The organism is Gracilibacillus kekensis, from assembly GCF_900143085.1.
GTDB lineage: Bacteria > Bacillota > Bacilli > Bacillales > Amphibacillaceae > Gracilibacillus > Gracilibacillus kekensis.
This window is the reverse complement of sequence record NZ_FRCZ01000011.1, coordinates 1-56,490: the sequence shown is the minus strand read 5'-3', so window position 1 is coordinate 56,490 and position 56,490 is coordinate 1. Positions and strand designations below refer to the sequence as shown.

The following is a 56,490-nucleotide window of genomic DNA, read 5'->3' as shown; positions in this document are numbered from 1 at the left end:
TGAATTCATACATTTCACTGGATAAACCTATTTATGATGAAGATTCAGAGCGAACATTGTTAGATGTTCTAGAAGCAACGATTGCAATGGATCCACAGGAGCTCCTGGTAAACAGGGAGCGTTATGGTGAGATGGAAAGTAAATTAGCAGAGTTGCTAAGTAATCTAGAGCGAAAGGTGCTGCTCTTATATCTAGAGGGTAAAACCTATCAGGAAATCTCTTCTGAATTAAATCGACACGCTAAATCGATTGATAACGCATTGCAACGCGTGAAACGAAAATTGGAAAAATACTTAGAAGCAAGCGGTATCCATATCTCATAACCAAATCATCAGATAGCGTTGACAGTCATCACCAACCGTGCTACATTAGTATAGGTGTAAACCCCTAATTACGAGGTGGGAAAATTGGGTGAAAAAATAGCGTTGGCATGCGAAATATGTCAAAGTCGAAATTACAACACGGAAAAGAATTCATCGATTTCAGATCGAATTGAAATAAAGAAATTTTGCAAACGATGCAATCGACATACCATTCATCGCGAAACGAAATAGACTATCCGATAGTTTAGAAGACAGTTTGGAGGTACCTTCTGTGAAACCAGTAGCTTTTTTGAAAAATGTTAATCGGGAAATGAAAAAGGTCTCATGGCCAAGAGGTCGTGAGCTAACACGTTATACAATTACAGTTATTCTGACAGTAGCATTCGTTACAGTGTTTTTCGCACTCATTGACACAGGCATTACACAACTTCTTAATTTGTTATTTGAATAATTTGAACTTATATATGTTATACTGTAACTAAATACGTGATCAAAGAACCCGTTTGGCGGGTTTTTTAAATGCAAAGAAATCGTGCATTTTGAAGATGTTTAATTAAGGGAGGGAAGGGCGACAAAGCCCTCAATATTATGGAAAAAAGATGGTATGTCGTGCATACATACTCAGGATATGAGAATAAAGTAAAAGCCAACCTGGAAAAGCGTTTAGAGTCTATGGGGATGGAAGATAAAATATTCAGAGTATTGGTTCCTGAGGATGAAGAAACAGAGATTAAAAACGGTAAAAAGAAGGTTGCAAAGAAAAAGGTCTTTCCTGGTTATGTCCTAGCGGAAATGGTTATGACAGATGATTCCTGGTATGTTGTCCGTAATACACCAGGTGTTACAGGATTTGTAGGATCTGCGGGATCTGGTTCTAAGCCAACACCTTTACTTGAAGAAGAAGTAGAGACAATCCTGAAAAGAATGGGTTATAATGAACCTGTTACAGAAGTAGATTTTGAATTGAAAGAAACGGTAGAAGTTATCGACGGACCTTTTGATGGATTTACGGGTACGATTGAGAAAATAGATTTAGATAAACAAAAAGTCAAAGTGCATGTCAACATGTTTGGGCGGGAAACGCCGGTTGAATTGGACTTCTCCCAGGTTAAAAAACTATCATAACGATTTTTTTGACTAAAAAAATAGAAACCCACTTGCATTTTTGTTCATAAAATGCTAAAATTCTTATGTTCTTTATGCCTCGAGTATAAGGTTATTTTATTCATATGTAATCGAGTGGGAGGGTGAGTACCCTATTACCACATCACGGACTTAAGGAGGTGTGTCTCGTGGCTAAAAAAGTAGATTCAGTTGTAAAACTTCAAATTCCAGCAGGAAAAGCGAATCCAGCACCACCAGTTGGGCCGGCGTTAGGTCAAGCAGGTGTTAACATTATGGGATTCTGTAAAGAGTTTAACGCTCGTACGCAAGATCAAGCTGGCATGATTATTCCAGTAGAAATCACGGTTTTTGAAGACCGTTCATTTACATTTATTACAAAAACTCCACCAGCAGCAGTGTTGCTTAAAAAAGCAGCAGGTATTGAAACTGCGTCAGGTGAACCAAATCGTAACAAAGTGGCAACACTTAAACGCGACAAGGTAAAAGAAATCGCAGAAACAAAAATGCCAGACTTAAATGCTGCTGATGTTGAAGCTGCAATGCGTATGGTCGAAGGTACTGCACGTAGCATGGGTATTGTTATCGAAGACTAATCTCACAGTGTTGTCGGGAAGCGGAAGGTTGCGGTAGTGGAGAATGCTTCATCACCCGCAACCTTTATCTTTGAAAAGTTATTTATTTGAATAACAGGTAATGATGTTCCGCTTTTGGAAGTGGGAGGTATAACCGTTAAAACCACAGAAGGAGGAAATTAAAATGGCTAAGAAAACAAAAAAACAACAAGAAGCATTAAAACTTGTTGACCGTACAAAAACGTACGAAGCAAAAGAAGCATTAGAATTAGTAAAAAAAGCTTCAACGGCTAACTTTGATGAAACAGTGGAAGCGGCTTTTCGTTTAGGGGTAGACCCTAAGAAAGCTGACCAGCAAATCCGTGGAGCGCTTGTGTTACCACACGGAACTGGTAAAACTCAAACTGTACTAGTATTTGCAAAAGGGGATAAAGCGAAAGAAGCTGAAGCTGCTGGCGCTGACTATGTAGGGGATCAAGAATTAATCAATAAAATCAACCAAGGTTGGTTTGAATTTGATGTAGTAGTTGCTACTCCTGACATGATGGCAGAAGTAGGTAAGCTTGGACGTGTATTAGGACCAAAAGGTCTTATGCCAAACCCTAAAACAGGTACAGTAACATTTGAAGTAGAAAAAGCGATTCAGGAAATCAAAGCAGGTAAAGTAGAATACCGCGTTGATAAACAATCGAATATTCATGTGCCAATTGGTAAAGTATCATTCGATCTTGACAAACTTGTAGACAATTTCAATTCATTAGCAGATACTATTGTAAAAGCAAAACCACAAGCTGCAAAAGGTATTTATTTACGTAACGTAGCGGTTTCTTCTACAATGGGTCCTGGTGTAAAAGTTGACTCGTCTACATTCGCAAAATAATTCCTCTTGACTTTTTCTTGAATTTTTAATATAATTCACAAGGGTCAAGGTAACTACCTTGAAAGATAATTTTATACATTATACCGTAGACAGTAGGTGCTTTAACAAGCTTAATTTCCTGCCGAGGTGTGTCTGGATATATAACAGAATCTCTTTTTTTAAAAAAAAGGAAGAACTGTGTGCAGTCATAAACCTCCATGTCTATTAAGATATTGGAGGTTTTTGTTTTATTCGGCGGTATAATGATCGCGTAATAGGAGGTGGAATCATGTCAAAGATTATCGAACAAAAGAAACAGATCGTATCAGATATTGCAGAGAAATTTCGCGGAAGTCAATCAACCATCCTTGTAGATTACAGAGGGCTTGATGTTGCGGAAGTTACGGAATTGCGTTCGCAGTTACGAGAAGCAGGTGTTGAATTCAAAGTGTATAAAAACACGATGACTCGCCGTGCGGTTGAAGAAGCAGAGCTTACAGATTTAAATGATATTTTGGTTGGACCTACAGCTATCGCTTTCAGTAAAGACGATATTGTGGCACCTGCAAAAGTATTAAATAACTTTGCGAAAGATCACGAAGCATTAGAAATAAAAGGTGGCGTGGTTGAAGGGTCTGTTGCAACATTGGATCAGATCAAAGAACTTGCAAACCTTCCAAACTACGAAGGAATGGTTTCTATGCTACTCAGCGTACTTCAAGCGCCAGTACGAAACTTTGCTTACGCAACAAAAGCTGTTGCCGAGCAAAAAGAAGAGCAAGGTGCGTAAAGAACTTTTTTGGAAACACATTATGTTCGTAAAATAATATATTATTAGGAGGAAATGAACATGTCTAAAGAACAAATTATTGAAGCAATCAAAGAAATGTCCGTTCTTGATTTAAACGACTTAGTAAAAGCAATTGAAGAAGAATTTGGAGTAACTGCAGCAGCTCCTGTAGCAGCAGCTGGTGCGGCTGGTGGAGAAGCAGCAGAAGAACAAACTGAATTTGATGTAGTACTTGAAAGTGCTGGATCTTCTAAAATCAAAGTTGTTAAAGCTGTGCGTGAAATCACTGGTCTTGGACTTAAAGACGCTAAAGATCTTGTAGATAATGCTCCTGGAGCAATCAAAGAAGGCGTTGAAAAAGAAGAAGCAGAAGAAATGAAATCTAAGTTAGAAGAAGCAGGCGCATCTGTAGAATTAAAATAAGCTCCATGTATAACGAAAAAGCTCGCTATGGCAAATGGCGAGCTTTTTTTATAAGTAAGGAAAGTATATAATCCGCGGTATCAATGCATTTGTTATCAAAGTAGTCATTTTGAAATGTAGTATATATGAATCCTTCGCTTCGGCTGTCCACTTCCCTTTCACCACGGGCACAAGTGCAACATCTACTCAAACAAGTTTTCGTAGTGTTTTCTATGCGGTGGTGTTTTCCCTTGGAAAGCGAAGTGGGTAAGCCGTAGCGGGTGTTAAATCTATTATCCATCTCAAAATTACTACTAAAAGGACCGGTGGGCTTTTCTGGTTTTTCTAAAACGTTAGGAAACTCTGTTGATCTGAGTTTCTAAGAAAGTGAGTGGTAATTATGGATCAATATTTCTCTAATCGTCCAAATGTGGTGAGTGATCCAAAGACATTAGTTTCAACATTAAGAGGTCATCGCCTTACATTTACGACAGATAATGGCGTGTTCTCTAAAAATGATATTGATTTTGGATCACGTGTCTTAATTGAAACTTTTCGTGAGCCGGAATTGGCAGGACCGCTACTGGATGTAGGTTGTGGTTATGGTCCGATAAGTTTAGCGCTGGCAGCTTCCTTTACCAACCGTGAAATCTATGGTGTGGATATCAATGAGCGGGCTTTATTTTTAGCCAAAAACAATGAAAAGCAAAATAAAATAGAGAATGTCATTTTTAGAGAGAGTGATATATTGTCGAATGTTTCAGAGGAAAGATTTGCGGCGATTGTTACCAATCCACCAATTAGAGCAGGTAAACAAGTAGTACACCAAATTTTTGAAGCTTCGAAGCAGGCTTTGTTGCCTCAAGGTGAGTTCTGGGTGGTGATTCAGAAGAAGCAAGGTGCTCCATCTGCCAAGAAAAAATTAGAGGAATTATTTACAACTGTGGAGGTTGTCCATAAGGAAAAAGGATACTTTATTCTTTTTGCAAAATAATTTGACTCTGTTAGGCAATTGTGGTAATATTGAAAAATGCCAATAGGACGGAAGGTTTGTCAAGTGAAAATGTTGAATTATGTATATTTTTTTAAAAAATAGGCAAAACTATTCAACATGATGACTTTTAAATGCTTGACATCTTTGGTGTCGCTATAAAACGGCTATTAGCTAATAGATATTATCTACGTAACCTTTTAGAAATCCTTTAATTATTTTCCACAGTACCAACTATTAGTAATTGAATAACATTTGCTTATTTAGCGAATGTCTATATAAAAACTTGTGTCATAAGTATCACAGGTTTGTTCGGTATGTTAACCGAACGAGTGTTTAACACTTACTAAATTTATACGATCTATAGCAGAATGTCAATGCCCTATAGTAAGTAAAGTATAAATAGGTAAGTGTGGTTTCATTTGTGCTATTTTTATAGCAACTATCTTTTAATATTGATCGAGGGGTGAATCAGTTGACAGGTCAACTAGTTCAATACGGACGACACCGCCAACGCAGAAGCTATGCGCGTATCAGCGAGGTATTAGAATTACCAAATTTAATTGAGATTCAAACGGCATCCTATCAATGGTTCCTAGATGAAGGATTACGAGAAATGTTTCAGGATATTTCTCCTATTGAGGATTTCGCAGGAAATTTATCCTTGGAGTTTGTCGATTATAGTCTGGGTGAACCGAAATATCCAGTCGATGAATCAAAAGAAAGAGATGTCACATACAACGCTCCTCTTCGAGTAAAGGTTCGTTTATTAAATAACGAAACAGGTGAAGTGAAAGAGCAAGAGGTTTTCATGGGAGACTTCCCATTAATGACCGAAACAGGAACATTTATCATTAATGGTGCAGAACGTGTTATTGTATCTCAGCTTGTTCGTTCACCAAGCGTTTACTTTAATCAAAAAATTGATAAAAACGGAAAGCGCGGTTTCGGTGCTACTGTTATCCCTAACAGGGGTGCGTGGTTAGAATTCGAAACAGATGCAAAAGATGTAGTTCATGTACGTATCGATCGTACTAGAAAACTTCCTATCACAGTTCTACTAAGAGCGTTAGGCTTCGGAGATGATCAAGAGATATTAGATCTTTTTGGAGAGAATGAGTATCTGAAAAATACGTTAGAAAAGGACAACACGGAAACAAGTGAAAAGGCGTTGTTAGAAATCTATGAACGCCTGCGTCCTGGAGAGCCACCAACAGTAGAAAACGCAAAAAGTCTATTGGTATCAAGATTCTTTGATCCAAAAAGATACGACCTTGCACATGTCGGCCGTTATAAAATCAACAAAAAATTACACATAAAGAACCGTTTATTTAATCAAATCCTTGCAGAACCACTAGTAGATACTGAAACTGGTGAAGTAATTGCAAATAAAGGAGATAAGTTAGATAGACGTTTGTTAGATAAAATATTACCTATACTAGACTCTGATGAAGATCGTTTTGGAGAAAGAGCGCTAGAACCGAATGAAGGTGTATTAGAGGAACCAATTCGGGTGCAATCTATAAAAATTATGGATCCGACAGACCCTGAAGGGGAAAAAACGTTAAATGTATTAGGTAACTGTAATGTGGATGATGGTATTAAAAACATTACGCCTGGAGATATTCTATCAGCTATTAGCTACTTCTTTAATATTTTGCATGAAGTAGGAGATACAGATGATATTGATCATTTAGGTAACCGTCGTCTTCGTTCAGTAGGTGAGTTATTACAAAATCAATTCAGAATTGGTTTGTCCCGGATGGAGCGTGTGGTACGTGAGAGAATGTCGATTCAAGATACATCATCGATCACACCACAACAATTAATTAACATTCGACCGGTTATTGCATCTATTAAAGAATTCTTTGGTAGCTCTCAGTTATCTCAGTTTATGGATCAAACGAACCCGTTAGCAGAATTAACACATAAAAGACGTTTATCTGCATTGGGACCAGGTGGTTTAACACGTGAGCGTGCTGGTTTTGAAGTGCGTGACGTTCACTATTCACACTATGGTCGTATGTGTCCGATTGAAACTCCTGAGGGTCCAAATATTGGGTTGATTAACTCGTTATCATCTTATGCAAAAGTAAATAAATTTGGTTTTATTGAAACGCCTTATCGTCGTGTCGATCCAGAAACAGGGCGAGTAACATCCCAAATGGATTACCTGACGGCAGATGAAGAAGATAACTATGTAGTAGCTCAGGCGAATGCCAAACTTAATGAAGATGGAACATTTACAGATGAAGAAGTTATCGCAAGGTTCCGTGGTGAAAACACAATTGTAAAACGTGAAAAATTAGATTATATGGACGTTTCACCTAAGCAGGTTGTGTCAGCCGCGACAGCATGTATTCCTTTCTTGGAAAATGATGACTCTAACCGTGCGCTTATGGGTGCTAACATGCAACGTCAAGCTGTTCCGTTAATGCAACCAAAATCACCAATTGTTGGTACAGGTATGGAGTACGTATCTGGTAAAGACTCAGGTGCAGCTGTTATCTGTAAACATGAAGGTGTCGTGGAACGCGTAGAAGCAAAAGAAGTACTTGTGCGACGGATCTCAGAAGTGAACGGAAAAGAAGTAGAAGGTGACCTTGATCGTTATCGCCTGCAGAAATTCATTCGTTCGAACCAAGGTACTTGTTATAACCAACGTCCGATCGTTTCAAAAGGCGATCGTGTAACAGTAGGTGAGATTTTGGCTGATGGTCCTTCTATGGAAAAAGGGGAACTTGCTCTTGGTCAAAACGTCTTAGTAGGTTTTATGACTTGGGAAGGTTATAACTATGAGGATGCGATCATCATGAGTGAGCGTCTTGTGAAAGATGATGTCTACACTTCCATTCATATTGAAGAGTATGAGTCAGAAGCACGTGATACCAAGTTAGGGCCAGAGGAAATCACACGTGATATCCCGAACGTTGGAGAAGATGCTCTGCGTGATCTTGACGAACGTGGCATTATCCGTGTTGGTGCGGAAGTGGAAGATGGTGATCTTCTTGTAGGTAAAGTTACGCCAAAAGGTGTGACAGAATTATCTGCTGAAGAACGGTTGTTACATGCAATATTTGGTGAAAAAGCTCGTGAAGTTCGTGATACATCTCTTCGTGTGCCACATGGTGCAGGTGGTATTGTGTTGGATGTTAAGATTTTCAACCGTGCTGATGGTGACGAACTACCACCAGGTGTAAACCAATTAGTGCGTGCTTATATCGTACAAAAACGTAAAATTCACGAAGGGGACAAGATGGCTGGTCGTCACGGTAATAAAGGGGTTATCTCTAAGATATTACCTGAAGAAGATATGCCTTTCTTACCTGATGGTACACCAATTGATATTATGTTAAACCCATTAGGGGTTCCTTCTCGTATGAACATCGGTCAGGTGCTTGAGCTGCACTTAGGTATGGCTGCAAGACAACTTGGCATTCATGTCGCTTCACCAGTATTTGACGGTGCGAATGAAGAAGATGTGTGGGACACGTTAGCGGAAGCAGGTCTGCCAAAAGATGCGAAATCGATTCTGTACGATGGACGTACAGGTGAACCATTTGATAATCGTGTGTCTGTTGGTGTTATGTATATGATCAAACTTGCGCACATGGTTGATGATAAATTGCATGCACGTTCTACAGGTCCTTATTCACTTGTTACGCAACAACCGCTAGGTGGTAAAGCACAGTTCGGTGGTCAGCGTTTTGGTGAGATGGAGGTATGGGCACTAGAGGCATATGGTGCTGCCTATACGTTACAAGAAATCTTAACGGTGAAATCTGATGATACAGTAGGTCGTGTGAAGACTTATGAAGCAATCGTTAAGGGTGATAATGTACCTGAACCTGGTATTCCTGAATCGTTTAAAGTATTGATTAAAGAGTTACAAAGTCTAGGTATGGACGTTAAGATGTTATCTGGTGATGAGCAAGAAATAGAACTTCGGGATGATGAAGATGACGATTCGCAATCAGCCGATAATTTCAACTTAGAAATAGAAGAAACTACTAGCTGATCTAAATAATGAAAGTGTAAGAATTCTAACCCGATCAATCTTATCAAAGGGTGATCGGGTGTGAATTGTCTCTATAAAGTGAAATTTATCAGGAGTTACTGACCTCACCGCTAACCTTCATTGCTATTTTTAAAAAGCATGAAGTGGATTCTTGCGGACAGTTAGCACCGTGATAAATAGCAAAGTGAATGAAAAACCCAAAGACAAAAGGGAGGTTGACCCCTTGTTAGATGTAAATAATTTTGAATATATGAAGATAGGATTAGCGTCACCAAATAAGATTCGTTCGTGGTCATTTGGTGAAGTGAAAAAACCAGAAACAATTAATTATCGTACATTAAAACCAGAAAAAGATGGCTTGTTTTGCGAGCGTATCTTTGGTCCGCAAAAGGACTGGGAGTGCCATTGTGGAAAGTATAAGCGTGTCAGATATAAAGGTGTTGTCTGTGATCGATGTGGTGTAGAAGTAACGAAAGCTAAAGTTCGTCGTGAACGAATGGGTCATATTGAATTAGCGGCACCAGTATCACATATTTGGTACTTTAAAGGTATCCCAAGCCGAATGGGCTTAGTTTTAGACATGTCTCCTCGTGCATTGGAGGAAGTAATTTATTTTGCAGCATACATTGTAACGGATGCGGGAGACACAGCATTGGAAAAGAAACAATTACTTTCGGAAAAAGAATTCCGCGCCTATCGTGATAAGTATGGTAATTCATTCAAAGCACAAATGGGTGCAGAGGCTATTAAGAAGATTTTACAAGATATCGATCTTGATAAAGAAGTAGACTTACTTCGTGAAGAGTTAAAATCTGCACAAGGTCAACGTAGAACAAGAGCGATAAAGCGTCTGGAAGTTTTAGAAGCATTCCGTAATTCAGGAAACGATCCTAGTTGGATGATAATGGACGTTTTACCAATTATCCCACCTGAATTAAGACCAATGGTGCAACTTGATGGTGGACGTTTTGCTACATCTGATTTAAACGATCTATATCGTCGTGTGATCAACCGTAATAATCGTTTAAAAAGATTATTAGACCTTGGTGCGCCTAGTATCATTGTGCAAAATGAAAAAAGAATGCTCCAAGAAGCAGTTGATGCATTGATTGATAATGGTCGTCGTGGCCGTCCTGTTACAGGACCAGGTAACCGCCCATTAAAATCTTTGTCACATATGTTGAAAGGGAAACAAGGGCGTTTCCGTCAAAACTTATTAGGTAAACGTGTGGACTATTCTGGTCGTTCTGTAATTGTCGTTGGCCCACATTTAAAGATGTATCAGTGTGGATTGCCGAAAGAAATGGCAGTAGAACTATTTAAACCGTTTATTATGAAGGAGCTAGTTGATCGAGGCTTGGCTCACAATATTAAATCGGCAAAACGTAAAATTGAAAGATTACATGAAGAAGTATGGGATGTACTTGAAGATGTTATTAGAGAACATCCAGTACTATTAAACCGTGCACCAACGCTTCACCGTTTAGGTATCCAGGCATTTGAGCCAACTTTAGTAGAAGGTCGTGCGATACGTCTGCATCCACTTGTATGTACAGCATATAACGCTGACTTTGATGGTGACCAGATGGCGGTACACGTACCATTATCTGCAGAAGCTCAAGCGGAAGCACGTATTTTAATGCTTGCAGCTCAAAATATCTTAAACCCTAAAGATGGTAAGCCAGTAGTTACGCCATCACAGGATATGGTATTAGGAAACTATTATTTAACGTTGGAACGAGAAAATGCAATTGGTGAAGGTATGGTATTTAAAGATCTTAATGAGGCATTAATTGCTTATCATAACGGGTATGTACACTTGCACACAAGAGTGGCTATTCACCCACGTTCTTTAAATAAAGAATCTTTCACGAAAGAACAAACAGAGAAATTGATGATTACAACTGTCGGAAAATTAATATTTAATGATATGCTGCCTGAATCATTCCCATATATGAATGAACCGACTCAAACCAACTTAGAAATTGCAACACCTGATAAATATTTTGTTGAACCTGGTGTGAATATTAAAGAAGATATTGCTAAACGTGAAACCCTCTTACCTTTCAAAAAAGGTATCCTGGGAGATATCATTGCAGAAGTATTTAAGAAGTTCAAAATCAGTGAAACATCGAAAATGCTTGACCGTATGAAAGACTTAGGTTTTGCATACTCAACGAAAGCAGGTATTACAGTTGGGGTTTCAGACATTGTAGTACTCTCTGAAAAAGAAACAATTTTAGCGGAAGCACAGGAAAAAGTTGATAAAGTCCTTAAACAATTCCGCAGAGGTTTAATTACAGATGAGGAACGCTATGACCGTGTTATTTCGATTTGGTCTGGAGCGAAAGATACGATTCAAGATAAGTTGATGAAATCTTTAAACCCTCGTAACCCGATCTTTATGATGAGTGACTCAGGTGCTCGTGGTAATGCGTCTAACTTTACACAGTTAGCAGGTATGCGTGGTCTAATGGCCAACCCGGCTGGTCGAATTATTGAATTACCGATTAAATCAAGTTTCCGTGAAGGTTTAACAGTATTAGAATACTTTATTTCAACTCACGGTGCGCGTAAAGGTCTTGCCGATACTGCACTGAAAACAGCGGATTCGGGTTATTTAACCAGACGTCTTGTAGATGTTGCGCAAGATGTTATCATCCGTGAAGAAGATTGTGGAACAGATCGTGGTTTAACGGTATCGTCTATTAAGGAAGGTACAGAATTAATCGAACCATTAATCGATCGACTAATTGGAAGAACAGCGTTCCAAAACGTTAGCCATCCTGAAACAAATGATATAATCGTAGCAAAAAATGAAGTAATCACAGAAGACGCGGCCAAAGAGATTGTGGAATCAGGAATTGAGGAAGTAATCATCCGTACTGTCTTTACTTGTAACACCAAGCATGGTGCATGTAAAAAATGTTATGGTCGTAACCTGGCAACAGGAGAAGAAGTTGAGGTTGGTGAAGCGGTAGGTATTATTGCTGCACAATCCATCGGTGAACCAGGTACACAGTTAACGATGCGTACATTCCACACAGGTGGGGTTGCCGGTAGCGATATTACCCAAGGTTTACCGCGTATTCAGGAAATTTTCGAAGCGCGTAATCCAAAAGGGCAAGCTGTTATATCAGAAATTTTCGGTACTGTCCAAGACGTTACTGAAGTAAAAGATAAACAAGAAATAATTGTCCAAGGTGCCGTAGAAACGAAAACATATACTGCGCCATATGGTGCAAGACTAAAAGTTTCTATCGGTGATGAAGTCGAAGCTGGTCAAGCACTAACAGAAGGTTCTATCGATCCGAAAGAATTGCTAAAAATTCAAGGTATTGACGGTGTACAATCGTATCTTCTAAAAGAAGTACAAAAAGTATATCGTATGCAAGGGGTAGAAATCGGCGATAAACACGTGGAAGTAATGGTTAGACAAATGCTTCGTAAAGTCCGTGTTGCTGATGCTGGTGATACAGAAGTACTCCCTGGTTCTCTACTTGAAATACACCAATTCAAGGATGCCAACAAACAATCTCTGTTAACTGGTGGTCAACCGGCAGTAGGTCGACCGGTTCTATTAGGTATTACCAAAGCATCTCTTGAAACAGACTCATTCCTATCAGCTGCTTCTTTCCAAGAGACGACAAGAGTCTTAACGGATGCTGCTATAAAAGGAAAACGTGATGAATTATTAGGTCTTAAAGAGAATGTTATTATTGGTAAACTTGTTCCTGCTGGTACCGGAATGCAACGCTACCGTCGCATTCAAGAGAAATTAGCAGTAGATCCGACCAAGGTTCCTGACGTTGAATCGGAAGAAGAAATAACACAATAAAGTGAGACATTGGGAGTTTTAAACTCCCAATATGCTCTGCGAAATTTATCAGGAAGTCAGCTTCCGTTTACCCGCCATTTAACGTTTCTCTATAACGTAAATCTTTCCATTGAGGGTAGTACGGACAAGGTGATATAAGATTACCTGCGAAGCATATTGCAGGAATCCACCTATATCTTTTACTTGATAGAAAACAATGGATGAGCGAAACACTTTAAATTATTACTGTTTTTTCAAAATATAAGTTGACATTAATTTTTTGTGATGATAGTATATTTAAGGTGCTTCCGTTATCCTTGTTACTTTGGAGGATATACACATGTCTTATGAAAAAGTGGCACAGATAAACACTGACAAGATAATCGGAACAAAACAAGTGTTGAAAGCCATAAAAAATGGTCAGGCAAAAGAAGTGATCATTGCTAATGATGCAGACTTGCATATTACTAGCAAAGTGTCACGGCTTGCATCCGATCATAATGTTCCATTTTTCTATGTGGATTCTATGAAAAAACTAGGGAAAGCATGTGGAATAGATGTAGGTGCAGCAACAGTAGCGATCAAACAATAAAGTTTTGGCAATCTTTTGCGAAGACTTTGTTTTTTGCTCTATTATGAACCACCTGGATGTGTGGTATTACATCTTTAAAAAAGAGAGGAGGAAATATAGATGCCAACTATTAATCAATTAGTGCGTAAAGGCCGTGTGACAAAGTCAAAAAAATCTGACTCACCAGCCTTGAATAAAGGTTATAATAGCCGTAAAAAGGTAGCGACTGACCAGTCCGCACCGCAAAAACGTGGTGTATGTACTCGTGTTGGTACCCTAACACCAAAGAAACCAAACTCTGCCCTTCGTAAATATGCGCGTGTTCGTTTGTCTAATCAAATCGAGGTAACAGCATACATTCCTGGAATTGGTCACAATCTACAAGAACACAGTGTTGTATTAATTCGTGGTGGTCGTGTAAAGGACTTACCAGGGGTTCGTTATCATATCGTTCGTGGAGCACTTGATACTTCAGGTGTTGAAGGACGTATGCAAGGCCGTTCTAAATACGGTGCGAAAAAACCGAAAAAATAATGCTTTTTAAAATAATAGAATAGGAAGGAGGGGAAGATATGCCACGTAAAGGACCAGTACCAAAGCGTGATGTCTTACCAGATCCGTTATACAATTCAAAACTTGTTACACGTTTAATCAATCAAATTATGGTTGATGGAAAAAGAGGTAAAGCACAAAAGATATTATATCGTGCGTTTGAATTAGTACAAGAACGTAGCGGTCAAAACGCTATGGATGCTTTTGAACAAGCAATGAAAAATGTAATGCCAGTTCTTGAAGTGCGTGCGCGTCGTGTTGGTGGTTCTAACTACCAAGTACCGGTTGAAGTTAGACCTGAACGTCGCCAAGCTCTTGGATTGCGTTATATTGTAAACTATTCTCGTTTGCGCGGGGAAAAAACAATGGAAGAGCGTTTAGCTAATGAAATTCTAGATGCTTCTAACAACACTGGTGCATCAGTGAAAAAACGCGAAGATATGCACAAAATGGCTGAAGCAAATAAAGCATTTGCTCACTATCGCTGGTAAAAAACATACTATATTCGTTATAGGAAGGAGAAAGATTCATGCCAAGAGAGTTCTCCTTGGAGAAAACACGTAATATCGGTATCATGGCTCACATCGATGCTGGTAAAACTACTGCAACAGAGCGTATTTTATTCTATACGGGACGTATCCATAAAATTGGGGAAACACATGAAGGTGCTTCTCAAATGGACTGGATGGAGCAAGAGCAAGAACGCGGTATTACAATTACTTCCGCAGCGACAACTGCACAGTGGAAAGGTCACCGCATAAACATTATCGATACACCTGGACACGTAGACTTCACAGTGGAAGTTGAACGTTCATTACGTGTACTTGATGGTGCGGTTGCCGTACTAGATGCACAATCTGGTGTGGAGCCTCAAACGGAAACAGTTTGGCGTCAAGCAACAACCTACGGTGTACCACGTGTTGTTTTTGTAAACAAAATGGATAAAGTAGGTGCAGACTTCATTTATTCAGTAGGTACTTTAGGAGATCGTCTGGGAGCAAACGCTCACCCTGTACAACTTCCTATTGGTGCTGAAGATGAATTTGATGGTATCATCGATTTAATTACAATGGAAGCTTACTTCTATGAAGATGATTTAGGAACTCGTACTGAAGCGAGAGAAATTCCTGAAGAATATAAAGAACAAGCTGAAGAATACCGTACGAGCCTAATAGAAGCAGTTGCTGAAGTTGATGAAGATCTTATGGAACGCTATCTAGAAGGTGAAGAATTTTCTAATGATGAAATAAGAGCTGCTGTACGTAAAGCAACTCTAAGTGTTGAATTCTATCCAGTGTTCTGTGGTTCAGCATTCAAAAACAAAGGGGTACAATTACTAATTGATGGTGTAGTAGATTATCTTCCATCACCATTAGATATCCCTCCAATTGAAGGTCATGTACCACAAACAGAAGAAGAAGTAGTTCGTAAGGCTGATGACAAAGAGCCATTCTCTGCATTAGCGTTTAAAGTAGCAACAGATCCTTTTGTTGGTAAGCTTACATTCTTCCGCGTATACTCTGGTACATTAAAGTCTGGTTCATACGTAAAAAACTCAACGAAAGATAAACGTGAACGTGTAGGACGTATCCTGCAAATGCACGCAAACTCTCGTGAGGAAATTCCAGAAGTTTATGCAGGTGATATAGCTGGTGCAGTTGGATTGAAAGATACTAGTACTGGTGATACTCTATGTGATGAGAAAAGCCTCGTGATTCTAGAATCTATGGACTTTCCTGATCCAGTTATCTCAGTTGCAATTGAACCAAAATCAAAAGCCGATCAGGATAAAATGTCAATTGCCTTAGGAAAATTGGCAGAAGAAGATCCTACTTTTAAAACAGAAACAAACACAGAAACTGGTCAAACGATCATTTCTGGTATGGGTGAGCTTCACCTTGATATTATAGTGGACCGTATGAAGCGTGAGTTTAAAGTAGAAGCTAACGTTGGTGCACCACAAGTGTCTTATCGTGAAACATTCCGTAGTTCGGCTGAAGTAGAAGGAAAATTCGTTCGCCAATCTGGTGGTCGTGGTCAATTTGGTCACGTTTGGGTTAAATTTGAACCTAACGAAGAAGGCGCAGGATACGAATTCGTCAACAAAATTACTGGTGGTGTTGTACCACGTGAGTACATTCCTTCTGTTGAACAAGGTATTAAAGAGTCACTGGAAAATGGTGTAGTTGCTGGTTACCCGCTAATTGATGTAAAAGCTACATTATATGATGGTAGTTACCATGATGTTGACTCTAACGAAACAGCATTTAAAGTAGCAGCATCAATGGCATTAAAGGCAGCTAAAAACAAATGTAATCCAGTACTTCTTGAACCAATGATGAAAGTTGAAGTGGTGATCCCAGAAGAATACATGGGTGATATTATGGGTGATGTGACCTCTCGCCGTGGACGAGTGGAAGGTATGGAAGCACGAGGACCAGCGCAAGTGGTAAAAGCATTTGTTCCACTTTCAGAAATGTTTGGTTATGCAACTGCCTTACGTTCTAACACTCAAGGTCGTGGTACCTATACAATGCACTTTGATCATTATGAAGAAGTACCGAAGAGCATTTCAGAAGAAATTGTTAAGAAAAATGCTGGTGAATAATTGATTTTTTTTGCAATCTAAAGTATAACTTGTATTATAGGCTTAGGATTCTATTTTCTAAGCCGATATACATGAAAATATAAAATAAATTTTTACTTATCTAAAGGAGGAAATATACATGGCTAAAGAAAAATTTGACCGTTCCAAGGACCACGTAAATATTGGTACAATTGGACACGTTGACCATGGTAAAACAACTTTAACAGCAGCAATCACTAACGTTCTTTTCAACAAATATGGTAGCGGGGAAGCACGTGCATACGATCAAATCGATGGTGCTCCTGAAGAAAAAGAACGTGGAATCACAATCTCAACTGCACACGTTGAGTATGAAACTGACAACCGTCACTATGCACACGTTGACTGCCCAGGTCACGCTGACTATGTTAAAAACATGATCACTGGTGCTGCGCAAATGGACGGAGCTATCCTTGTAGTATCTGCAGCGGATGGTCCAATGCCACAAACTCGTGAGCATATCTTACTTTCTCGTCAAGTAGGTGTACCTGCGATTGTAGTATTCTTAAACAAAGTTGATATGGTAGATGACGAAGAACTTCTAGAATTGGTTGAAATGGAAGTGCGTGATCTATTAAGCGAATATGACTTCCCTGGTGATGATGTGCCAGTTCTTAAAGGTTCTGCACTTAAAGCACTTGAAGGTGACGAGCAATACGTTAACGCAATCCTTGAACTTATGGATGCAGTTGATGATTATATTCCTCGTCCAGACCGTGATACTGAAAAACCATTCATGATGCCAGTTGAGGATGTATTCTCTATCACTGGTCGTGGTACTGTTGCAACAGGACGTGTTGAGCGTGGTGTTGTAAAAGTTGGTGACGAAATCGAAATTATCGGTCTTGCTGAAGAAGCATCTAAGTCTACAATTACTGGTGTAGAAATGTTCCGTAAGCTTCTTGATTATGCAGAAGCTGGTGACAACATTGGTGCATTACTTCGTGGTGTTGCACGTGAAGACATTAACCGTGGGCAAGTACTTGCTAAGCCAGGTACTATTACTCCACATACTAAATTTCGCTCAGAAGTTTATGTACTTTCAAAAGACGAAGGTGGACGTCACACTCCATTCTTCTCAAACTATCGCCCACAATTCTATTTCCGTACAACTGACGTAACTGGTGTAATCGAGTTACCTGAAGGTGTGGAAATGGTAATGCCTGGTGATAACATCGAAATGACAGTAAACCTTATTTCTCCAATCGCGATCGAGGATGGAACTAAATTCTCAATCCGTGAAGGTGGACGTACAGTAGGTGCAGGTGTCGTAGCACAAATCATTGAGTAATCAATGACATACAAAAAAGCAGGTAGCCAAACGCTACCTGCTTTTTCTTTGCAAATAGAATGACCACAGTCTTAAAGAAGGAAAATATGACATAACTGAAGTGGTAATGTTGAGATTTTGCTTGTGCTTTGCAATCGCTCCGGCTTGTCCGCTTCCCTTTCCGCGGGTTTTTATCCTAAGCTAACTTTTTAAGCAAAGTTCGCTTTAAAAGTGGATCTTAGGATAAAAACATCCCGCTGGAGTGAAAGCGGACGCCTGCGCTATTTTATGTTCTACAATTAGAGCAAGAACAGACATGCTTGCCTTGTGAACAATCATCTACCAATTTTTCTTTTCATTACTTACTAGTAGTTTCAATATAATTTGATTGCTTGTTAGTGATATCACCCAAACTTTAAGCATTTGCCAATTTTGTAGAGTCTCACAAAGCGTAGGTGCCCACTTCAACTCCTGTGGAACAGTTTTTTCTGAAGATCCACTTTTTCATTCGTTCTTTGCTTGAAAAAGTTAGCTGAAGAGAAAACCCCACGGAAAGGGAAGTGGGCAAGCCGAAGCGCATTCATAACAGTTACAAATTCTCAAAATTCTTTCACCACAAAAATCTCACACTTTTCTTCTTTTGTGTAAGAAGTGAAGTTGAGTGTTTTTGTTGGCAAATTGAATGTAGGATAATGGTATTTGACTGATGGTTGATTGTTGAGAAAAAATCTAAAAAAATATGCATAAAATGTTGCAATCGCCTGTGGAAACCTATATAATATACAATGTTGGTCATAAAACAGGCGATGATGCGGAAGGTTGTTGGCACACCTGGCCCCTTTGCCATGGCAAGTGTACCAAGGAATTTTCGCGGAGAAAGTCTATTATCTAAATGGGCGAAAAGGAGGGAAAATAATGGCAAAAGAAAAAATTAGAATTCGTTTAAAAGCGTACGATCACCGTATTTTAGATCAGTCAGCAGATAAGATTGTGGATACTGCCAAAAGATCTGGTGCAGGAGTGTCTGGTCCGATTCCGTTACCAACGGAAAAATCGATCTACACTGTTTTGCGTGCAGTACACAAATACAAAGACTCTCGTGAGCAATTTGAAATGCGTACACACAAACGTCTAATTGACATCGTAAGTCCAACACCAAAAACGGTTGATGCTTTAATGCGTCTTGATTTACCGTCAGGTGTAGATATTGAAATTAAATTATAATATAAATGAACATTCTAGGAGGTGTAACGGATGACGAAAGGAATCTTAGGTCGCAAAGTCGGCATGACACAGCTATTCTCTGAAGAAGGCGAATTAATCCCTGTAACAGTAGTAGAAGCTGAACCAAACGTTGTGCTGCAAAAGCGTACACAAGAAAATGATGGTTATGAAGCGATCCAAATCGGTTTCGCTGATCAAAAGAAAAACCGTACAAATAAACCAGGACAGGGACATGCTGAAAAGGCAAATACCAATCCTAAGCGCTTCATTCGTGAATTCCGTGACGTGAATCTTGACGAATATGATTTAGGTCAAGAAATAAACGTAGAGGTTTTCGAAGCAGGAGACATCATTAATGTAACAGGTACTTCTAAGGGGAAAGGATTTCAGGGTTCGATCAAGCGTCACAATCAACAACGCGGACCTAAATCACATGGTTCTCACTTCCACAGATCTGCCGGTTCAATGGGAGCTGCAGCAGACCCTGCAAAAGTATTTAAAGGTAAAAAACTACCTGGTCAAATGGGTGGAGAGCAAATAACAATTCAAAACTTAGAAGTAGTTAAAGTAGATGCTGAACGCAATCTTCTTTTAATTAAAGGTAATGTTCCAGGTGCAAAAAAATCATTCGTGAAAATTACGGGTGCAGTAAAGGCTAACTAATTATTAACCGAAGGGAGGATATGTCATGCCTAAAGTAGCACTATTTAATCAAAGTGGATCACAAGTTGGTGATGTAGAAATCAACGATGCGGTATTCGGAATTGAACCAAATGAGCATGTACTACATGACGCAATCTTGATGCAACGTGCATCATTACGTCAAGGTACACATGCTGTTAAGAACCGTTCTGATGTACGTGGTGGTGGACGTAAACCATGGCGTCAAAAAGGTACAGGTCGTGCACGTCAAGGTTCAATCCGTTCACCACAATGGGTAGGCGGTGGAACTGTTTTCGGCCCTACTCCAAGAAGCTACAGCTATAAATTACCGAAAAAAGTTCGTAGATTAGCGCTTAAATCTGCTCTTTCTTCAAAAGTAAAAGAGGATAGCTTAGTAGTATTAGAAGGAATTGCAATTGAGACACCAAAAACTAAAGAAGTAATTTCTATGCTTTCTTCATTAAACGTTGACGCAAAAGCATTGATTGTTACTGCAGATAAAAATGAAGTATTAGCAAAATCAGCTAATAACTTAAAAAACGTAAAAGTTTTAACAGTAAGCGAAGTAAATGTATTAGACTTGCTTACGCATGACAAGCTGATCTTAACTAAAGAGGCAGCTGAAAAAGCAGGGGAGGTGCTTGCATAATGACAGATGCACGTGATATTATTAAGCGCCCTATCATTACAGAAAACACTGCTGACTTAATGGCAGAAAAGAAGTATACGTTCGAAGTAAGTAAAGAAGCTAACAAGTCACAAATCAAAGTTGCAGTTGAAGAGATCTTTGGAGTGAACGTTGTTAACGTGAATACTTTAAACAAAAAAGGCAAGTTCAAGCGTATGGGACGATACGGAGGATTCCGCCCAAATCGTAAAAGAGCTATTGTTCAGTTATCAGAAGATAGCAAGGAACTTGATTTCTTTGAATCACTATAATTTGAATTAAAAAGGAGGGAAAAAAGATGGCGATTAAAAAGTATAAACCAACCACTAATGGTCGTAGATTTATGACAACATCTGATTTTGCTGAAATCACAACAGATCAACCAGAAAAATCACTACTTGCACCTTTGAGCAAACGTGGTGGTCGTAATAATCAAGGTAAGTTAACAGTTCGTCATCAAGGCGGTGGACACAAGCGTAAGTATCGTATTATCGATTTCAAACGTGACAAAGATGGAATACCAGGCAAAGTTGCTACAATCGAATACGATCCTAACCGTTCTGCGAATATCGCTCTAATCCATTATGCTGATGGAGAGAAACGTTATATTATTGCACCAAAAGGAATTCAAGTAGGTCAAAAGATTGAATCTGGTTCAGATGCAGACATCAAACTAGGTAATGCTTTACCACTTGGAGATATCCCAGTAGGTACAGTCATTCATAATATCGAATTGAAACCAGGTCGTGGTGCACAGCTTGCAAGATCTGCTGGTGCACAAGCACAAATCCTGGGTCGTGAAGATAAATACGTCTTAGTACGTTTATCATCAGGCGAAGTACGTTTGGTTCTAGCTACTTGCCGCGCAACTGTAGGTCAAGTAGGTAATATCGAACATGAATTAATCAATGTTGGTAAAGCTGGACGTTCTCGTTGGCAAGGTAAGCGTCCTACGGTTCGTGGTTCTGTAATGAACCCTAACGATCACCCACACGGTGGTGGTGAAGGTCGTGCACCAATTGGACGTAAGTCACCAATGTCACCTTGGGGCAAACCAACACTTGGTTACAAAACACGTCAGCGTAATAAACAAACTGATAAATTTATCGTACGTAAACGTAAAAAATAACGGGGTTGAACGACGGGATTTTAAACCCGTCTATCAATCGCGAAGGGAGGCTTATCCATGGGTCGTAGCTTAAAAAAAGGACCTTTCGCAGATGATCATTTATTGAAGAAGGTTGACAAACTTAACGATGAGGACAAAAAGACAGTAGTAAAGACGTGGTCTCGTCGCTCTACTATCTTCCCAAGCTTTGTTGGTCATACAATTGCAGTATATGACGGACGTAAACACGTACCTGTATACGTAACAGAAGATATGGTTGGACATAAATTAGGCGAATTCGCTCCAACTCGCACGTATAGAGGGCATGCTGGAGACGACAAGAAAACAAAACGTTAATTGAGAGGAGGTACTCCTAATGCAAGCAAAAGCTGTTGCAAAAACAATACGCATTGCTCCTCGTAAAGTCCGCTTAGTGATCGATCTTATCCGCGGCAAAGATGTAGGAGAAGCAATTGCAATTTTAAAACACACTCAACGCGGTGCTTCACCAGTTGTTGAAAAATTAATAAACTCTGCGATCGCAAATGCAGAGCACAACTATGAAATGAATCCTGATAATTTAGTAGTGTCTGAAGCGTATGTAAACGAAGGTGTTACATTGAAACGTTTCCGCCCACGTGCACAAGGTCGTGCAACACAAATTAACAAACGAACTAGCCACATTACAGTGGTTTTATCTGAGAAAAAGGAGGGATAATCTGTGGGTCAAAAAGTAAATCCAACTGGTCTTCGTGTCGGAGTTATCCGTGATTGGGAATCTAAGTGGTATGCAGGTAAAGATTATGCGGACCTTTTACATGAGGATATTAAGATTCGTGAATATATTGAACAACGTTTAAAAGATGGTGCTGTTTCTAAAGTGGAAATCGAAAGAGCAGCAAATCGTGTAAATATTTCTATCTCTACAGCTAAACCAGGTATGGTAATCGGTAAGGGTGGTTCTGAAGTAGAAGCACTACGTAAATCGTTGAACCAACTAACTGGAAAAAGAGTCCACATCAACATCGTGGAAGTTAAAAAAGCAGATTTAGATGCTAAATTAGTAGCAGAAAATATCGCTCGTCAATTAGAAAATCGTGTATCATTCCGTCGTGCACAGAAACAAACACTTCAACGTGCAATGCGTGCAGGTGCAAAAGGTATTCGTACTCAAGTATCTGGTCGTCTTGGCGGTGCTGATATGGCGAGGTCAGAAAGCTACAGTGAAGGAACTGTTCCACTTCATACTTTACGTGCAGATATCGATTATGGAACTGCAGAAGCAGACACAACTTACGGTAAACTAGGTGTTAAAGTATGGATTTATCGTGGAGAAGTCCTTCCAACTAAAAACACTAAATAAGGAAGGGGGCAAGCATTATGTTAATGCCAAAACGTGTAAAACATCGTAAGCAACATCGTGGAAATATGAAAGGTAAAGCAAAAGGCGGTACATCCGTAGCTTTTGGTGAATATGGTCTACAAGCTGTTGATTCTTCTTGGATTACTAGCCGTCAGATTGAAGCAGCTCGTATAGCGATGACTCGTTATATGAAGCGTGGTGGTAAAGTTTGGATTAAAATTTTCCCAGATAAACCTTATACAGCTAAGCCTCTAGAGGTTCGTATGGGTTCTGGTAAAGGTGCTCCTGAAGGTTGGGTAGCAGTTGTAAAACCAGGAAAAATAATGTTTGAAATTGCAGGTGTATCAGAAGAGGTAGCGCGTGAAGCACTTCGTCTTGCATCACATAAATTACCGATCAAAACGAAATTCGTAAAACGAGAAGAAATTGGTGGTGAAATCAATGAAGGCTAATGAAATTAGAGAACTAACCACTGCCGAAATTGAACAAAAAATCAAGTCATTAAAAGAAGAGCTTTTCAATTTGCGTTTCCAACTAGCTACAGGCCAATTGGAAAACACAGCACGTCTACGTGAAGTGCGTAAGTCAATTGCACGTATGAAAACTGTTGTTCGCGAAAGAGAGCTAAGCGTAAATAACGGATAATAAAGGAGGTTAGCCTCAGATGAGTGAGCGTAATGATCGTAAAGTCTATACTGGACGTGTCGTATCTGACAAGATGGATAAGACCATCACTGTTGTCGTAGAAACTTATAAATTTCATAGTTTATATGGCAAACGTGTTAAATACTCAAAAAATTTCAAAACGCATGATGAAAACAATCAAGCAAAAATTGGCGATATTGTTCGTATCATGGAAACTAAACCACTATCTAAAACAAAACGTTTTCGTCTATTAGATGTTGTGGAAGAATCAGTAATTATTTAATTAAAGATCGCTCGGATAAGTTCCGAAGGGAGGGTACACGCATATGATCCAACAAGAATCTCGTTTGAAAGTAGCAGATAACTCTGGTGCTCGTGAGGTACTAGCGATTAAAGTCTTAGGTGGTTCCGGCCGTAAGACAGCGAACGTTGGTGATGTAATTGTTTGTTCTGTGAAACAAGCAACACCAGGAGGCGTTGTTAAAAAAGGTGAAGTAGTTAAAGCAGTAATCGTACGTTCTAAGAGCGGAGTGAGACGTAAAGACGGTTCATATATTCGATTTGATGAGAATGCAGCAGTCATTATTCGTGATGACCAAAGTCCAAGGGGTACTCGTATTTTTGGACCAGTTGCACGTGAATTGCGTGATGCGAAATTCATGAAAATCGTATCTCTAGCTCCAGAAGTATTATAAGCACGTTACGGAAAAACCGTGTAAGGAGGTGCGGATAGCATGCATGTTAAAAAAGGTGATAAAGTACAAATCATTTCAGGTAAAGATAAAGGCAAGCAGGGAGAAGTTTTAGCTTCATTCCCGAAAAAAGATCGTGTGCTTGTAGAAGGTGTTAACATCGTGAAAAAACACGCAAAACCTTCTCAAGAAAATCCACAAGGTGGTATCTTGAATCAAGAAGCTACAATTCATGTTTCAAATGTATTGCCAGTAGATCCTAAATCTGGTGAACCAACTCGTGTTGGATATGAAGTACGTGATGGAAAGAAAGTACGTATCGCTAAAAAATCTGGTGAGTCTTTAGATAAATAGTGCTGGCGATGAAAGGAGGTTTACGTAATGAACGCTTTAAAAGAAAAGTACAATAAAGAAATTGTTACTTCATTAGTAGATAAATTTAATTATGATTCCGTAATGGAAGTACCAAAAGTTGAAAAAATCGTTGTTAATATGGGTGTGGGTGATGCAGTTCAAAACTCGAAAGCACTAGATGCTGCCGTAGAGGAACTATCACAAATCACTGGTCAAAAACCCGTAGTAACGAAAGCGAAAAAATCAATTGCAGGTTTCCGCTTACGTGAAGGAATGCCAATCGGCGCGAAAGTAACACTACGCGGAGAGCGTATGTATGATTTCCTTCAAAAGCTTATTGATGTATCACTACCACGTGTACGTGACTTCCGTGGTATTTCTAAAAAAGCATTTGATGGCCGTGGTAATTACACATTAGGTGTAAAAGAACAATTAATTTTCCCGGAAATTAATTATGACCAAGTAAACAAAGTTAGAGGGATGGACGTTGTTATCGTAACAACAGCTAATTCTGACGAAGAAGCTTCAGAACTTTTAACACAACTTGGCATGCCTTTCCAGAAATAAGCGAAAAGCTCGTATAAGGAGGGAAAAGAGTGGCTAAAAAATCAATGATCGCTAAGCAACAACGCAAAGCGAAATTCCAAGTACAAGAGTACACAAGATGTGAACGTTGCGGAAGACCACATTCAGTAATCCGTAAATTTAAGCTTTGCCGAATTTGTTTCCGTGAACTTGCGTATAAAGGTCAAATTCCTGGTGTTAAAAAAGCAAGCTGGTAAATCCCCGAATAGGGAAGGAGGTAAAAAGAATGGTTATGACAGATCCAATTGCAGATATGCTTACTCGTATTCGTAACGCTAACGTGGTACGCCATGAAAAATTGGAGTTCCCAGCGTCGAATCTTAAAAAAGAAATTGCAGATATTCTAAAACGTGAAGGGTTTATCCGTGACTATGAGTACGTAGAAGATAATAAACAAGGAATCCTTCGTATCTTTTTGAAGTATGGTACTAACGATGAACGTGTTATCACAGGTTTAAAGAAAATTAGTAAACCAGGTTTACGCGTTTATGCAAAAGCAGATGAATTACCTAAAGTTTTAAATGGCTTAGGTATTGCGATCGTTTCTACTTCAAAAGGTGTATTATCTGATAAAGAAGCACGCTCACAAGCTATCGGTGGCGAAGTGTTAGCATACATTTGGTAAGATATTTTCAAGAAGGCAGGAGGTGCAAGAGATGTCTCGTATAGGTTTAAAGTTATTAGAAATTCCACAAGGTGTGGAAGTTAAAATTGACAGTAATAACGTAACTGTTAAAGGACCTAAAGGTGAATTAAGCCGTTCTTTCAACAGTGATATGAAAATTAATATCGATGATAATGTTTTGACTGTAGCCCGTCCTAGTGACAGCAAGCAACACAAAGCATTACACGGAACAACACGAAGCCTTATTGGAAACATGGTAGAAGGTGTCCATAAAGGATTCGAAAAAGCATTAGAAATTCAAGGTGTTGGGTACCGTGCTCAAAAACAAGGAAACAAACTTGTTGTGAATGCTGGTTATTCTCACCCTGTAGAGATAGAGCCGATTGATGGAATTGATATTGAAGTTCCAGCCAATACAAGAGTTGTTGTAAAAGGTATCGACAAGGAATTAGTAGGTGCAGTTGCAGCAAACATCAGAGCGATTCGCCCACCTGAGCCATACAAAGGTAAAGGTATCCGTTATGAAGGTGAATATGTACGTCGTAAAGAAGGTAAAACTGCTAAGTAAGTTTAGGTAGCAAGCGGAAAGGAGTGACCTAGATGATCACAAAGCCTAATAAAAACAGTGTACGTCAAAAAAGACATCAGCGTATCCGTAAGAATTTATTCGGTACGGAACAACGCCCACGTCTAAACGTATTTCGTTCAAATAATCACATCTACGCACAACTAATCGATGACGTGAACAACGTGACATTAGCAAGTGCGTCTACTGTAGATAAAGAGTTAAACTTAGAAGCAACAGGAAATGTTGAAGCAGCGAAACAAGTCGGTGAGTTAATCGCTAAACGTGCGCTTGACAAAAACTTAAAAAATGTTGTTTTTGATCGTGGTGGATATTTATATCATGGTCGAGTTAAATCTCTAGCAGATGCTGCTCGCGAAGCAGGTCTTGAATTTTAATTAAAAAAGGAGGGACATATGTTGCGTACTAACATCGACCCAAACAAATTGGATTTAGAAGAACGCGTTGTAACAATCAACCGTGTAGCAAAAGTAGTTAAAGGTGGACGTCGCTTTCGTTTTGCTGCATTGGTAGTAGTCGGAGATAAAAATGGTCATGTAGGTTTCGGTACAGGTAAAGCACAAGAAGTACCAGAAGCAATCAAAAAAGCAATTGATGATGCAAAGAAAAACTTAATCACTGTACCAATCGTTGGTACTTCTATTCCACACGAAATTCACGGACAATTTGGAGCTGGAAACATTCTATTGAAACCAGCTGTAGAAGGTACGGGGGTTATCGCTGGTGGACCAGTACGTGCCGTATTAGAGCTTGCAGGTGTAGGTGATATTCTATCTAAATCATTAGGATCTAATACACCAATCAACATGGTTCGTGCAACAATTAATGGACTTAGCGAATTAAAGCGTGCTGAAGAAGTAGCAAAACTTCGTGGTAAGTCTGTAGAAGAATTGTTAGGATAGGGAGGGAAACAAAATGTCTAATAAGATAGAAATTACCCTCAAACGCAGTGTCATCGGAAGATCAGAAGTACAAAAAGCTACTGTACAAACGTTAGGTCTTAGAAAGATGCATCAATCAGTAGTCCGTGAAGATACTCCTGTCGTGCGAGGCATGATTAACAAAGTATCACATTTAGTAGATATTAAAGAAGTTTAATAAAATTAGTTTTAAGAGGAGGTGCTCGCATGAAACTTCATGAATTAAAACCATCACAAGCGAAAAAAGAACGCAACCGCGTTGGCCGTGGTATGGCTTCAGGTAATGGTAAAACATCTGGACGTGGTCATAAAGGTCAAAAAGCACGTTCTGGTGGAGGTGTACGTCCTGGATTTGAAGGTGGTCAAATGCCACTTTTCCAACGTTTACCGAAACGTGGTTTTACTAACATTAACCGTAAAGATTTCGCAATTGTTAACTTAGAAACATTAAATAACTATGATGAGGGTACTGAAGTGACACCTGAGCTTTTACTTGAGACAGGTACCATAAGTAAAGTAAAGTCTGGCGTTAAGATTCTTGGAAATGGAAAATTAGAAAAGAAATTAACCGTAAAAGCTCATAAGTTTTCTGCTTCAGCAAAAGATGCTATTGAAGCAGCGGGCGGTAAAACTGAGGTGATTTAATGTTTCGTACAATCTCCAATTTTGTGCGTGTGGCAGATATTAGACAAAAGATAGTTTTTACACTTCTCATGTTAGTAGTATTTCGTATTGGGACATTTATCCCTGTTCCATTTACAGATCGATCTGCTATTGACTTTATGAATGAACAGAATGTATTTGGCTTACTCAATACTTTTGGTGGCGGGGCCCTGCAAAACTTCTCCATCTTTGCGATGGGTATCATGCCGTACATTACAGCATCGATTATTATGCAACTATTGCAAATGGATGTCGTTCAAAAATTCTCTGAGTGGAAAAAGCAAGGAGAAATGGGACGTAAAAAACTAGCACAGGTAACTCGATATGCAACAATAGGGTTAGCATTTATTCAGGCTTGTGCTATGTCCGTAGGTTTTAATGCTATGTCAGGAGGTCTTTTAATTTCGGACCCTGGTATAGGTAAGTTCCTAGTTATTGCTATTGTATTAACAAGTGGTACTGCATTCCTAATGTGGTTAGGGGAGCAAATTACTGCAAATGGTGTTGGTAATGGTATCTCAATCCTTATTTTTGCTGGTATCGTTGCAGCCATTCCAAATGGTGTTAATCAAATTTACGCACAATATTTTGGGTCTGGTGCAGGTGATGAACTGTTCCTAAATATCGTAATTGTACTATTGATCGTATTGCTAGTTATTGCTGTAACAGTTGGAGTTATCTTCATTCAACAAGCATTACGTAAAATTCCTGTACAATATGCAAAACGTTTAGTGAATCGTTCACCAGTTGGAGGACACTCCACTCATTTACCATTAAAAGTAAATGCTGCAGGGGTAATTCCAGTCATCTTTGCGATATCATTTATCATTGCACCGCGGACAATCGCAGGTTTCTTTGAAAATAATGAGATTGCATCGACAATTTCGAACATTTTTGATTATACAAACCCAACAGGTATGGTTATATACGTTGTGCTTATTATTGCATTCACGTATTTCTATACATTTGTTCAAGTTAATCCTGAACAAATGGCTGATAATCTGAAGAAGCAAGGTGGTTACATTCCTGGAATTCGACCAGGGAAAACAACGGAGACTTATTTAACTCGTGTTATGTATCGACTAACATTTGTTGGATCCATCTTTTTAGCTGCGGTATCTGTTTTACCTCTTGTTTTAGGGGATCTGGCAGACTTACCACAATCCGTTCAAATTGGTGGAACTGGTTTACTAATTGTAGTCGGTGTTGCATTACAGACGATGAAGCAATTAGAAGGTCAGCTAGTTAAACGTAACTATAAAGGCTTTATAAAATAAAGTTTTTATTTTAACGGACTGGACAGAGAGCGAGGGGAAAATCGTTGAATCTAATCCTTATGGGACTACCTGGTGCTGGTAAGGGTACACAGGCAGAGAAAATTGTAGAAAAATATGACATCCCTCATATTTCAACTGGAGATATGTTTCGGTTAGCCATTAAAGAAGGAACAGAGCTTGGACAGAAAGCAAAAAGCTATATGGATGAAGGTGCTCTTGTTCCAGATGAAGTAACGATTGGAATTGTGAAAGAAAGATTAAGTAAGGACGATTGTAATAAAGGGTTCTTGTTAGATGGTTTTCCACGTACTTTAGCACAAGCTGAAGCACTTGATCAATTATTATCTGATATGAACCGCTCGATTGATTACGTCTTACACGTAGAAGTGGAGAAGGATGAATTAGTAGAGCGTCTTACGGGACGACGTATTTGTCCAACTTGTGGAACTGCTTATCATGTACTCTTCAATCCGCCGAAGGAAGAAGGCATATGTGATAAAGATGGTGACACACTTATCCAGCGTGAAGATGATCAGCCGAGCACTGTTAAAAATCGTTTAGAAGTTAATCTCGAACAAACACAGCCAATGCTGGACTTCTACTCAAATAAAGGTGACTTAGTCACTATTAATGGCTCTCAAGAAATTAACGAAGTATTTAACGATATTAATGAAAAATTAAAGACAATTTCTTAATTATTTATCGTTAAAGTTGGTATAATGATACTAACTGTAAAAAAAGGTATAACGTAAAACCTAAATGAAGGTGATGATGGTTGAGCGAAACGGAGAGTTATCCGGAATTAGGTCAGGTTGTTCAAATCCTACAAGGACGCGAAGCAGGTCAGTTTGCAATTGTTATTGAAAAAGTAGACAGTCGTTTTGTGTTGTTGGCGGATGGAGACAGACGTAAATATGATCGACCGAAGAAAAAGAACATTCAACATATTACGTTCACACGATTTGTGTCTCCTGAAGTTCAAAGAAGCCTTCTCGAAACAGGGCGCGTAACCAATGGTAAATTGCGTTATGCTATTAATAAATTTGTTGAAGAACATTTGACAGATTTGAAGAAGGGAGATCAACTCGATGGCGAAAGACGATGCAATTGAGGTAGAAGGTACAGTAATTGATACTTTACCGAATGCACAGTTTAAAGTTGAACTAGAGAATGGCCACACCGTACTTGCACATGTTTCTGGTAAGATTAGAATGCACTTCATTCGTATTTTACCAGGAGATAAAGTAACGGTTGAACTTTCTCCATATGATTTAACAAGAGGTCGTATTACGTACCGTTATAAATAAAATGCTCCGATACAAGAGGAGGTATGGAAGATGAAGGTAAGACCATCTGTAAAACCAATTTGTGAAAAATGCAAGGTTATTCGTCGTAAAGGTAAAGTAATGGTTATTTGCGAAAACCCTAAGCATAAACAAAAACAAGGATAAGGAGGTGTAATCAATCTATGGCACGTATTTCTGGTGTAGATATTCCGCGTGATAAACGTGTAGTGATTGCTTTAACCTATATTTATGGTATTGGGAAAACAACTGCTAAGAAAGTATTAGAAGAAGCTGGTGTTAATGAAAACACTCGTGTTCGTGATTTAACAGAAGAAGAATTAGGTCAAATCCGTCAAAAAATGGACAGCTATAATGTAGAAGGTGACCTTCGTCGTGAAGTATCTCTTAACATTAAGCGTCTAATTGAAATTGGTTCCTATCGTGGTGTGCGTCATCGCCGTGGTTTACCAGTTCGTGGACAAAAAACGAAGAACAACTCACGTACTCGTAAAGGTCCAAGAAAAACAATGGCTAACAAAAAGAAATAACTTAAAAGGAGGTTTGCTAACTTATGGCTCGTAAATCAAATACACGTAAACGTAAAGTGAAAAAGAATATAGACACGGGTATAGCACATATCCGTTCTACATTTAATAATACAATTGTTACGATTACTGATGTACAAGGTAATGCACTTAGCTGGAGTAGTGCAGGAGCGCTAGGCTTTAGAGGTTCTCGAAAATCTACACCTTTTGCAGCACAAATGGCTGCTGAGGCTGCAGCGAAAACAGCTCAGGATCATGGTGTGAAATCTTTAGAGGTTACAGTGAAAGGACCTGGTGCTGGACGTGAAGCAGCAATTCGTTCACTTCAAGCAGCAGGTATAGAAGTAACAGCTATTGTGGATGTAACGCCAGTTCCTCACAATGGTTGTCGCCCGCCAAAACGTCGTCGAGTATAATAATCACAGTATATTATTTGTTAATCTGTCTATAATGGTTTATGATAGCTTAATAAAGTTTTATAAAATTAGTATTAAATACACCATTTGGGTTCGACAGAAGTTGCATAGTGCAGAAACGGGAACTGCCTACCTGGGGAATTTCGGTTAGACAAAGGTCTAACCGGGGTTTCGACGTTTTAGAGGAGGGTTTAATAGATGATCGAAATTGAAAAACCAAAAATAGAAACAGTAGAGATCAGTAATGATGCTACCTATGGCAAATTTGTTGTAGAACCACTAGAACGTGGATATGGTACTACACTTGGTAACTCCTTGCGTCGTATCCTATTATCTTCACTTCCTGGCGCTGCTGTTACATCTGTTCAAATGGATGGAGCATTACACGAGTTTTCAACAGTTGAAGGAGTAGTTGAGGACGTTACAACTATTATCTTAAACTTAAAACAACTTGCTCTTAAAATCTATTCAGATGAAGAAAAAACGCTAGAAGTAGATGTACAGGGAGAAGGAAAAGTTACGGCTGCAGATATCATTTTTGATAGTGATGTCGAAATTTTAAATCCAGATCTTCACATTGCTACAGTTGGTAGTAATGGCCATTTAAAAATGAAAATTTCAGCACAAAGCGGTCGAGGATATCGTCCAGCTGACACAAACAACCATGAAGATCGTCCAATTGGTGTTATTCCAGTGGACTCTATTTTCACGCCCGTATCTAAAGTGACGTATCAAGTTGAAAATACTCGTATTGGTGAAGATGCCAATTATGATAAACTTACTTTTGATATTCAAACAGACGGAAGTATTCGCCCAGAAGAAGCAGTATCATTAGGTGCTAAAATCTTTACGGAGCATATGAATATTTTTGTTGGATTAACGGACGAAGCCAAAAACGCTGAGATTATGATTGAAAAAGAAGAAGACCAAAAAGAAAAAGTTCTTGAAATGACGATTGAAGAACTTGATTTATCAGTAAGATCTTATAACTGCTTGAAACGTGCAGGTATTAACACGGTACAAGAGTTAGCTCATAAATCAGAAGAAGATATGATGAAGGTTCGTAACTTAGGTCGCAAATCACTTGAAGAAGTGAAACATAAATTAGAAGATTTAGGTTTAGGTCTACGTAACGAAGATTAATCATGACACCTTTTAGAGATCTAGAATGAAGGAGGGATAATCCATGGCTAGAAAACTAGGACGTACATCAGATCAGCGAAAAGCACTATTACGTGGTTTAGCTACTGACCTTATTGTACACGAACGTTTAGAAACAACCGAAGCAAAGGCAAAAGATCTACGCTCGGTTGTAGATAAAATGATTACACTTGGTAAACGTGGTGACATTCATGCTCGCCGTCAAGCTGCAGCATTTTTGTATAATGCAGAAGCAAATGAAAATGAAGTTGCGGTACAAAAACTATTTAGCGACATTGCGGGTCGCTATGAAGATCGTCAAGGTGGATACACAAGAGTGCTTAAATTAGGACCTCGTCGCGGTGATGGGGCTGAAATGGCAGTCATTGAATTAGTATAATTGAATACCAAAAAGCAGGGGCAGGAGCCACTCTCATTACGAGGTGCATCCAAGCCCTTTTTTTGTAAGCAAGGAAAGGATATAATCAGCGGTATCAAGGTATTTGTTTTCGAAGTATTCAATTTGAAGTGTAGTATATATGAATCCACCGCTCCGGCTGTCCACTTCCCTTTCCGTGGCGTTTTCCAAAGCGGGTGTATTACCTATCTTCCATTTCAAAATCACTACTAAAACGACCAGGTGAGCTTTCCCGGTTTTTCTTACACTTCTCTTTCAGTGGGAGTATGGTAAAATGAGAGATAATATTACCCGGGAAATATAGCGATAAAGGATGTTTTTTATGTCTGCAATCGAATTTCGAGAAGTATTTTTTCGATATAATGAAGAATCTCCATTTGTATTAAAGAATTTTAACTTGACGATAGAACAAGGTCAAACTGTCGCAGTTCTTGGCCATAATGGATCAGGAAAATCAACCGTTTCTAAACTAGTTAATGGATTGTTAACGCCACAGAGTGGTGAAATACTAGTAAATGACACGAAGATTAGAACATCTAATGTCTGGGAAATCCGCAAAAATGTCGGAATGGTTTTTCAAAATCCCGAAAATCAATTTGTTGGTACCACGGTAAGAGATGATGTAGCATTCGGATTAGAAAATCGAGGAATACCACGCGATGAAATGGAACAACGAATAAAGCAAAGTTTGATGAACGTTGGCATGGAGCAATATATGGACCATGAGCCACATCATCTTTCAGGTGGACAAAAACAACGAATTGCTATCGCAAGTGTGATGGCAATTAAACCAGAAATATTATTACTAGATGAAGCGACCTCTATGTTAGATCCGAAAGGGCGTAAAGAGATTCTAGCAACCATACAGACATTAAAGAAACATGGAAAAATGACTATGGTGATGATTACGCATGACTTAAACGAAATCGTATTAGCTGACAGAATCATCGTGATGAACAAAGGGAATATATATTTAGATACCACCAAAGAGCTATTATTTACACATCACAAAAAACTAGAATCAATTGGACTTACATTACCATTCACAGTCGAATTGGCATTAGAATTAGAAAAGTATGATTATCAATTTGCCTTATATCCATTAAATTATAAGGAGTTTAATAAGGAATTATGGACATCCAATTTAAACAAGTAAGCTACACATATCAACCACATACACCATTTGCCTATCAAGCAATCCGTAATATCAATCTATCAATTTCATCTGGTGAATATATCGCGATCGTAGGTCATACTGGGTCAGGTAAATCCACACTACTACAGCATATAAACGGATTGTTACTACCAACGGATGGTGAAGTACAAATAGGTGAATACATATTATCAAGTAATAATAAACGACAGGATTTGAGAAAATTACGTGAAAAAGTAGGAATTGTCTTTCAATATCCTGAGCACCAACTTTTTGAAGAAACTGTGGAGAAGGATATTAGTTTTGGACCACATAATTTCGGTATTCCGAAAGATGAAATCTCAAAACGCGTGTTGAGTTCAATTGAAAAGGTAGAATTGCAAACCAATTTTTTAGAAAAGTCGCCATTTGAGTTAAGTGGAGGACAAATGAGAAGAGTGGCAATTGCAGGTGTTCTAGCAATGGAACCAGAGGTGTTAATTCTGGATGAACCTACAGCAGGATTAGATCCAAAAGGACAAATTGATATAATGAAAATGTTCTATCAGTTACATCAATCGAAACAGATGACAACGATATTAGTGACACACCAAATGGATCATGCGCTTAAGTATGCGGATCGTATCATTGTATTAGCAAATGGAGAAGTATATATGGAAGGAAATCCAGAAGAAATATTCTCAAAAACAAACCAATTACAAGAAGTAAATCTTGATGTACCGGAGATTCTCACTTTAATTCAGGACTTCAATCAGCGATTTAACGGAACTATTCGTTATCAGCGTCAATCGATTGCAGAATTAGCAAAGGAAATAGTCGAACATTTTAGGGAGAATAAACGGTTATGAAATCATTTATGATAATAGGACAATTTGTACCAGGCACTTCTTCGTTACACAAGTTAGATCCTCGAACTAAAATGGTAACGATATTTAGCTTTGTGATTATTGTTTTTTTTGCTAATAATGTATTAAGTTATGGCTGGTTGGCCCTTTTTTCATTAGCCCTTATTTTGTTATCCAAAATTCGTATACCTTATATTTTAAAAGGAATTACACCTGTTTGGTTTTTAATTATATTTACGTTTATTTTGCATTTATTTATTACAAGAGAAGGACCTGTTCTTTTAGAAATCAGCACTTTTAAAATTTATGAAGGTGGCGTCATCCGAGGATTAACCATTTCACTGCGCTTTTTGCTGCTTGTGTTAGTTACCTCTTTATTAACCTTAACCACATCACCAATGGAAATTACCGATGCTATTGAGGAATTGTTTGCACCTCTCAAAAAGATCAAAGTACCTGTGCACGAATTAGCTTTAATGATGTCGATTTCTCTACGGTTTATTCCGACTCTTTTAGAAGAAACCGAAAAAATTTCGAAAGCACAAGCATCACGTGGTGTTGATTTCCGCACAGGCACTTTGAAAGATCGAATGTATGCGATTGTTCCTTTATTAGTTCCTTTATTTATTAGTGCTTTTAAACGTGCTGAAGAATTAGCGATGGCAATGGAGGCTAGAGGTTATAATGGTAGTGAAGGTAGAACAAAACTGAGAGAACTAAAGTTAACAAATATCGATTATATCGCCATATTATTATACGTCATAATAAATATTATCTTTTTTACTTTAAGGCAGTAAGGAGCTTAAACGATGAGATTAAAAGCAACAATAAGTTATGATGGCACTCATTTTTCAGGTTATCAGATACAACCAAATGGCAGAACGGTCCAAGGTAAAATCGAAAAGGTCCTGACAAAAATGCATAAAGGAAAAGCGGTTAGAGTGATAGCTTCAGGGCGAACAGATCAAGGTGTTCATGCGGTAGGACAGGTTATTCACTTTGATACCGATTTAGAGATTCCTTTATCCAATTGGAAAAAAGCATTAAATACGATGTTGCCTGATGATATTGAGGTAGTAGACATCCAGATGGCAACCGAGGATTTCCATGCGCGTTTTGACGTGATAGAAAAAGAATACCGTTATTTTGTATTGAATTCGGATAAAAGAGATATTTTCAAACGGAATTTTTATTATTTTGTTAAAGAAAAGCTTGATCTCTCAGCTATTCAGTTGGCTAGCAACCATTTTCTTGGTACCCATGATTTTACCTCTTTTTGTGGAACGAATACGAATGTAAAAGGAGACAAAACTCGTACCATTACTGATATCTCTGTTGAGCAAAGGGGAGATACTATGATCTTTCGTGTAAGAGGGACTGGCTTTTTGTATAATATGGTGCGGATTATAGTTGGTACTCTATTGGAAGTAGGATTAAACAAAAAAAAACCAGATGACATCCCTCAAATTATCTGCCAGAAAGATCGTTCTCAAGCAGGAAACACCGCTCCTGCTCAAGGTCTTTATTTGTGGGAAGTAAGCTACCAGGAAAAAAGTTAACAAAAACAACGAATCCTTGCGTGCAATCTATTGACAAACCTTGTAGAATGTTATATTATGATCTATGGCATTTTATTTTCTAAACCACGGATAGCCCCGGAAAGTTACTCGTGTTAGAATATAAATTCGGACAAAATATAAGAGAGAATCAACAGATTTAGGAGGTAACCGATCATGCGAACAACTTTCATGGCAAATGAAGCTAATATTGAACGCAAATGGTTTGTTGTTGATGCAGAAGGTCAAACGTTAGGTCGTTTAGCAAGTGAAATTGCTACTATCCTTCGCGGAAAGCATAAACCAACATATACACCGCATGTTGACACTGGTGATCATGTGATCATCATCAACGCGGAAAAAATCGAACTTACTGGTAAAAAACTTAGCGATAAGTTATACCATCGTCACGCTACGAATCGCCCAGGTGGTTTAAAATCACGTACTGCTGGTGAAATGCGCGAAAAATATCCTGAGCAAATGTTAGAACTAACAATTAAAGGGATGTTACCTAAAGGTAAATTAGGTCGTCAAATGGGTAAAAAACTACATGTTTATCGTGGAGCAGATCATAAGCATGCAGCACAACAACCAGAAGTTTACGAACTTCGTGGATAATTAAAAGGAGGTTAACATAGTGGCACAAGTACAATACTACGGTACCGGACGCCGTAAAACTTCAACTGCACGTGTACGTTTAGTTCCAGGTACTGGACGTATCGTTGTAAATAATCGTGATGCGGAATCTTACTTCCCATACGAAACACTTCGTACAATTATTAAGCAACCATTAGCAGCTACAGAAACAGAAGGTAGCTATGATGTATTAGTAAACGTTGATGGTGGAGGATACACTGGTCAAGCTGGTGCAATTCGTCACGGCGTTGCTCGTGCATTATTGGAAGCTGATCCAGAATACCGCGCAACACTTAAGCGTGCTGGATACTTAACTCGTGACGCGCGTGCGAAAGAGCGTAAGAAATACGGTCTTAAAAAAGCTCGTCGTGCACCACAGTTCTCAAAACGTTAAGCAACCTTATATATCAAGAGTTTACCCTCTTTGCTCTTATACAGCAGAGAGGGTTTTTTATGTCCAATTTTGGAATTGAATACCCTTTGAATACCCCGAGCTAAACCTCATGTACTTCTACTTCTGAATCATCTCAGCTGTTTTCTCCTTCGTTTCATCGGTCACATGATTGTAGATATCCATCGTGGTTTTAGTAAAAGAGATAGTCGTATTATAATCAACAAATAATATATATATATAAGGGAATGCATTGTAAAAATTGGAATTTATTTTATAATAAGTGTATTGAATTGTGAATAAAAAGTGAAAAGTCTGTTGTCCCAGTGAAAAGGAAGGAGTGTATCGAAATCAATAAAAAAACAATCAGCACCACGTTATTGATAATAGGTTATTTAATCTTAATTTTAGTTTATTGGACCATTTATACGGATGCACAAAAACCAAGTGAAGGAGGAGTTGATCCAGTCGGGATTTTGTTTCGATTCGGTATAGAAATCAAAGAAGCTGTTTATACAGGTGCTTTCTTGTATGCCATCGTGATTTTTTTGAATAGAAAAAAGTTTTTCAGTGTTAAAGTGATTTCTGCCATAATTGGTTTAATAATTTTAATGTTCCCAGTGCTATTATTGGATTTTTTAGAGTTTCTTAGGCTCTTACGATATCTAAGAGGAGATGTATATACATAAAGAGTATCGACTAATTGTAGGGCGGTACTCTTTAAATAATTATTCATTCGATACTGAATCTAAAATGATATCTCTAATATTTAGTTATTATCTATTATTTAAAGATACAATGATTTCAAAAATTACCACGGAGGTTCATATATGAGAAACTTTAGATTATTCAATTGGTTAGCGGTAGTGATTTCTTTAGCGATTATCGGTTTTGTTTCAGTTATATTTTTGGTAATTGCAACAGATACCGAAGAAAAAGAGACACCGCAAAGCAATCAAGAAATAGAAGATGAGATACCGAATGAAGAAGAAAGAGCAGTTGCAAAGAAAGAAGAAGAAATGCGCTTAGCAGAAGAAAAAAGAGCGAAAGAAGAGGAAAAAGAAGACTTAAATCCTTTTCCAAATGATACGTTTTCTCATGCGGGTATATCTGACGAAAGATTTGAAAAATATCTATCTTTAATGGAAAACGATAATAAGGAAATAACAAAGGAACGTGTAGATTGGCTTATAATAGGATTAGATTTTGTATCTAAAGAATCCCGATCAGGATTTGAAGAACGAATCAATAGCTTAGAGGATAAAGTCCAATAATAGGGCTATTTTTTAAAACATTTTTGGACGGGAATGCTCTATTCTCAAGATATAAAAGATTTGTAGCAAGGGTTGTTTTTTAGCTATGTTTTTAATCTTTAATAGATAGATGTACGTCAAAACTTTTTAATGGAAGTGGTGCTATTCATATGATATACGAACAATTCACACATGGTGTTCATTCATGTATATTATCTATTGACCAGTATCAAGGATCAAAGGTATCAGTGTCTATTAATTATGACTACGACCCTCCGAATCTTATACCACCTGATCATATAACACATATTGACTGGGGTATGAAATTGCAAAGATTTTATCCAAAGTAAGAATATAGAACAACGGAACACGATCTGGGTATACCATGTTCGACAGTCATTCAAACAGATGGTTTACGAGTATATTAAAAACAAATTATCCACTCCGAATCGATTGATAAGATGTATATAGATACAACTAAATCCCGGGCGACGTAGTCGAAGTGATGCAGCTTTGAAGTAAGGCTTTATAATCTTGAATAAATCCCTGTAATTTATACATAATTTTGATATACTTACATAAGTTAGCAGAATTACCCAATTCTAAGTTTGGTCCATAATGTATGAACAACTTTATATACATAAATAGGCAAAAAAGGTGGAGATAACATTGCAAGATGAAAAAAAATATACGTGGCAGAGCTATACATCCTTCGGATTAGGTGTTTTATCTACTGTCATAGTTATTTCTTTTATTTTTTCACTGATACCTAGAGTACACACTTTTACAGTATTTGGTTTATTTGTAGTTAGTGTTTTTACTTCGGTTATAATGGGTATGATCGTTCTATGGCGAAAAAAAGAAAAGAAAACATTAGCCGCTATAGGTATAACTTTAGGATTAATAACTGGAGTTCTTGTACTCTTATTTATAATATTAATTTGGCTTATAACTCCTATTCATCCAGACTAAAAAACGGGAATGCTTCAAGAATCTTTGCATTATAGATTAAAAAGGGATTATGCCAAACCGATAGTATGAATTCCATTTGTATTGAGATCATTCAATCAATGGAACAAACCAAATCCTCTATTATTGCTTTTTTACAGGCATTGTTACTTCAGGAGAAAACATATAACTCAGCGAAAGTATATATGACTAATACATACCTGCCACTTGCGCAAGGTATTATTTATCTTGGTGAAGAAATAATTCGTCAAAAACATTAAGTAAATTTAAATTTTGTGAATCATAAATCATAAAGTAGAATTGATAAAAAGGGTCAATCTATTATTAAATCGGATAGAACATATCATTTGAAAGTCTAGAAATTTATTTAAGTTTAATTTCATACAGATAACCCACATAGGGAGCAAAGAGTACACCCTGTGTGGGTTATATCCGTTTATCAAATATCCACTAATTCAAAAAAATTCTGGATTAAACAGAGGTGTTAATTCATTTTTTCCTTTTCGCTAAAGTAGAAATAACAATACCACTAATAATCAAGCCTGTACCAATTACAATGCTTACCCCTATATCCTCATCTATTAGTAACCAGCCTAAAAACAACCCAAATACAGGTACTAACAATGTTGCGATCGTGGCAGTAGTCATTTCGATAGCATTTAAGACGAAAAACCATGCAGTGAAACAGAAAGCGGAAGCCAAAACCCCTGTAAATAGGATTATATAAAAGCTATAGGGCGTGAAGCTTATGCTATCGCCACCTTCTAGTACAACGGCGACTATAGCTAGACCAACGGTTCCAAATAACATTTGATAGGTGTTTACTTGCAATTGTGAAAGTTTAGAAACGGTTTTGCGATAATAGACATTAGAGGCACCCCATGAAATGGCGGCAATAATAATTAACGTTTCGCCAATTAATACTTCGGGTGTTTGATTTCTCCAAATATCCCAGCCTAAAATTGTGAATAGGCCTAATAAACCAAAGCTGAGACCGATTATTTTACCTTTTGTTACTTTTTCTTTTAGAATCCATACGGAAAGAACGGTGCTCCACACAGGCATTGAATATAATAAGACAGAAGACTTTCCTGCTTCTACAAATTGTAATCCATACATAACAAGAGTAAATACCACTGTCGTTTGTAAAAATCCAATGACAATCAAATGCTTCCAAGACCATAATGGAGGTCTTTTAACTTTCAGGAGTAAAAGCACGATGATCATGGTGAGCGTACCAGTAGCAAACCGGAAAGTAGAAAAGGTGAAGGGCCCCATGTAATTGACCGCTTCCTTCATCAATACCCAAGCATAACCCCAAATTAATGTGATAAGGAGTATCAGAAAAGCTACCATACTTTTATTTTGTGAAATGTTCTGCATAGTTATCTCCTTTAATTCATCTGCGTATTTTTCCATTGTAAAGGATAATGGTTATCGTGTTAACCGAAGAGTTTTATTATTGATGTTTACCAATAACTTCCTCGTGGTAATAATGAAAATGTAGAGAATACTAACTCTATCATTTAAGGAGGAATAGTTTAAAATGGCTAAAATTGCAACATTTATAACAGATATGTTTGAAGATGTTGAGTATACGGACCCTGCAAAGGATTTTAAGGAAGCGGGTCATCAAGTCGTAACGATTGAGAAGGAAAAAGGCAAGACAGTCAAAGGCAAACAAGGAGAGGCATCAGTTACAATTGATCAGACAATTGATGATGTGTCACCAAATGATTTTGATGCATTATTTATTCCAGGTGGATTTTCTCCTGATATATTAAGAGGAGACGATCGTTTCGTAGAATTCGCAAAACACTTTATGGATGAAAAGAAGCCGGTATTTGCGATTTGTCATGGTCCACAACTATTAATTACAGCAAAATCACTTGAAGGTCGAGACGTAACTGGTTTTAAATCGATCCAAGTCGACTTAGAATATGCTGGTGGAAAAGTACACGATAAAGAAGTAGTTGTTTGCCAAAATCAGTTAGTGACGAGTAGACAACCAGACGATATACCAGCTTTTGTTGAAGAATCAATCAAGTTATTGCCATAAGAATATAGATGAGAAGCATGGAATTCAACCATGCTTCTCTTTTACTTTCTCCTGTTTATGGAGTGTATGTTTAACTCCCCATTCATGCATCGCTTCTAAGATTGGTTGTAGACTTTTCCCATACTCTGTAATCGAATATTCGACTTTTGGTGGGACTTCTGGATATACGACACGCTCGACGATGTCCTCCGCTTCTAATTCACGTAACTGCTTAGTTAACATTTTCTGTGTAATTCCGGGCATACTTTTTCTAAGTTCATTAAAACGCTGTGTCCCGTGGTTGAGCAGATGCAGAAGAATAATCGGTTTCCATTTTCCAACTAAAATACTTAAGGCATCTTCTACTCGGCATGCATTTGGTTGATATTTCATGATCTGTCTCCTTTCTACGTTGACAGTATCTTATGAGATACTATATTACTTGAAAGTGCGTACTTACATTTTTGGTTGCTATCGTTCATAATAACATATGATACGTAAATTTCGTTGAAAGAAAGGCTGTTGTATAATGGAAAAATATCGAATCGATGCAAGTAAAGGTTTAGAATTTGGTTTATATACATTAGGGGATCATTTGCCCAATCCATCTACAGGTGAAAGAATTCCTGCCGGGCAGAGATTAGAGGAAATTATTGAACTAGCAAAACTAGCAGATGATGTTGGCATCGACTTCTTTAGTGTGGGGGAAAGTCATCAGGAGTACTTTACCACCCAAGCACATTCTGTTGTTTTATCTGCTATTGCGCAGGCAACAGAAAATATTAAAATAGCAAGCTCATCAACGATTATTAGTACCCTCGATCCAGTTCGGGTCTATGAGGATTTTGCTACCATCGACTTGATTTCAAAAGGACGAGCAGAGATTATTGCTGGGCGTGCTTCCAGGGTCGGAAACTTTGACTTGCTCGGATATGATCTACATGACTATGAAGAATTATATGAAGAGAAATTTGATCTATTATTAAAAATAAATCAAGAAGAATATGTTAATTGGGAGGGGCAGTATCGTGCGCCACTTAGAGATGCACATATTCTACCTCGACCACTAAATGGCTCACTACCAATTTGGCGAGCGGTTGGTGGACATCCATCAAGTGCAGTTAAAGCAGGTTATGCCGGAGTGCCGATTTTTCTAGCTACATTGGGTGGACCTGTATCGATTTTTAAACGGACCATTGATAGTTATCGGGATGCCTTAAGACAAGCGGGACATGATCCGGCACAATTTCCGGTTGCAACCGCTGGCTTTTTCTATCTAGCTGAGACAACACAGCAAGCACAACGAGAAATGTATCCATCGGTTAATGAAGGGATGCAAAAGACGAATGGCAGAGGTTATCCCAAGCAACATTTTGCGCAGGGCGCTGATAAGCGTGATGTCATGAATGTTGGAAGTCCACAAGAGGTGATTGAGAAAATTCTTTATCAACATGAAATGTATGGTCACCAACGCTATATTGCACAAATGGACTTTGGCGGTGTACCTTTTGATAAATTAAGAAAAAATATCGAGTTAATTGGTAAAGAAGTATTGCCAGCGATTCGAAAGTATACGAAGAAATAGGAGGCCAATGATGAAGGTAGTAGCAATTGCAGGATCGATCGTCGGCTCTAAAACAAAAACCGCAACTAGTTATGCAGTCAAAACACTTGAAGATAAGTACCCGGATTTAGAGGTTACCATGCTTGATTTAGCAGAGTATGACATTCAGTTTAGTGATGGTCGCAATTATTTAGATTATCAAGGGGATACTAAGAAGGTGACGGAAACGATTATGGCGGCAGATGCGATTATTATTGGAAGTCCGATTTTTCAAGCATCGATTCCCGGTACTTTAAAGAATGTGTTCGACTTATTGCCAGTAGATGCTTTGCAACATAAAGTAGTGAGCATGATTATCACCGCTGGATCTCAAAAGCATTATCTGATTCCGGAACAGCAATTAAAACCAATTTTAGGGTACATGAAGGCGCAAATCGTTCAAAGCTATGTATTTATCGAAGACATTGAATTCTATCGTCAGGAAATAACGAATGACGATGTCTTATTTCGAATCGAACGACTTGTTGAAGATACTGTGACCCTGACAGGAACCTATCAGGAGATTCGAGAAAGAGAAGAAGCTAAATACGATTTTTAACTAAAAAAATAAAGTGCGCCTATTTTGAACAGGCGCACTTTTTAAAACTATTTAATAATCTGAACTTGCTTAATCGTCCTGCCATCTGTTTCAAGAATTTTAAAGGTTAAATTATTAATTTCGATTGTTTGCCCTTCTTCAGGAAAGTAATTTAATTCCTTTAATAAATATCCTGCAAGAACGTCTTCCTCTTCTGGAATCTCTGTATGAAAAATCGAATTTAAACGGCGTAATGAAATTTTCGCATCACATATGAGTTCTGTTTCCGTTAAGGTATCAACCAATGATTCATTGTCTAAGTCCGTTTCATCTTCAATTTCTAAACCGATCATCGCTTCAATAATATCTTCATGGGTAAGAATCCCTTCTGTACCGCCATACTCATCTAATACAATAGCCATGTGTTTCTTTTCTTTTGTCATTTCGCGAAAGACCCATTCTATCGACTGGAACTCATATACTAGTAATGGGTTTGTGTCACTATAGATTTCAAGTGATTTACTTTGATCGGTTGACCAACTTAATAAATATTTGGAATGGAAAACACCAACGATTTTATCAATATCTTCCTCATAAATAGGGTACCTTGTAAAAGGATTTTCTATTGCAATATTTCTTATTTCTTCGTAGCTAGCCGTACTTGCTAACGCTACAACTTCTACACGTGGCGTTTTCAAAACATCTTTGACCGTTAAATTATAAAAGTCAAGAACCCCCTTTATTCGATGGGATTCTTCTTGGTGAAACATACCCTCAGAGTCAGCAATATCTACCATTGCTCGTAACTCATCTTTTGAGATAGAAGTGTCTTGTTCTTGCCCTCTTGAAAGGACTTTCGTGATAAACCCAGTTAACCCATTAAGCAGAATAGTGATTGGTTTAAGGATGATCACGACAAATTTGATAACCGGATATACTATGTATGCAATTCGATCAGGAAAAGTTGCTGCAACGGATTTCGGAATTACTTCTGCAAATACGATAATGGTGATGGTAAGAATTGCTGAAGCTATTCCTACATTATAGTCATATTGGATCGCAATGGTAGTTACCAGGGTTGGAAGTAATATATTTGCGATATTATTTCCAATCAATATTGCTGTTATAAATTCACTTGGCTTAGAAATCAGTTTTAATAACTTCTCTGATTTCAGATCATTATTTCTAGCTTTTGTTTGTAGTTTCATTTTATTTGCAGCTGTTAATGCAGTCTCACTTCCTGAAAAAAATAGCGAGACCAATAAAAGAACCATAATGGCGACGAACATGAAAATAAATTCCTCCTTAAGATTATACACAACGATTGATTTGTTCGTTGAATTCATATGGATGGTTATCAATGTTATAAATATATTCTACCAAGCATAACGTGGTACTGTACAGTTTTAACAAAAGCGATTACAATTAAAAAGAGGTGATGTCATTGGGAAGTTATTAAGAATTGGACAATTAGCGAATGCAAGCAATGTATCAAAACGTACTATAGATTATTATACGAGGATCGGTCTACTGACATGTGAACGTTCTGACACGAATTATCGGTTATATAATCAAAAAGCTGTCGAAGAGATACGTTTTATTGAAAAATGTAAAAAAATGAACATGACTTTAGAACAAATTAAAGAAAAGAAGTGGCTATTAAAACTTGAAGAAATCGATAAAAATACAACTTTAGCTCAAGCAGACCAAATTACTAAAAAAATGAGCGATTTAAAAGAAGAGATAAAGGAAATACATGCCATGTTTGAAAAGATGGAAACGCAAGATCAAATCACTGTTTTAAAGAATATTAAGCCTCAAACGGTTGCTCTCATTCAAGCATTGATTTTATTTTCTAGCTAATTATTATATAATAGGTATGTAAACGATATCATATAAATGTGTAAATTTATTTAAATTATAGGAGTGTGAGTTTTTTTGGACGATATACCGCTGAATTCGATTACTTTATTAATGAGTTTAATAATGTTGTCAGCTTTTTTCTCATCAGCAGAAACAGCTTTTTCTAGTGTCAATAAAATCAGGTTAAAACATTTCGCTGACGAAGGCAGACCAGGGAGTAAAAGGGCTCTCCAAATTGCAGAGCAGTTTGACAAGACACTGTCCACCATTTTAGTGGGGAATAATATTGTTAATATTGCTGCTGCAAGTATTGCCGCTACCGTAGCTACAGATATATTTGGGGGAAGTCTTGCTTTAGTTGGTAGCACAGTTGTTATGACGATTCTTATCCTTATTTTTGGTGAAATCCTTCCTAAATCATTGGCAAAAGAACATGCTGAAAGCTATTCTTTACTAATAGCGAATATTTTATATGTATTAATTCATGCGCTGACACCAGTAAACTTTCTATTTCTTCAATTAAAAACCGTTGTCTCGAAACTTTTTGCAAAGAGTAATCAACTGCCCTCGGTAACAGAGGAAGAAATCAAGGTAATGCTGGATATTAGTGAAGAGGAAGGCGTTATTGATAAAGAAGAACGCGAGCTTATTTATCGATCAATGGATTTTGATGAAACTGTAGCAGAAGAAGTATTAACACCAAGGATTGACGTGGTAGCCATTGAAATTAGCCAATCGGTCGAAGAAATTAAACATATATTTTTTGAAGAACGTTTTTCTAGAATACCTGTTTATGAGGAAACAGTTGATAATATTATTGGTATATTGTCAGAAAAGGAATTCTTAACACATCTAGTGAAGTATGGTGATGTAAATATAAAAGAACTCATAAGAGAACCGTTATTTGTCGTTGAATCGATGAAAATATCAACTCTCTTGCCACAATTGCAAAAGGAAAAAGTTCATATGGCGATTGTGTTGGATGAGTTCGGAGGTACTTCCGGTTTGATTACTCTAGAGGATGTACTTGAGGAAATCGTTGGAGAAATTTGGGATGAACAAGACGAAAAGGTAAATGCCATGTCTAAAATTAATGATAAGGTGTATAGCTTTGATGCTCAATATCAGTTAGATGATTTTGCTGAAGTATTAAATATTGCCAAACCCGAAAGTTCCTATCATACAATAGGTGGTTGGGTGATCGAGAATATCAAGGCAATACCAAAAGATGGGGATCGCTTTGAATACGAAAATATGCAAGTTTTTGTTGATGAAGTAACAGACCGGAGAGTACGAAAAGTGAGAATTGAAATACAAGAAGCGGAAACGAAAGAGAGTCCGCTTTTTCGACTGAAACATTTAGGAGAGGCGCAATAAGGAAATATCCTTCTTCCACTATAGGGAGAGGGATATTTTTTTATGGAAATTTATCAAACGAACTACTTCAGTATCTTTTAAAAAAGGATTGGAATACACTTTGGCTTTTACACATAAAAAATAGTAAGGGGGTATGTAGATGAAAAAGTATAGTTTGTTAATAATCTTCTTTTTAGTAGGAATCGTGTTAGTAGCTTGTGGTAATGGAGCGGGTGACGTTAAAGATGATGAAGGGAATGAAGAAGCACAAGAAGAAACATCAGAGGATCAAGCTACAGAAGAAGAGGAAGCAGACACAGAAACTGATGAAGCAAGTTCAGCAGAAGGCTGGGTAGAAGATATTACTGTATTAACAGGTGGTGAAGCGGGTGTTTATTTTCCGCTTGGAGTAGCGATGGCGGAAATAATCAGTGAGCATGTGGATGGTGTTACCGCAACAGGTATTTCCAGTGGAGCTTCTGTTGTAAATGCGAACGAATTAAGTGATGGCCAAGCACATTTTGGTCTTGTCCAAAACGATATTGCGTACTATGCGCATGAAGGTTCTCAAATGTTTGAAGAAGTGGTAGACGGTTTTAGTGGTGTTTTTACTATTTATCCTGAGACGATTCAAATCGTTACATTAGCAGATAGTGGTATTGAAACTGTCGAAGATTTAGTAGGTAAACGGGTGGCTGTAGGTGATGTCGGTTCAGGAACAGAGGCTAACGCGAATCAAATTCTAGCCGCTCACGATATTACGTACGATGACATTAATGAAGAATGGATGGATTTTGGCGACGCGTCCACGAATTTACAAGATGGAAATATTGATGCTGCATTCGTTACAGCAGGAACACCAACAGGAAGTATTCAAGAATTAGCGGCAAGTGCTGATATCAAGATAGTGAGTATTACGGAAGATAAGATCGATGAAATTGTAGAAGAATACCCTTACTATACAAAAGTAGAATTAGATGAAAACACCTATGAAAACTTTGATGCTACTGCAACTACAATCGCTCCTCAATCGATGCTAATTGTTAGTGATGATCTGCCTGAAGACCAAGTATATGAAATAGTGAAGGCTATTTTTGACAATATAGATGCCATGGAGAACGCACATGAACGTGGCAAGGATTTAACAATTGATACAGCTCAAGAGGGTATGTCGATTGATTTACATCCAGGAGCACAACGCTTCTTTGATGAACAATAATAATCAAGACGAGAAGAAGGCATTGCTAAATAGCGATGCCTTCGTTCCCAAAATGTTGATTATAATAGCCTTTAGTATACTCGTTGTTATTGGTAGCTGGTGGCTCTTGAAGCAACCACATTATCAATTAGTTATTACCGATATGAATTCAAAAGAAGTGTTATGGCAACGTGATATAGAGAAAGGGGATCAGTTTGCCCATCAATATATCCATTCCGTGGAGAAGTCTCCGGTTAAGGAAGTGTTTGAACTTTCTAAATCTGGAGAGCTTGTGACAATGGAAAGTTGGACAAAGTCATTTGGTGCTGGACTCCCTTATCAGCATCAAGGCGATGTTTCGATAAAGGATGGTTTCTACGTAATGCAAAATTTAAACCGGCCTATACATGGAGGTGTACTGAGGATGAAGCCTTCAGATTTATATCCACACACATTTATTTTTCAAGAGGAGACTTTTTATCTTTCGAAAGAGCCGTTTGTTAAAAGAATAATCGAAATTAATGTTAAGAAGAAAGCGTGGTAGAGCCATTTAACCTTTGAATAAGAGGGGAGGAATACAGGTGGATGATGGTCACAAAAAGATGTTAAATGAATTAGAAGGTAGCGATCGTGAACTACGACATGGCTGGGCAGTTGCTGTTTTAGCAATCAGCGTTTTTTTATCTGCCTTTCATTTATATGTAGCTGGGTTTGGCTTGCCGGGTATCGGGTCTAAAACATTTTTAATCCTCCATTTAACAATAGGTTTGATCCTTGTTTTCTGCATGTTTCCAATAAAAAAAGGGATGCGTCAAAAGACAATCCCGTGGTATGACGTGGTAATTGCCCTCGTTGCATTAGCAGCAGGAATATATATTATTCAAAATCAAACAGCTCCATCCATTATGTCCGGTCGACCGACAGATATGGATTTGTTTTTTGGCGTGCTTTTGATCCTGCTTGTATTAGAAGCGACGAGGAGAGTCGTTGGGAAACCATTAGTGATTATTGCCCTTGTCTTTATTACTTACTTTTTCCTGGGTGAATTTATGCCAGGACAGCTGCAGCATTCAAGAGGAGATTTTGAGCGATTTGTTTATGAAATTACTTATCGTAATAACGGTATTTTTGGAACACCAATCTATGCTTCCGCCCAGTTTGTGTTTATCTTTATTTTATTTGGAGCAATTCTTGAGTCTACAGGTGCAGGGAAAATGTTTATAGATCTAGCTTTACGTATGTTTGGCAAATATAAAGGTGGGCCGGCAAAGGCGAGTGTAGTAGCAAGTGGTTTAATGGGAAGTATTTCTGGAAGTTCGACAGCGAATGCAGTAACGACGGGAACCTTTACTATTCCTTTAATGAAGCGAGTCGGCTTTAAACCACATGTTGCTGGTGGCGTCGAGGTTGCCGCATCTTCCAGTGGACAGTTTCTGCCACCGATTATGGGTGCAGCGGCATTTATTATGGTGGAATTCACAGGGATTCCTTATTATGAAATTATTCAAAGTGCGCTTATCCCTGCGTTGTTAGCTTATGTTGGTATTTTGTTTATGGTCCATTTTGAAGCATCTAAACATGGGATCCACGGAATGAAAAAAAGCGAACTTGCCTCAGGACGAAAATTATTAATTCAGCAAGGATATTTGTTAATCCCAATTCTGGTTTTGCTCTATTATTTAGTGGTTGCGCGAGTTTCCGTTAACAATTCTGCCTTTTTTTCAATTATTGTATTGCTTGTTTTAGCCGTCTTTGTCCAACGCTTTAGAAATAATATGACGCGTACGGCTATTGGTGCGTGTGGAGTCATTCTATTTACGGTTCTATTTCAATTTTTAATTGCCCCGATTAATCAAGGGTTAGACGCTCTTAATGGGATTTTAAATATAAGTTTCTTTAGTGCTGAAACGATTCGTTGGAAGCCAGAGATAGTAGTGTTAATGCTGATAGGTATTGGTTTAGCTCTTGTATTTGCTCTATCTCAAAAGCAATTGAAAGTGGAAAGTACCACTATGCGTTATGGTTTTAGTCAATTACTTTCAGGTTTTGAAACAGCTAGTCGTAATGCACTTTCTATTATTGTTGCTTGTGCAACAGCAGGGATACTTATCGGTGTGATTACCACCTCGGGATTATCAACGAAATTTACTAGCATTGCTATCGGTTTTTCGGAGACATTAACAAATGCAATGCCAGATGTATTAGTGACGGATAACACTCAATTATACTTTGCCTTGATTTTAACTGTGTTTGCATGTTTGTTGCTGGGCTTGGGTTTACCTACAACTGCTACCTATGTCGTTTTAGCAGCAATTGTCGCACCTGTATTGACAGACATGGGTGTGCATGTTTTAATTGCCCACCTTTTTGTTTTATATTATGGGGTATTAGCAGACGATACACCACCTATTAATTTACCAGCATATGCAACGGCAGGTATTGCAAAAGCTGGACCGGTTCGAACAGGGATTCAAGGTTTTAAGTATGATTCGGCTGCACTCTTACTGCCGTTCGTTTTCACCTTGAATCCAACCATTCTTATGTTAACAGATGTAGCATGGCATCAAATGGTTTGGGCGATCTTTACCGCAACCATCGGCATGGTCGCTTTTGCTTCCTTCATACAAAACTGGCTGATTCGAAAATATCATTGGTATGAAAGGATTCTTGCCTTAATTACTGCTTTGCTATTTATTCAGCATAATCTGGTAACAGATATTATTGCAGTAGTAACATTAACCATCATTTTTATCTTGCAATTTTTGTTATCACGGCGCAAGATTCAAAACCCGTAGTGCAATTTTTATTTCTATAGAACAAATTAAGAAGATTACTTTTTTTGGCATACTTTTTTTGCTTGTCCCATATAGTGATTACAGGAGAAGTATAGGGGGAAAAGCGGATGCCGAAGATTCTTAAATTAGTCGTATGGTTAATAGGCTTATTTTTATTAATAATTCTTATTCAATATCCAATGCAAAACTCAATGGATTCTTGGCAAACATGGTCACTACCTTTAGCTGGAAAGACAATTGTAATTGATCCAGGACATGGAGGTGTTGATGGGGGAGCTGAGGCTTCTGATGATACACAGGAAAAAGAAATCACATTAACTGTTTCTAACATGTTAAAAGACTATTTGCAGCAAGCGGGAGCCGTTGTGTATTTAACCAGAGAAGGTGATTATGATTTGGCTCAAGATGATACGAAAGGTTTATCGCGAAGAAAAACAGAGGATATTCAAAATCGTGTCGCTTTTATTAAAGAGAAAGAGGCAGACCTTTTCCTTAGTATACATTTAAATGCTTTGCCAGATCGCAGGTGGAAGGGTGCACAAACCTTTTTTCACCCGGGCAGGGAAGAGAATGAGCAACTGGCTAAAGCCATTCAGAATGAGATACGAAGGAACTTGGAAAATACCAATCGAGAAGCATTGGCTATTCAGCAAGTATTTCTTTTGAAATATGCAGAAGCTACAGGAGCGTTAGTTGAAATTGGTTTTCTCTCCAATGAAGAAGAGAAGGAATTACTAAAATCAACTAGTTATCAGCAAAAAATGGCTGCCAGTATTTATGAAGGAATTTTACAACATGAGACAAACCAAGCGGCTAATCGATAATTTTCGCTAACCATCATTGGGAGAAAAACACGCCCAATGATGGAAGCCTCACTTTACCACGATGCTAACCCTCCGTAATTCTCCCAATGCAGATTCTCATGAAATAAGAAAAAGGAGAATGGGAGAAAACGGAAGGTAACACCCTGATAAGTTTCGCTAACCATCAGTGAGAGAAAAAACACTCTCACTGATGGAAGTCTCACTTTATGTTATAATAGCTGATAGGATTAAATAGTTATTAATTGAGGTGACCTATTTTGCTAACTAAACAAAGTGTAATCGAACTTTTGCATAAAATGAAGGACCCCTTCCTACATAAAACGTTTGAAGAAACGGAAGGTATAGAAGAAGTTTTAATAAAAGAAGAAAAAAATCATGTTAGTGTCAAGCTGGCGATTGCGAAAACAAATACTGCCGAGCAGATGCAACTACAACAAGAGCTAGTTGGTGCTTTAAAGGAACTTGGTGCAGCGACTGTTGGTCTTCGTTTTAGTCAATTGCCTGAGGAAGTAATTGCGAAATTTCAACCAACGAAAGAAGAAGATCCATCTTTATTAAGCAAAGATTCCAATACAAATTTCCTAGCGATCGCAAGTGGTAAAGGTGGGGTTGGAAAATCAACGGTTACGGTTAATACCGCTGTTGCCTTGGCACGCTTAGGAAAAAAAGTAGGCGTGATAGATGCGGATATTTACGGGTTCAGTGTACCAGATATGATGGGTGTCGAAGAGAGACCAAAATTAAATGGGAATAAGATTATCCCTGTAGAACGTTTTGGTGTAAAAATTATGTCAATGGGATTCTTTGTTGAAGATAATTCCCCTGTCATTTGGCGTGGACCAAGACTAGGTAAAATGTTAACAAGTTTCTTTAAAGAAGTGGAGTGGGGAGAATTAGACTATCTATTGTTAGATTTACCACCAGGTACAGGTGATGTTGCATTAGATGTACACAATATGATCCCATCCTCAAAAGAATTAATTGTGACTACACCTCATCCAACAGCTGCATTTGTGGCAGCCAGGGCAGGACAAATGGCAATTAATACTGATCATGAAATATTAGGTGTTATTGAAAATATGTCCTACTTTGAGAGTAAAGTGACTGGTGAGAAGGAATATGTCTTTGGCAAAGGTGGAGGAGACAAGCTTGCAGAAGTCCTCGATACTACTGTCATTGGGCGACTTTCTCTTCAGCAACCATTTGAAGAAGATGGTGTTTTTGCACCATCTGTTTACCAGGAAGAACATCCAAATGGTCAAGAGTACTTAGCTGTTGCTAAACAAATTATAGAACAATTTTAAATGAAAAAGAGTGGAGCCATACATATTTGCTCCACTCTTTTTGCGTTTTAGTTGCTTTGTTTCTCTTTTTCTTTATTACTATCTTCGCTTTGTTGTTGCTGTTGGCCACCACTTTCTGAACTACCAGATCCTCCACCGGAAGAGCTGCCTTCACCTTCACTGGCAGGCTTCATTTCTTTTGCAGCATTTAGAATTAGTTCAGATAGCTTTGCCTTAAACATAGGAGAGTCAAACGTTTCTTCCATCACTTTTTCTAAATGTGAACGAAATTGTTGACTAGTGAGAAGTGTTAACGTTTGTTTTTCCATTTCTGGATTACTTAGCACTTCCATTAATTTCTTTTGGTATTCAGAATCACTCATTAGGTTTTTGATGACATCTTCTTGCTGTTCCTGAAGGGCCAATGCAAAGGATTCGACAAATTTAGGATCTTGAAACATCTTTGTCCAATATTCTTTCCCTTTATCAGAAGAAAGAGTCTCTGTCACAGCTTCTTTAATGACCTTTGAATCAATCACATAGGTCTGTTGCATATCATCACTGGCTAATACTTCTGTGATTGCTTTTTTTCCTTCATCTGTCTTTAATATATCTGCAACCATTTTTTTTGTTCCTTCATAGTCACCATTCTCTTTACTTTCGCCATTGCTTCCTCCACCACAGCTAGTTAATAATAGGAGGAGGATTAACATAATATATGGAAATCGGTTCATATATACCGCTACCTTTCATTACAAAAAAATATTCTGTATTTATAATATGGAGTCATTTATAATTAATATGTATGACAAGCGAAAAAAAATGAAGAACGTGTTAAAATACATAAAGTGAGATTTGAAATGAAAACTTTCACAAAGTTCGGAGAAACTTATAAGGCTGTTTAGCGTCCGTTTATCCTGCTAAAGCTCTTTTCTTGAAGTAGGTTTATTACGGAAGCTTATACCGTGATACATATAGGGGGATTTTTGTTGAAAAGTCGTAATGTTGTAAGGTTATTTTTTTCTACTTTATTATTAGGTGGTATTTCTACCTTGATAGCAAGTTTTTTTGTGAAATCTAATGTATATGCTGATTTCCTAAATCCATTTGATTGGTTTGAGGTATTAGGTTTAGTGATCTTTTTTCTGGCATTAGGTTTTGTATTTAGTTTAATAAGCCAGATGGGATTTTTTGCATATTTAACCATTAATCAATTTGCTCTAGGCATTTTTCGTAGTTATTGGCCGATGGTTCAAATTGCTTTAATTGCCTTTGCTTTATTCGATCTCGTTTACTTCAGATACAAGGGAGTTGAGAATGGTACAATAACGCCATTTCTATTAACCGCAATTGCCTTATTTGTGTATAGCTGGATCATAGCTCGTATAAAAGCGAAAGAAACGAATAAAAAAGCCTTTATTCCAGCTTTGTTTTTTATGGTTGTGATTACCTCAATAGAATGGGTGCCGGGTCTACGCACCAGTGGTGGCGACTACGCGTGGTTAATGATCGTACCTCTTGTACTATGTAATACCTATCAATTACTAATATTGCATCGTTTAACAGAAAAGAAATAGGGCTCAATATAGAGGCCTATTTCTTTTTTGATTGAAGTTCCTCGCTCTCTGATTCAGATAGTGTAATTAATTCAGAAATAGTCATAAAATCTTTGTTTTGCTTTTTAATCTCTGGTATCAATTGTTCCAGTGCCTTTTCTGTTTGTTTAACCGAATCGGAAGCGTGCAGTAAAATAATATCACCGTTACTTAAATTCTTTAACACATGATTAGTGATTTTTTTTGTTCCAGGATTTTTCCAATCGTTCGGGTTTAGACTCCAATGAATTACTTTTAACCCTTGGTTCTCAGCTAAATTGATTATTTCTTCGTTTAAGTGGCCATTTGGAGCTCTTAATAAATAGATGTCCTCATATCCGAGCTTAGTAAAAGTATCTTTAGCTTTGTTCAAATCTCTTCTTACTTGTTCTATGTCTTGTTCGACATATGATTTATATTGATATCCAAGCATGCCAATCTCATGATTTGCCTCAGCAATTTTATCCAATATATCAGGGTGACGTTCCGCCCATTCGCCACTTACAAAGAAAGTAGCGCTCACTTCTTCTGAGCTTAACCTCTCAAGGATGGGAATAACCTTTTCCGTGCCATGATTAATATTAAAGGTTAAAGCTATAGAAGAATTGTTTGTATTTCCTGTGTTTAACGCTCGCGGGTTATCTTGATCGGAAAATACGGTAGGTGTGTAATTCGATTCTAAAAATAAAAATAATGCCACAAATAAAGATATAGGAATAATGAAAAATACTTTCTTTTGTTTCTTAATGTCTAAAATATATAAACGTCTCAATATACATCCCTCCATTTGGTTGGGCTTGTCTTTATAAACGATATAGATGATGCAAGTCCCTCTTCATTAACAATATATGAGTGACTCTATTTAAATATGTTGTCTAATTATGTTTAAAAATAAGTTTTTTAAGGAATACAAGTAATGATAAATGGGGAAATTACCGTTTATAAAGACATTAACTTCTTGGGAAGTGAACGATTCAGTTTTATATAAGTACATATAATAGGAGTGGACAATATGTTAGGGTTATTAATTAATGAACAGGAGCAGCATGAATTACAATATGTTATTAAAAGAGAGTTAGAAGAATTATTATTAGATTTAGAAGACCACCGAATTGATAAAATGGTAAAAAAGGCGATGAGAGACCGATATAAAATGTTATTTCAGTTGTATACTCGAGTTGCGAGTGATGAAGAAATAAAAAAATATATCCCTAAGAAAGTACAAATAGAATAGAAATTAAAAATACTATATCTTAACAAGAAGCAGATATAGTATTTTTTTGAGATTATATTAATTATTTTCAAAAAGACTCTTGTCTAGTAATATGGAATATGGTATATTAGTTTCTGTTGTCGCGAAAAGCATGCAACCTTTTCAACAACTTTTTTGAAATCCGAAAAAGATATTGACTTCCTTTTTAATGCATGCTATATTATATTTCGTCGCAAAAAACGACACAACATTGATCTTTGAAAACTGAACAAAACAACCAGTATGATA

The 56,490-nt window shown here is 37.8% G+C and carries 72 protein-coding genes, 1 pseudogene and 1 other annotated feature (1 of these 74 only partly in view); of the genes and pseudogenes, 68 read left to right on the top strand and 5 right to left on the bottom strand.

Annotation, left to right across the window (positions count from 1 at the left end; genetic code table 11):
- The 55 genes from sigH to BUC25_RS18215 all read left to right on the top strand — a co-directional run.
- On the top strand, positions 1 to 323 hold the 3' portion of the coding sequence (gene sigH, locus BUC25_RS18490) for an RNA polymerase sporulation sigma factor SigH (protein WP_073203361.1). The gene continues 322 nt to the left of window position 1, outside the view; the window shows 323 of its 645 coding nt (coding positions 323–645); its start codon lies off the left edge, out of view; the stop codon is at positions 321 to 323.
- A gap of 84 nt (positions 324 to 407) precedes the next feature.
- Positions 408 to 554, top strand: a complete 147-nt coding sequence (rpmG, locus tag BUC25_RS18485) for a 50S ribosomal protein L33 (RefSeq protein WP_073203342.1) — start codon at positions 408 to 410, stop codon at positions 552 to 554.
- Positions 555 to 594: 40 nt separating this feature from the next.
- Positions 595 to 774: a preprotein translocase subunit SecE gene (gene secE / locus BUC25_RS18480; protein ID WP_073203341.1), complete on the top strand. Its 180-nt coding sequence runs from the start codon at positions 595 to 597 to the stop codon at positions 772 to 774.
- A gap of 137 nt (positions 775 to 911) precedes the next feature.
- Complete coding sequence (gene nusG, locus BUC25_RS18475; RefSeq protein WP_073203340.1) at positions 912 to 1,448, top strand: transcription termination/antitermination protein NusG; 537 nt, start codon at positions 912 to 914, stop codon at positions 1,446 to 1,448.
- A 167-nt stretch (positions 1,449 to 1,615) separates the two neighbouring features.
- Positions 1,616 to 2,041 (top strand): 50S ribosomal protein L11, encoded by a 426-nt coding sequence (gene rplK, locus BUC25_RS18470; RefSeq protein WP_139251867.1) that lies wholly within the window; start codon positions 1,616 to 1,618, stop codon positions 2,039 to 2,041.
- Positions 2,042 to 2,204: 163 nt separating this feature from the next.
- Entirely contained in the window at positions 2,205 to 2,900 is a 696-nt protein-coding gene (rplA, locus tag BUC25_RS18465) for a 50S ribosomal protein L1 (RefSeq protein ID WP_073203338.1), read from the top strand.
- A gap of 65 nt (positions 2,901 to 2,965) precedes the next feature.
- Positions 2,966 to 3,134: a sequence feature (ribosomal protein L10 leader region), on the top strand.
- A 34-nt stretch (positions 3,135 to 3,168) separates the two neighbouring features.
- Positions 3,169 to 3,669, top strand: a complete 501-nt coding sequence (rplJ, locus tag BUC25_RS18460) for a 50S ribosomal protein L10 (RefSeq protein ID WP_073203337.1) — start codon at positions 3,169 to 3,171, stop codon at positions 3,667 to 3,669.
- Positions 3,670 to 3,729: 60 nt separating this feature from the next.
- Positions 3,730 to 4,092 (top strand): 50S ribosomal protein L7/L12, encoded by a 363-nt coding sequence (gene rplL, locus BUC25_RS18455; protein ID WP_058305741.1) that lies wholly within the window; start codon positions 3,730 to 3,732, stop codon positions 4,090 to 4,092.
- Positions 4,093 to 4,468: 376 nt separating this feature from the next.
- Positions 4,469 to 5,065 carry a class I SAM-dependent methyltransferase gene (locus BUC25_RS18450; protein ID WP_073203360.1) on the top strand — a complete coding sequence of 199 codons (597 nt, stop codon included), beginning with the start codon at positions 4,469 to 4,471 and terminating at the stop codon, positions 5,063 to 5,065.
- 472 nt (positions 5,066 to 5,537) lie between these two features.
- Positions 5,538 to 9,080 carry a DNA-directed RNA polymerase subunit beta gene (rpoB, locus tag BUC25_RS18445; RefSeq protein ID WP_073203336.1) on the top strand — a complete coding sequence of 1,181 codons (3,543 nt, stop codon included), beginning with the start codon at positions 5,538 to 5,540 and terminating at the stop codon, positions 9,078 to 9,080.
- Between the two features lie 223 nt (positions 9,081 to 9,303).
- On the top strand, positions 9,304 to 12,918 hold the full coding sequence (gene rpoC, locus BUC25_RS18440) for a DNA-directed RNA polymerase subunit beta' (protein WP_073203335.1): 3,615 nt from the start codon (positions 9,304 to 9,306) through the stop codon (positions 12,916 to 12,918).
- Between the two features lie 319 nt (positions 12,919 to 13,237).
- Entirely contained in the window at positions 13,238 to 13,489 is a 252-nt protein-coding gene (locus tag BUC25_RS18435) for a 50S ribosomal protein L7ae-like protein (protein WP_073203334.1), read from the top strand.
- Between the two features lie 99 nt (positions 13,490 to 13,588).
- Positions 13,589 to 14,002 carry a 30S ribosomal protein S12 gene (gene rpsL / locus BUC25_RS18430; protein ID WP_073203333.1) on the top strand — a complete coding sequence of 138 codons (414 nt, stop codon included), beginning with the start codon at positions 13,589 to 13,591 and terminating at the stop codon, positions 14,000 to 14,002.
- A gap of 38 nt (positions 14,003 to 14,040) precedes the next feature.
- On the top strand, positions 14,041 to 14,511 hold the full coding sequence (gene rpsG, locus BUC25_RS18425; protein ID WP_058305736.1) for a 30S ribosomal protein S7: 471 nt from the start codon (positions 14,041 to 14,043) through the stop codon (positions 14,509 to 14,511).
- Positions 14,512 to 14,549: 38 nt separating this feature from the next.
- Positions 14,550 to 16,628 carry an elongation factor G gene (gene fusA, locus BUC25_RS18420; RefSeq protein WP_073203332.1) on the top strand — a complete coding sequence of 693 codons (2,079 nt, stop codon included), beginning with the start codon at positions 14,550 to 14,552 and terminating at the stop codon, positions 16,626 to 16,628.
- 118 nt (positions 16,629 to 16,746) lie between these two features.
- Positions 16,747 to 17,937, top strand: coding sequence for an elongation factor Tu (gene tuf, locus BUC25_RS18415; RefSeq protein WP_073203331.1), 1,191 nt, complete (start codon positions 16,747 to 16,749; stop codon positions 17,935 to 17,937).
- A gap of 894 nt (positions 17,938 to 18,831) precedes the next feature.
- Positions 18,832 to 19,140, top strand: coding sequence for a 30S ribosomal protein S10 (rpsJ, locus tag BUC25_RS18410; RefSeq protein WP_058305733.1), 309 nt, complete (start codon positions 18,832 to 18,834; stop codon positions 19,138 to 19,140).
- Between the two features lie 30 nt (positions 19,141 to 19,170).
- Positions 19,171 to 19,803: a 50S ribosomal protein L3 gene (rplC, locus tag BUC25_RS18405; protein WP_073203330.1), complete on the top strand. Its 633-nt coding sequence runs from the start codon at positions 19,171 to 19,173 to the stop codon at positions 19,801 to 19,803.
- A gap of 25 nt (positions 19,804 to 19,828) precedes the next feature.
- Positions 19,829 to 20,452 (top strand): 50S ribosomal protein L4, encoded by a 624-nt coding sequence (rplD, locus tag BUC25_RS18400; RefSeq protein WP_073203329.1) that lies wholly within the window; start codon positions 19,829 to 19,831, stop codon positions 20,450 to 20,452.
- Complete coding sequence (gene rplW, locus BUC25_RS18395; protein ID WP_073203328.1) at positions 20,452 to 20,742, top strand: 50S ribosomal protein L23; 291 nt, start codon at positions 20,452 to 20,454, stop codon at positions 20,740 to 20,742. The genes rplD and rplW overlap by 1 nt, the downstream gene beginning before the upstream one ends.
- A gap of 26 nt (positions 20,743 to 20,768) precedes the next feature.
- On the top strand, positions 20,769 to 21,599 hold the full coding sequence (gene rplB, locus BUC25_RS18390) for a 50S ribosomal protein L2 (protein WP_073203327.1): 831 nt from the start codon (positions 20,769 to 20,771) through the stop codon (positions 21,597 to 21,599).
- 57 nt (positions 21,600 to 21,656) lie between these two features.
- Positions 21,657 to 21,935 carry a 30S ribosomal protein S19 gene (gene rpsS / locus BUC25_RS18385; protein ID WP_073203326.1) on the top strand — a complete coding sequence of 93 codons (279 nt, stop codon included), beginning with the start codon at positions 21,657 to 21,659 and terminating at the stop codon, positions 21,933 to 21,935.
- Between the two features lie 19 nt (positions 21,936 to 21,954).
- A complete protein-coding gene (rplV, locus tag BUC25_RS18380) occupies positions 21,955 to 22,296 on the top strand; it encodes a 50S ribosomal protein L22 (RefSeq protein ID WP_073203325.1) in 342 nt (113 codons plus the stop codon).
- Between the two features lie 3 nt (positions 22,297 to 22,299).
- Positions 22,300 to 22,941, top strand: a complete 642-nt coding sequence (gene rpsC, locus BUC25_RS18375; protein WP_058305726.1) for a 30S ribosomal protein S3 — start codon at positions 22,300 to 22,302, stop codon at positions 22,939 to 22,941.
- 17 nt (positions 22,942 to 22,958) lie between these two features.
- Positions 22,959 to 23,393, top strand: coding sequence for a 50S ribosomal protein L16 (gene rplP / locus BUC25_RS18370; RefSeq protein WP_073203324.1), 435 nt, complete (start codon positions 22,959 to 22,961; stop codon positions 23,391 to 23,393).
- Positions 23,383 to 23,586 carry a 50S ribosomal protein L29 gene (gene rpmC / locus BUC25_RS18365; protein WP_035724125.1) on the top strand — a complete coding sequence of 68 codons (204 nt, stop codon included), beginning with the start codon at positions 23,383 to 23,385 and terminating at the stop codon, positions 23,584 to 23,586. The genes rplP and rpmC overlap by 11 nt, the downstream gene beginning before the upstream one ends.
- Before the next feature lie 19 nt (positions 23,587 to 23,605).
- Positions 23,606 to 23,869 carry a 30S ribosomal protein S17 gene (rpsQ, locus tag BUC25_RS18360; protein WP_073203323.1) on the top strand — a complete coding sequence of 88 codons (264 nt, stop codon included), beginning with the start codon at positions 23,606 to 23,608 and terminating at the stop codon, positions 23,867 to 23,869.
- 43 nt (positions 23,870 to 23,912) lie between these two features.
- Positions 23,913 to 24,281, top strand: coding sequence for a 50S ribosomal protein L14 (rplN, locus tag BUC25_RS18355; protein WP_058305723.1), 369 nt, complete (start codon positions 23,913 to 23,915; stop codon positions 24,279 to 24,281).
- A 39-nt stretch (positions 24,282 to 24,320) separates the two neighbouring features.
- Positions 24,321 to 24,632 (top strand): 50S ribosomal protein L24, encoded by a 312-nt coding sequence (rplX, locus tag BUC25_RS18350; protein ID WP_058305722.1) that lies wholly within the window; start codon positions 24,321 to 24,323, stop codon positions 24,630 to 24,632.
- 27 nt (positions 24,633 to 24,659) lie between these two features.
- Positions 24,660 to 25,199, top strand: a complete 540-nt coding sequence (rplE, locus tag BUC25_RS18345) for a 50S ribosomal protein L5 (protein WP_058305721.1) — start codon at positions 24,660 to 24,662, stop codon at positions 25,197 to 25,199.
- Between the two features lie 29 nt (positions 25,200 to 25,228).
- A complete protein-coding gene (gene rpsN, locus BUC25_RS18340; protein ID WP_058305720.1) occupies positions 25,229 to 25,414 on the top strand; it encodes a 30S ribosomal protein S14 in 186 nt (61 codons plus the stop codon).
- A gap of 29 nt (positions 25,415 to 25,443) precedes the next feature.
- Complete coding sequence (gene rpsH / locus BUC25_RS18335; RefSeq protein WP_073203322.1) at positions 25,444 to 25,842, top strand: 30S ribosomal protein S8; 399 nt, start codon at positions 25,444 to 25,446, stop codon at positions 25,840 to 25,842.
- 31 nt (positions 25,843 to 25,873) lie between these two features.
- Positions 25,874 to 26,410 carry a 50S ribosomal protein L6 gene (gene rplF, locus BUC25_RS18330; RefSeq protein ID WP_073203321.1) on the top strand — a complete coding sequence of 179 codons (537 nt, stop codon included), beginning with the start codon at positions 25,874 to 25,876 and terminating at the stop codon, positions 26,408 to 26,410.
- Positions 26,411 to 26,442: 32 nt separating this feature from the next.
- A complete protein-coding gene (gene rplR, locus BUC25_RS18325; protein WP_073203320.1) occupies positions 26,443 to 26,805 on the top strand; it encodes a 50S ribosomal protein L18 in 363 nt (120 codons plus the stop codon).
- An 18-nt stretch (positions 26,806 to 26,823) separates the two neighbouring features.
- Positions 26,824 to 27,330, top strand: coding sequence for a 30S ribosomal protein S5 (rpsE, locus tag BUC25_RS18320; RefSeq protein WP_342039403.1), 507 nt, complete (start codon positions 26,824 to 26,826; stop codon positions 27,328 to 27,330).
- Between the two features lie 13 nt (positions 27,331 to 27,343).
- The gene (gene rpmD, locus BUC25_RS18315) at positions 27,344 to 27,526 is read left to right on the top strand and encodes a 50S ribosomal protein L30 (protein WP_058305715.1); all 183 of its coding nucleotides are present in this window, start codon (positions 27,344 to 27,346) and stop codon (positions 27,524 to 27,526) included.
- A gap of 29 nt (positions 27,527 to 27,555) precedes the next feature.
- Positions 27,556 to 27,993, top strand: coding sequence for a 50S ribosomal protein L15 (gene rplO, locus BUC25_RS18310; RefSeq protein WP_058305714.1), 438 nt, complete (start codon positions 27,556 to 27,558; stop codon positions 27,991 to 27,993).
- Positions 27,993 to 29,288, top strand: coding sequence for a preprotein translocase subunit SecY (gene secY / locus BUC25_RS18305; protein WP_073203319.1), 1,296 nt, complete (start codon positions 27,993 to 27,995; stop codon positions 29,286 to 29,288). Before rplO ends, secY begins: the two co-directional genes overlap by 1 nt.
- Positions 29,289 to 29,332: 44 nt before the next feature.
- Positions 29,333 to 29,983 carry an adenylate kinase gene (locus tag BUC25_RS18300; protein ID WP_073203318.1) on the top strand — a complete coding sequence of 217 codons (651 nt, stop codon included), beginning with the start codon at positions 29,333 to 29,335 and terminating at the stop codon, positions 29,981 to 29,983.
- Between the two features lie 80 nt (positions 29,984 to 30,063).
- Complete coding sequence (locus BUC25_RS18295) at positions 30,064 to 30,399, top strand: KOW domain-containing RNA-binding protein (protein WP_073203317.1); 336 nt, start codon at positions 30,064 to 30,066, stop codon at positions 30,397 to 30,399.
- Positions 30,377 to 30,595: a translation initiation factor IF-1 gene (infA, locus tag BUC25_RS18290; RefSeq protein ID WP_058305710.1), complete on the top strand. Its 219-nt coding sequence runs from the start codon at positions 30,377 to 30,379 to the stop codon at positions 30,593 to 30,595. Before BUC25_RS18295 ends, infA begins: the two co-directional genes overlap by 23 nt.
- 30 nt (positions 30,596 to 30,625) lie before the next feature.
- On the top strand, positions 30,626 to 30,739 hold the full coding sequence (gene rpmJ / locus BUC25_RS18285) for a 50S ribosomal protein L36 (protein ID WP_003156543.1): 114 nt from the start codon (positions 30,626 to 30,628) through the stop codon (positions 30,737 to 30,739).
- 17 nt (positions 30,740 to 30,756) lie between these two features.
- Positions 30,757 to 31,122, top strand: a complete 366-nt coding sequence (gene rpsM, locus BUC25_RS18280) for a 30S ribosomal protein S13 (RefSeq protein WP_073203316.1) — start codon at positions 30,757 to 30,759, stop codon at positions 31,120 to 31,122.
- A 23-nt stretch (positions 31,123 to 31,145) separates the two neighbouring features.
- Positions 31,146 to 31,535, top strand: coding sequence for a 30S ribosomal protein S11 (gene rpsK / locus BUC25_RS18275; RefSeq protein ID WP_058305708.1), 390 nt, complete (start codon positions 31,146 to 31,148; stop codon positions 31,533 to 31,535).
- Between the two features lie 198 nt (positions 31,536 to 31,733).
- Positions 31,734 to 32,678: a DNA-directed RNA polymerase subunit alpha gene (locus BUC25_RS18270; protein WP_058305707.1), complete on the top strand. Its 945-nt coding sequence runs from the start codon at positions 31,734 to 31,736 to the stop codon at positions 32,676 to 32,678.
- Positions 32,679 to 32,721: 43 nt separating this feature from the next.
- Entirely contained in the window at positions 32,722 to 33,075 is a 354-nt protein-coding gene (rplQ, locus tag BUC25_RS18265; protein ID WP_073203315.1) for a 50S ribosomal protein L17, read from the top strand.
- Positions 33,076 to 33,415: 340 nt separating this feature from the next.
- A complete protein-coding gene (locus tag BUC25_RS18260) occupies positions 33,416 to 34,249 on the top strand; it encodes an energy-coupling factor transporter ATPase (protein WP_073203314.1) in 834 nt (277 codons plus the stop codon).
- Positions 34,225 to 35,094 (top strand): energy-coupling factor ABC transporter ATP-binding protein, encoded by an 870-nt coding sequence (locus BUC25_RS18255; protein WP_073203313.1) that lies wholly within the window; start codon positions 34,225 to 34,227, stop codon positions 35,092 to 35,094. The genes BUC25_RS18260 and BUC25_RS18255 overlap by 25 nt, the downstream gene beginning before the upstream one ends.
- Entirely contained in the window at positions 35,091 to 35,888 is a 798-nt protein-coding gene (locus BUC25_RS18250; RefSeq protein WP_073203312.1) for an energy-coupling factor transporter transmembrane component T family protein, read from the top strand. Before BUC25_RS18255 ends, BUC25_RS18250 begins: the two co-directional genes overlap by 4 nt.
- A 12-nt stretch (positions 35,889 to 35,900) precedes the next feature.
- Positions 35,901 to 36,650, top strand: a complete 750-nt coding sequence (gene truA / locus BUC25_RS18245) for a tRNA pseudouridine(38-40) synthase TruA (RefSeq protein ID WP_073203311.1) — start codon at positions 35,901 to 35,903, stop codon at positions 36,648 to 36,650.
- Positions 36,651 to 36,824: 174 nt separating this feature from the next.
- Entirely contained in the window at positions 36,825 to 37,265 is a 441-nt protein-coding gene (gene rplM, locus BUC25_RS18240; RefSeq protein ID WP_073203310.1) for a 50S ribosomal protein L13, read from the top strand.
- A 19-nt stretch (positions 37,266 to 37,284) separates the two neighbouring features.
- Complete coding sequence (gene rpsI, locus BUC25_RS18235; protein ID WP_058305700.1) at positions 37,285 to 37,677, top strand: 30S ribosomal protein S9; 393 nt, start codon at positions 37,285 to 37,287, stop codon at positions 37,675 to 37,677.
- An 827-nt stretch (positions 37,678 to 38,504) separates the two neighbouring features.
- Positions 38,505 to 38,948, top strand: a complete 444-nt coding sequence (locus BUC25_RS18225) for a hypothetical protein (protein ID WP_073203308.1) — start codon at positions 38,505 to 38,507, stop codon at positions 38,946 to 38,948.
- 648 nt (positions 38,949 to 39,596) lie between these two features.
- Positions 39,597 to 39,899 carry a hypothetical protein gene (locus BUC25_RS18220; RefSeq protein WP_073203307.1) on the top strand — a complete coding sequence of 101 codons (303 nt, stop codon included), beginning with the start codon at positions 39,597 to 39,599 and terminating at the stop codon, positions 39,897 to 39,899.
- A 98-nt stretch (positions 39,900 to 39,997) separates the two neighbouring features.
- Complete coding sequence (locus tag BUC25_RS18215) at positions 39,998 to 40,156, top strand: hypothetical protein (RefSeq protein ID WP_170862731.1); 159 nt, start codon at positions 39,998 to 40,000, stop codon at positions 40,154 to 40,156.
- A gap of 229 nt (positions 40,157 to 40,385) precedes the next feature.
- On the opposite strand, the gene BUC25_RS18210 is transcribed toward BUC25_RS18215, so the two are convergent.
- Complete coding sequence (locus BUC25_RS18210; RefSeq protein ID WP_073203305.1) at positions 40,386 to 41,279, bottom strand: DMT family transporter; 894 nt, start codon at positions 41,277 to 41,279, stop codon at positions 40,386 to 40,388.
- A gap of 163 nt (positions 41,280 to 41,442) precedes the next feature.
- Between BUC25_RS18210 and BUC25_RS18205 the strand changes: the two genes are divergently transcribed.
- Entirely contained in the window at positions 41,443 to 41,955 is a 513-nt protein-coding gene (locus tag BUC25_RS18205) for a type 1 glutamine amidotransferase domain-containing protein (RefSeq protein ID WP_073203304.1), read from the top strand.
- 24 nt (positions 41,956 to 41,979) lie between these two features.
- On the opposite strand, the gene BUC25_RS18200 is transcribed toward BUC25_RS18205, so the two are convergent.
- Positions 41,980 to 42,327 (bottom strand): winged helix-turn-helix transcriptional regulator, encoded by a 348-nt coding sequence (locus BUC25_RS18200; protein WP_073203303.1) that lies wholly within the window; start codon positions 42,325 to 42,327, stop codon positions 41,980 to 41,982.
- 136 nt (positions 42,328 to 42,463) lie between these two features.
- Between BUC25_RS18200 and BUC25_RS18195 the strand changes: the two genes are divergently transcribed.
- Both BUC25_RS18195 and BUC25_RS18190 read left to right on the top strand, forming a co-directional pair.
- Positions 42,464 to 43,519, top strand: coding sequence for an LLM class flavin-dependent oxidoreductase (locus tag BUC25_RS18195; protein WP_073203302.1), 1,056 nt, complete (start codon positions 42,464 to 42,466; stop codon positions 43,517 to 43,519).
- A gap of 10 nt (positions 43,520 to 43,529) precedes the next feature.
- A complete protein-coding gene (locus BUC25_RS18190; RefSeq protein ID WP_073203301.1) occupies positions 43,530 to 44,096 on the top strand; it encodes an NADPH-dependent FMN reductase in 567 nt (188 codons plus the stop codon).
- Between the two features lie 47 nt (positions 44,097 to 44,143).
- Here the strand turns inward: BUC25_RS18190 and BUC25_RS18185 are convergent, their stop codons facing one another.
- Positions 44,144 to 45,364: a hemolysin family protein gene (locus BUC25_RS18185; RefSeq protein ID WP_073203300.1), complete on the bottom strand. Its 1,221-nt coding sequence runs from the start codon at positions 45,362 to 45,364 to the stop codon at positions 44,144 to 44,146.
- 154 nt (positions 45,365 to 45,518) lie between these two features.
- Between BUC25_RS18185 and BUC25_RS19905 the strand changes: the two are divergent.
- The 8 genes and pseudogenes from BUC25_RS19905 to BUC25_RS18150 all read left to right on the top strand — a co-directional run.
- Positions 45,519 to 45,662: pseudogene (locus tag BUC25_RS19905) on the top strand (MerR family DNA-binding transcriptional regulator); the annotation flags it as partial.
- Positions 45,663 to 45,698: 36 nt separating this feature from the next.
- Positions 45,699 to 45,938, top strand: a complete 240-nt coding sequence (locus tag BUC25_RS19900) for a hypothetical protein (protein WP_244535217.1) — start codon at positions 45,699 to 45,701, stop codon at positions 45,936 to 45,938.
- A gap of 75 nt (positions 45,939 to 46,013) precedes the next feature.
- Entirely contained in the window at positions 46,014 to 47,315 is a 1,302-nt protein-coding gene (locus BUC25_RS18175; protein ID WP_073203298.1) for a hemolysin family protein, read from the top strand.
- A 139-nt stretch (positions 47,316 to 47,454) separates the two neighbouring features.
- Positions 47,455 to 48,513, top strand: a complete 1,059-nt coding sequence (locus BUC25_RS18170; protein ID WP_073203297.1) for a TAXI family TRAP transporter solute-binding subunit — start codon at positions 47,455 to 47,457, stop codon at positions 48,511 to 48,513.
- The gene (locus BUC25_RS18165) at positions 48,503 to 49,036 is read left to right on the top strand and encodes a DUF1850 domain-containing protein (protein ID WP_073203296.1); all 534 of its coding nucleotides are present in this window, start codon (positions 48,503 to 48,505) and stop codon (positions 49,034 to 49,036) included. The genes BUC25_RS18170 and BUC25_RS18165 overlap by 11 nt, the downstream gene beginning before the upstream one ends.
- A gap of 37 nt (positions 49,037 to 49,073) precedes the next feature.
- The gene (locus BUC25_RS18160) at positions 49,074 to 51,287 is read left to right on the top strand and encodes a TRAP transporter permease (protein ID WP_073203295.1); all 2,214 of its coding nucleotides are present in this window, start codon (positions 49,074 to 49,076) and stop codon (positions 51,285 to 51,287) included.
- A gap of 107 nt (positions 51,288 to 51,394) precedes the next feature.
- The gene (cwlD, locus tag BUC25_RS18155) at positions 51,395 to 52,111 is read left to right on the top strand and encodes an N-acetylmuramoyl-L-alanine amidase CwlD (RefSeq protein WP_073203294.1); all 717 of its coding nucleotides are present in this window, start codon (positions 51,395 to 51,397) and stop codon (positions 52,109 to 52,111) included.
- A gap of 257 nt (positions 52,112 to 52,368) precedes the next feature.
- Positions 52,369 to 53,415 carry an Mrp/NBP35 family ATP-binding protein gene (locus BUC25_RS18150; protein ID WP_073203293.1) on the top strand — a complete coding sequence of 349 codons (1,047 nt, stop codon included), beginning with the start codon at positions 52,369 to 52,371 and terminating at the stop codon, positions 53,413 to 53,415.
- Positions 53,416 to 53,462: 47 nt separating this feature from the next.
- Here BUC25_RS18150 and gerD read toward each other — a convergent pair whose 3' ends face one another.
- The gene (gerD, locus tag BUC25_RS18145; protein ID WP_073203292.1) at positions 53,463 to 54,128 is read right to left on the bottom strand and encodes a spore germination lipoprotein GerD; all 666 of its coding nucleotides are present in this window, start codon (positions 54,126 to 54,128) and stop codon (positions 53,463 to 53,465) included.
- Positions 54,129 to 54,383: 255 nt separating this feature from the next.
- Between gerD and BUC25_RS18140 the strand changes: the two genes are divergently transcribed.
- Positions 54,384 to 54,971: a KinB-signaling pathway activation protein gene (locus BUC25_RS18140; protein ID WP_073203291.1), complete on the top strand. Its 588-nt coding sequence runs from the start codon at positions 54,384 to 54,386 to the stop codon at positions 54,969 to 54,971.
- 16 nt (positions 54,972 to 54,987) lie between these two features.
- Here BUC25_RS18140 and pdaB read toward each other — a convergent pair whose 3' ends face one another.
- A complete protein-coding gene (pdaB, locus tag BUC25_RS18135) occupies positions 54,988 to 55,761 on the bottom strand; it encodes a polysaccharide deacetylase family sporulation protein PdaB (RefSeq protein ID WP_244535216.1) in 774 nt (257 codons plus the stop codon).
- A 240-nt stretch (positions 55,762 to 56,001) separates the two neighbouring features.
- Here pdaB and BUC25_RS18130 point away from each other — a divergent pair, with 240 nt between their 5' ends.
- On the top strand, positions 56,002 to 56,223 hold the full coding sequence (locus BUC25_RS18130; RefSeq protein ID WP_073203289.1) for a hypothetical protein: 222 nt from the start codon (positions 56,002 to 56,004) through the stop codon (positions 56,221 to 56,223).
- Positions 56,224 to 56,490: the final 267 nt, after the last annotated feature.

Coding starts and splice junctions, on each gene's coding strand:
- nusG (WP_073203340.1), top strand. CDS start 912: ATGGAAAAAAGATGGTATGTCGTGCATACATACTCAGGATATGAGAAT.
- rplA (WP_073203338.1), top strand. CDS start 2,205: ATGGCTAAGAAAACAAAAAAACAACAAGAAGCATTAAAACTTGTTGAC.
- rplJ (WP_073203337.1), top strand. CDS start 3,169: ATGTCAAAGATTATCGAACAAAAGAAACAGATCGTATCAGATATTGCA.
- rplL (WP_058305741.1), top strand. CDS start 3,730: ATGTCTAAAGAACAAATTATTGAAGCAATCAAAGAAATGTCCGTTCTT.
- BUC25_RS18435 (WP_073203334.1), top strand. CDS start 13,238: ATGTCTTATGAAAAAGTGGCACAGATAAACACTGACAAGATAATCGGA.
- rpsL (WP_073203333.1), top strand. CDS start 13,589: ATGCCAACTATTAATCAATTAGTGCGTAAAGGCCGTGTGACAAAGTCA.
- rpsG (WP_058305736.1), top strand. CDS start 14,041: ATGCCACGTAAAGGACCAGTACCAAAGCGTGATGTCTTACCAGATCCG.
- fusA (WP_073203332.1), top strand. CDS start 14,550: ATGCCAAGAGAGTTCTCCTTGGAGAAAACACGTAATATCGGTATCATG.
- tuf (WP_073203331.1), top strand. CDS start 16,747: ATGGCTAAAGAAAAATTTGACCGTTCCAAGGACCACGTAAATATTGGT.
- rpsJ (WP_058305733.1), top strand. CDS start 18,832: ATGGCAAAAGAAAAAATTAGAATTCGTTTAAAAGCGTACGATCACCGT.
- rplC (WP_073203330.1), top strand. CDS start 19,171: ATGACGAAAGGAATCTTAGGTCGCAAAGTCGGCATGACACAGCTATTC.
- rplD (WP_073203329.1), top strand. CDS start 19,829: ATGCCTAAAGTAGCACTATTTAATCAAAGTGGATCACAAGTTGGTGAT.
- rplW (WP_073203328.1), top strand. CDS start 20,452: ATGACAGATGCACGTGATATTATTAAGCGCCCTATCATTACAGAAAAC.
- rplB (WP_073203327.1), top strand. CDS start 20,769: ATGGCGATTAAAAAGTATAAACCAACCACTAATGGTCGTAGATTTATG.
- rpsS (WP_073203326.1), top strand. CDS start 21,657: ATGGGTCGTAGCTTAAAAAAAGGACCTTTCGCAGATGATCATTTATTG.
- rplV (WP_073203325.1), top strand. CDS start 21,955: ATGCAAGCAAAAGCTGTTGCAAAAACAATACGCATTGCTCCTCGTAAA.
- rplP (WP_073203324.1), top strand. CDS start 22,959: ATGTTAATGCCAAAACGTGTAAAACATCGTAAGCAACATCGTGGAAAT.
- rpmC (WP_035724125.1), top strand. CDS start 23,383: ATGAAGGCTAATGAAATTAGAGAACTAACCACTGCCGAAATTGAACAA.
- rpsQ (WP_073203323.1), top strand. CDS start 23,606: ATGAGTGAGCGTAATGATCGTAAAGTCTATACTGGACGTGTCGTATCT.
- rplN (WP_058305723.1), top strand. CDS start 23,913: ATGATCCAACAAGAATCTCGTTTGAAAGTAGCAGATAACTCTGGTGCT.
- rplX (WP_058305722.1), top strand. CDS start 24,321: ATGCATGTTAAAAAAGGTGATAAAGTACAAATCATTTCAGGTAAAGAT.
- rplE (WP_058305721.1), top strand. CDS start 24,660: ATGAACGCTTTAAAAGAAAAGTACAATAAAGAAATTGTTACTTCATTA.
- rpsH (WP_073203322.1), top strand. CDS start 25,444: ATGGTTATGACAGATCCAATTGCAGATATGCTTACTCGTATTCGTAAC.
- rplF (WP_073203321.1), top strand. CDS start 25,874: ATGTCTCGTATAGGTTTAAAGTTATTAGAAATTCCACAAGGTGTGGAA.
- rplR (WP_073203320.1), top strand. CDS start 26,443: ATGATCACAAAGCCTAATAAAAACAGTGTACGTCAAAAAAGACATCAG.
- rpsE (WP_342039403.1), top strand. CDS start 26,824: ATGTTGCGTACTAACATCGACCCAAACAAATTGGATTTAGAAGAACGC.
- rpmD (WP_058305715.1), top strand. CDS start 27,344: ATGTCTAATAAGATAGAAATTACCCTCAAACGCAGTGTCATCGGAAGA.
- rplO (WP_058305714.1), top strand. CDS start 27,556: ATGAAACTTCATGAATTAAAACCATCACAAGCGAAAAAAGAACGCAAC.
- secY (WP_073203319.1), top strand. CDS start 27,993: ATGTTTCGTACAATCTCCAATTTTGTGCGTGTGGCAGATATTAGACAA.
- infA (WP_058305710.1), top strand. CDS start 30,377: ATGGCGAAAGACGATGCAATTGAGGTAGAAGGTACAGTAATTGATACT.
- rpmJ (WP_003156543.1), top strand. CDS start 30,626: ATGAAGGTAAGACCATCTGTAAAACCAATTTGTGAAAAATGCAAGGTT.
- rpsM (WP_073203316.1), top strand. CDS start 30,757: ATGGCACGTATTTCTGGTGTAGATATTCCGCGTGATAAACGTGTAGTG.
- rpsK (WP_058305708.1), top strand. CDS start 31,146: ATGGCTCGTAAATCAAATACACGTAAACGTAAAGTGAAAAAGAATATA.
- BUC25_RS18270 (WP_058305707.1), top strand. CDS start 31,734: ATGATCGAAATTGAAAAACCAAAAATAGAAACAGTAGAGATCAGTAAT.
- rplQ (WP_073203315.1), top strand. CDS start 32,722: ATGGCTAGAAAACTAGGACGTACATCAGATCAGCGAAAAGCACTATTA.
- BUC25_RS18260 (WP_073203314.1), top strand. CDS start 33,416: ATGTCTGCAATCGAATTTCGAGAAGTATTTTTTCGATATAATGAAGAA.
- BUC25_RS18255 (WP_073203313.1), top strand. CDS start 34,225: ATGGACATCCAATTTAAACAAGTAAGCTACACATATCAACCACATACA.
- BUC25_RS18250 (WP_073203312.1), top strand. CDS start 35,091: ATGAAATCATTTATGATAATAGGACAATTTGTACCAGGCACTTCTTCG.
- truA (WP_073203311.1), top strand. CDS start 35,901: ATGAGATTAAAAGCAACAATAAGTTATGATGGCACTCATTTTTCAGGT.
- rplM (WP_073203310.1), top strand. CDS start 36,825: ATGCGAACAACTTTCATGGCAAATGAAGCTAATATTGAACGCAAATGG.
- BUC25_RS18225 (WP_073203308.1), top strand. CDS start 38,505: ATGAGAAACTTTAGATTATTCAATTGGTTAGCGGTAGTGATTTCTTTA.
- BUC25_RS18215 (WP_170862731.1), top strand. CDS start 39,998: ATGGAACAAACCAAATCCTCTATTATTGCTTTTTTACAGGCATTGTTA.
- BUC25_RS18210 (WP_073203305.1), bottom strand. CDS start 41,279: ATGCAGAACATTTCACAAAATAAAAGTATGGTAGCTTTTCTGATACTC.
- BUC25_RS18205 (WP_073203304.1), top strand. CDS start 41,443: ATGGCTAAAATTGCAACATTTATAACAGATATGTTTGAAGATGTTGAG.
- BUC25_RS18200 (WP_073203303.1), bottom strand. CDS start 42,327: ATGAAATATCAACCAAATGCATGCCGAGTAGAAGATGCCTTAAGTATT.
- BUC25_RS18195 (WP_073203302.1), top strand. CDS start 42,464: ATGGAAAAATATCGAATCGATGCAAGTAAAGGTTTAGAATTTGGTTTA.
- BUC25_RS18190 (WP_073203301.1), top strand. CDS start 43,530: ATGAAGGTAGTAGCAATTGCAGGATCGATCGTCGGCTCTAAAACAAAA.
- BUC25_RS18185 (WP_073203300.1), bottom strand. CDS start 45,364: ATGTTCGTCGCCATTATGGTTCTTTTATTGGTCTCGCTATTTTTTTCA.
- BUC25_RS19900 (WP_244535217.1), top strand. CDS start 45,699: ATGACTTTAGAACAAATTAAAGAAAAGAAGTGGCTATTAAAACTTGAA.
- BUC25_RS18170 (WP_073203297.1), top strand. CDS start 47,455: ATGAAAAAGTATAGTTTGTTAATAATCTTCTTTTTAGTAGGAATCGTG.
- BUC25_RS18165 (WP_073203296.1), top strand. CDS start 48,503: ATGAACAATAATAATCAAGACGAGAAGAAGGCATTGCTAAATAGCGAT.
- cwlD (WP_073203294.1), top strand. CDS start 51,395: ATGCCGAAGATTCTTAAATTAGTCGTATGGTTAATAGGCTTATTTTTA.
- gerD (WP_073203292.1), bottom strand. CDS start 54,128: ATGAACCGATTTCCATATATTATGTTAATCCTCCTCCTATTATTAACT.
- BUC25_RS18130 (WP_073203289.1), top strand. CDS start 56,002: ATGTTAGGGTTATTAATTAATGAACAGGAGCAGCATGAATTACAATAT.